Origin of the sequence: Microbacterium meiriae (assembly GCF_040686935.1) — a bacterium.
GTDB classification, from domain to species: domain Bacteria; phylum Actinomycetota; class Actinomycetes; order Actinomycetales; family Microbacteriaceae; genus Microbacterium; species Microbacterium meiriae.
On sequence record NZ_JBFBMF010000006.1, the window covers coordinates 1 to 56388 of the forward strand.

Genomic DNA, 56388 nt, shown 5'->3' on the forward strand with positions numbered 1-56388 from the left:
TGCGCCGACACTGGGCGAACTCGACCTTCACCTCATCGCCGAGGGGCGGCACGAGCGTCTGTGGGAGGCGCTGGGGGCGCGGCCGGGGCGCCCCTTCTCGTCGTCCGGGGATCAGTACCAGATGTCGAGGGACGGAGCCGGGAAGGCGACGAACGCGCGGTCCAGGGCCTCGACGGCCGCGGGCGCGCCAGCGATCCGGCCCGCACCGTGCAGTGCGGCGACACGGATACTGCCTGCGTAGATCGACGAGAGCGCGGAGACGTCGAGGACGAGGTCCGCCCCGGTATCCGGAGCCGCCTCGACGCGCGCCCGCCCCTCGGCGTCGATGCGCAGACGCCACGTGCCCGCGGCGAAACCGAGCGCGTCCTCGATGCGGAGCACCGTGTCCAGGGGCGCGGCGTAGGACCGGGCCGTGAGCGCGGCGGGGACGTCCAGGACGCGGAGCCAACCGTGGTCGTGCACCTCCTGGGTGACCCCGCGCGGGTCTCCGACGAGCCACGGCAGCGGGTCGTCGAGAGGACGGAGGTCGGCGGTCACCTCGTCCACGAGATCGTGCTGCAGCGCGAATCGCCACAATGCGGCCGTCGCCTCCGCCGTCTCGCCAACGAGCAGACGCACGTGCAGCGCGAACCGGAAAGTGCCCCCGCGCTCGGCGAGGTGGAACGCCATCACGCCGCGCACCTGCCCGGACTCGTCGCGATAGCGGATACCGCGCACCCGGTCCCGGTCGGTGTCTGTGCTCGCGAGCCCGCTGATGCCCGCCCAGCGGGCCGGCCATCCGGGGACCTGCCCCGATCGGGCGATACGCGCCCGCTCGTGCGCCTCCGCCAGCGCGGCCGCGAGCTCTTCGCGCTCGAGGTACTCGACGCCGCCCGCGGGACCGGGCCCCGCCCATCCGGCGCGGCGGACGTCGACGGTGAACCGCGACACCGGGACGGCAGAGCCGAAGCCGTACCGCCCGTAGATCGTCGCCTCGGACACCGTGAGCCCGGCGACCGGGAGACCGGCGTCGGAGGCGGCGCGCAGCTCCCCCTCCAGCAGCGCCCGCGCGATGCCACGACGACGATGGGTGCCGGCCACCGTGACTCCGCTGATCGCCCACATGCCGATCTCACCGCCGGGGATCGTCAGCGGAGTCACCCAGGAGTCGATGGTCGCCACGGGGAAACGGTCGGCCGGGGTGTCGGGCTCGTACACGCCGATGTTGCGCCGGCTCCTCAGGGTGCCGACGCCTTCCTCACGAGCCGCCTCCGAGGGGTCGGCGCCGAGGAACCCGCGCGCCATCGCTCGCTGGAAGGCGGCCACCCGCGCCGAGTCCGTCGTATCGAGGACCCTGTAGTCGAGGTCCTGTGCCGCGAGGCGGTCGACGGAGGTCTGGTCAGCGGGGATCCCGCGCGCATCGATGAGGGCCATGCACACAGCCTACGGGCGGTCTCCGACGCCCCGCACGCGCTCGCAGCGCCTCAGTGCTGTGCGGCCTGGACCTCGCGCAGCCGGGCGAACACCTGGTCGCGCAGCTCCTCGGGAGCGGTCTCCTTGCAGGCACGGGCGATGACCTCGGTGAGGGTCGTCGCCACCAGAGCCTCGTCCCGGCACGCCGGGCAGTTCTCCAGGTGCTCGCGGATCTCGGCGTGCTCCGTCTTGCACACCTCGTTGCGGAGGTACTCCTCCAGATCCTGACGGGCCTTGTCGCAGCCGCAGTCGCTCATTTCTTGCTCCTCGGGTCAGCCGCGGCGATTCCCCGCTCCGCGGCGTAGTCGGCCAGCAGCTCCCGCAGCATCCGCCTGCCACGGTGCAGACGGCTCATGACGGTGCCGATGGGGGTCTTCATGATGTCGGCGATCTCCTGGTACGCGAAGCCCTCGACGTCGGCGAGGTACACCGCGAGACGGAAGTCCTCCGGGACCGCCTGCAGCGCGTCCTTGACGACCGACGCCGGCATGCGGTCGATGGCCTCGGCTTCGGCGGACCGGCTGTGCGAGGCCGTCGTCGACTCGGCGCCGCCGAGCTGCCAGTCCTCGAGCTCGTCGATGGTGCCCTGGAACGGTTCGCGCTGCCGCTTCCGGTAGATGTTGATGTACGTGTTGGTGAGGATCCGGTACAGCCACGCCTTCAGGTTCGTCCCCTGCGCGAAGGTCGACCACGACCCGTAGGCCTTGACGAAGGTCTCCTGCACGAGATCGGCGGCGTCCGCGGGATTGCGCGTCATGCGCATCGCGGCGGCGTAGAGCTGGTCCATGAAGGGGAGCGCCTGCTCCTCGAACTCGCGCCGAGGGTCGCCGACGGTGGCTGCGGTTGCGGTGTCGTCCATCACCGGCCAGTCTAGGCGGCTGAGGTCGATCACCTCGCGTTCCAGCGTCGCAGGCATCCTCTTCCCTTCGCACCGAAGCCGCCTCTCACGAGGACGGCGTTGCGTTTACTAAGGTGAGAACCGATGAGCGCCAAAAGGTATTCCCCCACCCGTGTGCAGGGCGCCTACCCCGCGCCCACGATCGACGGCCCGGTCCACGCCGAGCTCACGATCCCCGGGTCCAAGTCCCTCACCAACCGCGAGCTCCTCATCGCGGCCATCGCGGACGGCCCCGGCCGCCTGATCGCGCCGCTGCACTCTGACGATTCGCAGCGCATGGTGGAGGCCCTCCGCGCGCTCGGCGTCGGCATCGAGGAGGTCGACGCCGGCCACGAGTTCGGTCCCGACCTCGTGATCACGCCCGGCAAGCTCCGCGGCGGCACGACGATCGACTGCGGCCAGGCCGGGACCGTCATGCGCTTCATCGCGCCGCTGGCCGGCCTCGCCGAGCAGGACGTCCACCTCACCGCGCACGAGACGGCTCTGCACCGACCCATGGGCGGGCTCATCAGCGCCCTGCGCGACCTCGGCGTCGACATCGACGACGAGGGAACCTGGGCCCTCCCGTTCACCATCCGCGGCCACGGTCACATCCGCGGCGGTCGCGTGGAGATCGACGCGTCGGCCTCCAGCCAGTTCGTGTCCGGGCTGCTTCTGGCCGCTCCACGCTTCGACGTCGGCCTGCACCTCGTGCACACCGGCGAGCGGCTGCCGAGCCTGCCGCACATCGACATGACCATCGAGGCCCTCAGCCGCCGTGGCATCCGCATCGAGCGCCCCGCGGTCGGCGAGTGGCTGGTGGAGGCCGGGGTCCCCCGCGCCAAGGAGATCCCCATCGAGCCGGATCTCTCCAATGCGGCACCGTTCCTCGCGGCCGCGCTCGTCACCGGCGGCTCCGTCGCGATCACCGGCTGGCCGGCGCACTCGACGCAGCCCGGGGCGCTGCTGCCCGAGATCCTGCAGGCTGCCGGCGCCCACGTCAGCCGTCACGGCGGGATCCTCACCGTGCGCGCCGGTTCCGGCATCCGCGGGCTCGATCTCGACCTCTCCGCCGCGAGCGAGCTGACGCCGACCCTCGTGGGTCTCGCGGCCTTCGCCGATGGCCCCACGACGATCCGGGGCATCGGCCACATCCGCCTCCACGAGACCGATCGCATCGCGGCGCTCGTCGGCAACCTGCGCGCTCTGGGCGGGACCGCCGAAGAGCTCCCCGACGGCATCCGCATCGTGCCGGGCCCGCTCCGCGGTGGCTCCTGGGCGGCGCACCACGACCACCGGATGGCGACGACCGGCGCACTCATCGGCCTCCGCGTCCCCGACGTCGTGATCGACGACATCGGCACCACCGCCAAGACCCTCCCGGAGTTCACCATGCTCTGGGAGCGGATGCTGCGAGGCTGACGGGTGAGCTGGCTGAACGACGCCGACGACCTCGAGGACGACTTCGAGGACTACGACGAGAGCAGCATCCGGACCCGCCCGAACCCGAAAGCCAACCGACCGCGCACCAAGCGGCGCCCCGCGCACGAGGACGCGCAGGTCGGCCGCGTCCTGGGGGTGGACCGGGGCCGGTACTCCGTGCTCCTCGACGAGGACACCCCGCAGGAGCGCACGATCACCGCCGCCCGCGCCCGTGAGCTGCGGCGCACGCCGATCGTCACGGGCGACCAGGCCCGCGTCGTCGGCGACACCTCGGGTGACGAGGGCACGCTCGGGCGGATCGTGGGGATCGTCGAGCGGACCTCGCTCCTGCGTCGCAGCGCCGACGACACCGACGAGGTCGAACGGGTGATCGTGGCGAACGCGGACCAGATGCTCATCGTCGTCGCCGCGGCCGATCCCGAGCCGCGTGCCCGCCTGGTCGACCGCTACCTCGTGGCGGCCCTCGACGCCGGGATCCGCCCCCTCCTCGTGGTGACGAAGACCGATCTCGCCGACCCGGCACCCTTCCTCGCGCACTTCGACGGCCTCGACCTCCGCGTCTTCACGAGCGCACAGGACGAGATGCCCGCCGACGAGATCGGCGCGGCGCTCATCGGCCACTCGACCGTCTTCGTCGGGCACTCCGGCGTCGGCAAGTCGACCCTGGTGAACGCCCTGGTCCCGACCGCGGGCCGCGCCACCGGACACGTGAACCAGGTCACCGGCCGGGGACGCCACACCTCCTCCTCCACCGTGTCCCTCCGCTACGAGGGTCCAGGCGGCACGGGCTGGGTCATCGACACCCCCGGCGTGCGCTCCTTCGGGCTGGGGCACGTCGAGCCCGCGAACATCCTCGCCGCCTTCACCGAGCTCGCCGTCATCGCGGAGGACTGCCCGCGCGGCTGCACGCACCTGCCGGACGCGCCGGACTGCGCCCTCATCGAGGCAGCGGAGCGCGGCGAGCTGAGCGAGACGGGGCGGGCGCGGCTGGACTCGCTGCAGCGGCTGCTGCAGACCTTCGCCGACAAGGCGGAGCAGCCGCCCGGACGGTAGGCTGGGGGCGTGACCGAACGCCTGGAAACCGGAACCGCCGCCCCCGACTTCTCACTGCTCGACCAGGACGGGAACACCGTCCGGCTGGCCGATCTGCGCGGCACGAAGACCGTGCTGTACTTCTACCCCGCGGCGATGACCCCGGGGTGCACCACCGAGGCCTGCGACTTCCGCGACAGCATCTCTTCGCTCCAGGGCGCCGGGTACCAGGTCGTCGGCGTCTCGAGGGACGAGCCTGCGAAGCTCGCCGCCTTCCGCGACCGCGACGGTCTCACGTTCCCGCTGCTCAGCGACCCCGACCACGCGGTGCACGAGGCGTACGGCGCCTGGGGCGAGAAGATGAACTACGGCAAGGTCGTCGAAGGCGTCATCCGCTCGACCTTCGTCCTCGACGAGGACGGCATCATCACGAGTGCGCAGTACAACGTGAAGGCCACCGGCCACGTCGCGCGTCTGCGCAAGCAGCTCGGCATCGACGCCTGACGCGTCGCGGCGGAGTCACTCCGCTTCGCGCCTCGTCCCCTCACGGCGTGCGCTCGCGATGAGGAGGGCGAAGCCGGCGACGGCGGGAACCCCGAGGCCGAGCACGAACACCCACGGGATCGGCGGCAGCGTGAGGGCGCCGAGCGCCAGGGCGATCGCGAGGACCTGGAACACCACCCCGCCCGATCGCGCCCAGGAGCGCCCGGCGCGGGTGCCGAAGGCGAAGGCTCCCAGTGCCGCGGCACCGATCAGGGTCAGGACGATGAGAGCGATGGCCGTCGGCAGCGAGGCGGCGTCCCCTGCCCCGAGTCCCGCCATCTCGATGGCCGCGAAGACGAGCAGGGCGACCGCTTCGACGGCCAGGACGGCGGCGGCGGCGCGGGCGATTCCCGGTGCGCGCACGTGGTCCTCCCGGGGATCGAATGACGAGAAAACCCTTGATTTCAGGGTATTCATGTAACAGAATAGAGAAAGTCATGTGCTCCCACAGCGGCGTGGGGCGAACGTTAGCGTTCGCATCACAATCAGCGGGCATCCGCCCGTATCTCAACAGGGTAGCGGAACCCGAACCGTCGCCCGAATCGAGAGGTCGCATCGCGACATCTCATGAAATCCACACCGAGGAGCCCCCATGGACTGGCGTGACAAGGCCGCCTGCCTGACCGTCGACCCCGAACTGTTCTTCCCGGTCGGCAACACCGGCCCGGCCGTCGACCAGATCGAGAAGGCGAAGACCGTCTGCGCGACGTGCACGGTCACCGAGATCTGTCTGCAGTACGCCCTGGAGACGAGCCAGGACTCGGGCGTCTGGGGCGGCCTGTCCGAGGACGAGCGCCGCGCGCTCAAGCGCCGCGCCGCCCGCGCCCGCCGCGCCTCCTGAGATTCACGAAGCGGCCTGAGACACCGTCTCAGGCCGCTTCTGCGTGTTCCGACGAGGCGTCAGCGCTCGAGCCAGCGCAGCGGGATGTCGATGACCACCTCGGTCCCCTCACCCTCGCTCCCCCGCCAGTCGATCGTGCCGCCGAGCTCGCCCTGGATCAGCGTGCGGATGATCTGCGTGCCGAGGCCCTGACCGATCCGGCCCTCCGGGAGCCCATGGCCGGTATCGCGAACCGTCACCCGGAGGTTGTCCTCGGTGCGCTTCGCGTCGATCGTGACGACGCCCTCCTGCCCGGCGAGGCCATGCTCCACCGCGTTCGTGACCACCTCCGTCAGGGCGAGGGCGAGCGGCGTGGCGTATTCGCTCGGGAGCACGCCGAAGTGTCCCGTCGACTGCGTGCGGGCCCGCGTGTTGGGAGCCGACGCCACCTCGGCGACGAGCTTGAGGACACGATGGAAGACCTCGTCGAAGTCGACCTTCTGCGTGAGGCCCTGAGCGAGGGTGTCGTGGACGACCGCGATCGCATCGACGCGGCGCATGGCCTGCGTGAGAGCATCCCGCGCCTCGTCCGAGTGCGTGCGTCGCGCCTGGATCCGGAGCAGGGACGCCACCGTCTGCAGATTGTTCTTGACCCGGTGGTGGATCTCGCGGATCGTCGCGTCCTTGGTGATGAGCTCCTGCTCCTGGTGGCGCAGCTCCGAGACGTCGCGGCAGAGCACGATCGCCCCGATGCGGGTGCCGTGATCCTTCAGGGGGATGGCACGGAGGGAGACCGTCACCCCCCGCGCCTCGATGTCGGTCCGCCAGGGCGCCCGCCCCGTGACCACCACGGGCAGCGACTCGTCCACCTGGCGGGACGGCGGGACGAGCCGGGTGGTCACCTCGGCCAGGGACTCGCCCTCCAGCTCGTCGTCGAAGCCCATCCGATTGAACGCGGACAGGGCGTTGGGGCTGGCGAAGGTCGTGATGCCGTCCACGTCGATCCGGATGAGACCGTCCGATGCCCGAGGCGCACCGCGGCGCGGCGATGTCGGCGCTGCAGGGTCGGGGAAGCTGCCGTCCGCGATCATGCGGAACAGGTCGTTGGCACACTCGTCGAAGGTGATCTGCTGACGCGATGGCGTGCGGACCTCCCCGAGGTTGGTGTGCCGCGTCACCACCCCGATCACGCGCGGAGCCTTGTCCTCGCCGCGCCGCTCGATCACGATCGGGACCGCGCGCACCCTGGTCGGTGTCTCCTCGAACCAGTCGGGCGAGGACGAGTCGACGATCTCCGCCGACTCGAAAGCGCCGTGCACCTGCGTGCGCCACTGCGGGCGCACCCGCTCCCCGACGATGTCCCGGTAGAAGAGCGTCGCCGCACCGCTCGGTCGCGCGTGAGCGACGGCGACGAACGAGCCGTCGTCCGTCTGGATCCACAGGACGATATCGGCGGAGGCGAGGTCCGCGAGGAGCTGTCCGTCACCGGCGAGCCGGTGCAGCCACTCCACGTCGTCGTCGGTCAGAAGGCCCTGGGCCTGGGCGAGATCACTGAGGGTTGACACCTCACCAGCCTAGGCTCCCCCGCCTCAGAGGATGGCGAGCGACGTCGCGCGCCACCGTCGGTCCAGCCCCTCGAGTCGGATGGCCACGGCACGGGTGCGCCCCGGGCCCGCGACCACGACGACCGCCTCGACGATGCCGTCCCGCGGGTGCGTCACCCGCACCGTCCGGATGACGAAGGTGGGTCGGGTCGGCGCGACACCGCGAGCACTGCGCGCACGGGCGGCAAGGTTGGCCCGGGTGACGACGCTGCGGTACGCCTCCTCGCTGAACCAGCGGGCGAGCTGATCCACCTCCCGCACTCCGGCGAGAGCTTCGAGCGCCCCCTGGGTGAGGCTCCGCACGAGGAGCGCGGGGTCCGGAAGCTCATCGGCCGGAGTGGGCTGCGGTCCGAAGTACTCGGCCAGCATCATCTCGATCTCCCCTCGGAGGCGTCGGCGAGCCGTCAGTAGAACACGTTCCCGGTACGGCACGGTCGGCGCAGGAGGAGGTCTGTGGACAACCCGTAGATTCCGCGCTTCGGGCGAGGGGCGGGGCGGCCGTCCGCGCGGATGTGGATAACTCGGACGACACGATGTCCGCCCCTACGCTCGGTCGGGTGCACTGGGATTCCCTCTTCGACGACCTGGAAGGACAGCTCGCCGCGGAGTGGGAGGCGGAACGCGCCGCCCGCGACGCCGAGTCCGAGCGACTCCGCATCGCTCGACTCGACCTGCGCGCTCGATTGCGCCATCTGTGCGCCGCGAACATCGAAGCGACGCTCCACCTCGTCGACGGGGCTCACCTGCCCGTCGGCCTGCGGTCCCTGGGCGTGGACTGGCTCGCCGCCGTCTCGCGCGTGCCCCAGGGCGCGCGCGTGCCGAGCTCCATGCTGCTGATCCCGATGACATCCGTGCTCGGACTCACGCTCGACCACGGATCGATGCTGGGCAGCCTCGCCGACGACACGAACGGTGGAGCGACCACGCTCCGCGAACGGATGACCTTGGGGTTCGCCCTCCGCGACCTCGCGCGTCGCCGTCTTCCGGTGCAGCTCCGCCTCCTCGTCGGCGACGATCTCCACGGAACCATCGATCGCGCCGCCGCCGACCACCTCGATCTCGCCGAGCACGACAGCGGCGCCACCCGCCGGGCCGACGCGGTACGGGGCTTCCGGATCGTGCCGTACGCCGCCCTCGCCGCGATCCGCGTGCAGGGAGCTCCGACTCTCTGACGATCAGAGACGCCGTGACGCGGCGGCTCCCCACAGCTCGGGGAAGCTCGCGGCCTGCGACTGCCGCCACAGGGCCATCCGCCGCGCCTCCTCCACCTGCGCGGCCAGGTACTCCTCGATGCTCGACTCCTCGATGCGCCAGCGCGCGGGCGCACCGAGGGGGGCGCCGCGAAGGTCTCCGGCATGGACGAGCGCGATCACCTCGTCCACATCGATGCTCAGCAGCTCTGCCACCTGCGCAGGCGCGAGGAAACGGGGGGTGTGCGGGTGCGGGGGTGTCATGCCCTCATTCTGGGCGCGCAGGGCGGAGGAGGTGCGGGGGGGGGCGAGAGCTTGTGGATAACTCGACGGCCCTGGTGGCCGCTTCTGTGACCATATCGCCATGGCCCCGCTCTCCCGTTCCCCTCGTCGCTTCCGCGGAGATGCCCGCTTCGCGGTGGGCATCGTGCTCGTCCTGGCGTCGATGGCCGGCGTCTGGTTCGTGCTCACCTCCTCGGACCAGGCGACGCCGGTGCTTCAGGCGCAGCGCACGATCGTCCGCGGAGAAGTGCTCCGCGCCTCCGACTTCGCGACCGTCGATGTGGCGCTGGGGTCCGTGTCCGACGAGTACGTCCGGCCAGGCCAGCTCGACACGGGCCAGGTCGCGGCCCGGACGCTGTCGGAGGGCGAGCTGGTGCCCAGGACGGCGATGACGACGGCAGCGGACAGCCGTACGACGACGGTCGTCGTCGCGAGCAGCGTGGGCCTTCCCGAAGACGTGGAGGCCGGAACCGAGGTCGAGATCTGGCAGGCGCCCCTGCGCGAGGACGGGCGCTCCTATGACGAGCCCCGCATCCTCGTCGGAGACGTCGTCGTGCGTGCCGTCCTCGATCGGGAGGGGCTCCTGGCGGACACCACCGCGGAGCTGGAGATCGTGATCGACCGGAGCGATGTCGCCGCGGTCCTCGCCGCGGTCACCGGCGGTGCGGCACTCTCCGTGGTCCCGGTCGGGGCAGGGTCGTGAGCGTCGTCCTCATCGCGGTGGCCGCGCCGCGGGCCGACGAGCTGGTCGCCGAGCTGGAGTGGGAGGGCGTCTCGGCCGCCAGCATCCCTTCCGCCTCCGCGGCGATGATCACATCTCGTCTGCATCCGGAGGTGGAGGCCGTCGTCGTTCCCGCGAGCAGGGCTGTGCTGACCACCGAACTGCTGTCCACGTGCGACCGCGCCGGCATCCGCGTCCTCACACTCGGAGGCGCGGACGGTCGCGCCGCGATACGGATGGGCCTCGCCCCTCCCCTGCGCGCGGACGCAGCGGGGTGGGAGATCGCGGCGGCACTGTCCGCCGACCTTCAGCCCGGCGCCCCGGCTCCGTCGGCTCCGTCCCGGGTCATCGCCGTCTGGGGTCCGCACGGGGCGCCGGGGCGGTCGACGGTCGCCGTCCAGCTCGCCGTGGAGCTGGCGCGCCGCGGACGCCGGACGGCGCTGGTCGATGCGGACACCGTGGCCCCCGCTCTCGCGCTGCTCCTCGGGATGGACGATGACACCCCGGGCCTCGCCGCCGCCTGCCGTCGCGCCGAGGCCGGCGCGCTGGATCCGGCGGAACTGACCCGCCTCTCCACCCGCCTCGCAGCCGGAGGTGCCGAGGTCGATGTGCTGGCCGGGCTCAACCGCCCCAACCGCTGGCCGGAGCTGTCCGATGCGCGGGTTCGGGCGACGCTCTCCCTCTGCCGGACATGGACGGAGGAGACCGTCGTGGACGTCTCGGCCGCCGTCGACGCGGACGAGGAGGCGACCTACGACGTGGTCGGCCCGCGGCGGCACGCGGCGACCGTCGCAGCACTGAGCGAGGCGGACCGGGTCGTGGCGGTGGCGGCAGCGGATCCGTTGGGGATCAGCCGATTCCTCCGCGACCACGCCGAGCTCCGGCGCCTCGTGGGCCAGACGCCGGTGACGGTGGTCGTGAACCAGGTCCGTCCCGGCCCCCTCGGCCTCGACGCCCGGAGTCAGATCCGTCGCACGTTGGAGCGGTTCGCCGGGCTCACCGACATCGTCTTCCTTCCCCTGGATCGGCGCGCCGTCGACGCGGCTCTCCTCCATGCCCGGCCGATCTCGGACGTCGCGCCGCGGTCGGCGCTCGTCGCTGCCGTCCGTCGGCTCGCGGCCGGTCTCGAGCCGTCCGCCCCTCCGGCGACTACTGGCGGTAGCTCGACAGGAAGTTCCCGAGGCGCTCGACGGCTTCGCTCAGCACTCGCGGCTCTGGCAGGGTCACGAGCCGCAGGTGATCAGGCGTCGGCCAGTTGAACCCGGTGCCCTGCACGAGGAGGATGTGCTCCGAGACGAGCAGGTCGTAGACGAGCTTGGCGTCGTCACGGATCTCGTGCACGTCCGGGTCCAGTCGGGGGAACGCGTAGAGAGCGCCCTGGGGCTTCACGCAGGAGACGCCGGGAATGGCCTCCAACCCTTCCCAGGCGATGTCGCGCTGCTCGTGAAGACGCCCCGTCGGGGCGATGAGGGCGTCGATCGACTGGACTCCGGACAGCGCCGCCTGCACGGCATGCTGGGCAGGGACGTTCGGGCAGAGCCGGGTCGACGCCAGCAGAGTGATCCCCTCGATGAACCCCTTGGCATGGTCCTGGGGACCCGTGACGACCATCCACCCGGAGCGGTAGCCGGCGACGCGGTAGGTCTTGGACAGTCCGTTGAAGGTGAGGCAGAGCAGATCCGGGGCGAGAGTCGCCGTCGGGATGTGCACCGCGTCGTCGAAGAGGATGCGGTCGTAGATCTCGTCGGAGAGGACGAGGAGCTGGTGCTCGCGCGCAATCTGCACGAGTCCCTCCAGCACCTGCCGAGAGTAGACCACGCCGGTGGGGTTGTTCGGGTTGATGATCACGAGCGCCTTGGTGCGCGGGGTGATCTTCGACCGGATGTCCTCGAGGTCGGGCTGCCAGTCGTCGTCCTCGTCGCAGAGGTAGTGCACGGGGGTGCCGCCGGCGAGGCTCGTCATGGCCGTCCAGAGCGGGTAGTCGGGGGCGGGGATGAGGACCTCGTCCCCTTCGTCCAGCAGCGCCTGCATGGTCATGGTGATCAGCTCGGAGACGCCGTTGCCGAGGTAGACGTCGTCCGGATCGAAACGGGGGAACCCGTCGATCTCCTCGTACCGGCTCACGACGGCGCGGCGAGCCGAGATGATGCCCTTGCTGTCGCTGTAGCCGTGGGCCGTGGGGAGCGCGGCGAGCATGTCGTGCACGATCTGATGCGGGGCGTCGAACCCGAAGATCGCCGGATTGCCGGTGTTCAGCTTGAGGATCCGGTGGCCCTCTGCTTCCAGTCGCGCCGCCTCGACGAGGGCGTTTCCGCGGATCTCGTACAGGACGTTCTTGAGCTTCGACGACTGGTCGAAGGTGCGCGATGGTGTCATCGATCAAGCCTACAGGGACGAAAGGAGGGCCAATCCGCATGGACTGGCCCTCCTTCTCACCCGGGGGCTACTTCTTCTTCTTGCTCTGCGCGCGGCGCTGCTCGCGGTTGCCGGCGGCCGGGGCGCTCTGCTCCGTGCGCTGCCCGAAGGCCCCGCGCGGAGCCTCCTCGGGCTCTGCCGCCTGCGGTGCCTGAGCGCGCGCGGCGGCCTGACGCATCCGGTCGGTCGCGGCCTGCTGCACCTGGCCCCGGTCGTTGCGGACCTCGACCTCTCCGGCGTCGTTGGCGGCCGAGTACTCCAGCCGCTGCTCTCCGCCGTCGTTGGCGAGGCCCTTCGCCTCGACCTCCGCGGTCTCGGCGTCGCCCGCGCGACGGACCTCGACCTCGAGGTTGTAGAGGTAGCCGACCGACTCCTCCTTGATCTGGCCCATCATCGACTGGAACATCGCGTAGCCCTCGCGCTGGTACTCGATGAGCGGGTCACGCTGCGCCATCGCTCGCAGGCCGATGCCGTCCTTGAGGTAGTCCATCTCGTACAGGTGGTCGCGCCAGCGGCGGTCGAGCACCTGCAGGACCACGCGACGCTCGAGCTCGCGGGTCGCGACCTCGCCGAGCGACTCCTCGCGCTTCTCATACGCGATCTTCGCGTCCGAGAGCAGCTCGCGCGTGAGACCCTCGGCGGTGATGCCGCCCTTGCGGCCTGCGGCCTCGGAGACGACCTCGTCGATCGTGACGCTCACCGGGTAGAGCGTCTTCAGCTCGGTCCAGAGGGCGTCGAAGTCCCAGCTCTCGTTGTGCCCCTCGCCCGTGTGGTCGCGCACGACGCCGCTGATCGCGTCCTCGATGAAGTGCTGCACGCGATCGGCGATGTCGTCGCCCTGGAGGATCTGACGACGGTCGGCGTAGATCGCCTCACGCTGACGGTTGAGGACGTCGTCGTACTTGAGGACGTTCTTGCGCATCTCGGCGTTGCGGGCCTCGACCTGCGACTGCGCGCTGCGGATCGCGCGGGACACGAGGCCCGACTCGATCGGCACATCGTCCGGGAAGTTCGTTCGGGCCAGGATCGCCTCGGCGGCACCCGACTGGAACAGACGCATGAGGTCGTCGGTGAGGCTCAGGTAGAAGCGGCTCTCGCCCGGGTCGCCCTGACGGCCGGAACGACCGCGCAGCTGGTTGTCGATGCGGCGCGACTCGTGGCGCTCGGTGCCGAGCACATAGAGGCCACCGGCCTCGATGACCTTCTCGGCCTCCTCCTCGACGACCTTCTTCATCGCCTCGTAGGTCTCGTCCCAGGCGACCTCGTACTCCTCCGGCGTCTCCACCGGGTCGAGCCCCTTCGCCTTCAGCTCCTGCACCGCGAGGAACTCGGCGTTACCACCGAGCATGATGTCCGTGCCTCGACCGGCCATGTTCGTCGCGACCGTCACGGCACCGAGCCGACCGGCGCGGGCGACGATCTCCGCCTCGCGCGCGTGGTTCTTCGCGTTGAGGACCTCGTGCTTGACGCCCTTCTTCGCGAGCAGCCGCGACAGGTACTCGCTCTTCTCGACGCTGGTGGTGCCCACGAGCACGGGCTGACCGCTCGCGTGGCGCTCCGCGATGTCCTCGACGACCTGCGCGAACTTCGCCGCCTCGTTCTTGTACACGAGATCCGGCTGGTCCTTGCGGATCATCGGCCTGTTCGTGGGGATCGGGATGACGCCGAGCTTGTACGTCGACATGAACTCGGCGGCCTCGGTCTCGGCCGTACCGGTCATGCCGGCGAGCTTGTCGTAGAGGCGGAAGTAGTTCTGCAACGTGACGGTGGCGAGGGTCTGGTTCTCGGCCTTGACCGGCACGCCCTCCTTCGCCTCGATCGCCTGGTGGATGCCCTCGTTGTAGCGGCGGCCGACGAGGATACGGCCGGTGTGCTCGTCGACGATCATGACCTCGTCGTTCATGACGACGTAGTCGGTGTCCTTCTTGAAGAGCGCGAGCGCCTTGATGGAGTTGTTCAGGAACGAGATCAGCGGCGTGTTGGCCGACTCGTAGAGGTTGTCGATGCCGAGGTAGTCCTCGACCTTCTCGATGCCGGGCTCCAGGACGCCGACGGTGCGCTTCTTCTCGTCGACCTCGTAGTCCTCACCGGCGACGAGCGTGCGCGCGATCTTGGCGAACTCGGCGAACCAGCGGTTCGCCTCACCGGACGACGGCCCGGAGATGATCAGAGGCGTGCGCGCCTCGTCGATGAGGATGGAGTCCACCTCGTCGACGATCGCGAAGAAGTGCTCGCGCTGGACGAGGTCCTCCTTGCGCCAGGCCATGTTGTCGCGGAGATAGTCGAAGCCGAACTCGTTGTTCGTCCCGTAGGTGATGTCGGCGGCGTACTGCTCGCGGCGCACGGCGGGCGTCTGCCCGGACACGATGATGCCCGTCGTCATGCCGAGCGCGCGGTAGACACGACCCATGAGCTCCGCCTGGTAGCTCGCGAGGAAGTCGTTCACGGTGATGACGTGCACGCCCTCGCCCGCGATCGCGTTCAGGTAGGCGGGGAAGGTCGCGACGAGGGTCTTGCCCTCACCGGTCTTCATCTCCGCGATGTTGCCGAGGTGCAGGGCCGCGCCACCCATGATCTGCACGTCGTACGCGCGCATGCCGAGCGTCCGCTTCGCGGCTTCGCGCACCGCGGCGAACGCCTCCGGCATGAGCTGGTCGAGCGTCTCGCCCTTCTCGTACCGGGCGCGCAGCTCGGCGGTCTCGTTGCGCAGCTCGTCGTCCGTGAGCTGGGAGATGTCCTCCTCGAGGGCGTTCACCGCCTTCACCACCTGGTTCAGACGGCGGATGATCCGCCCCTCACCTGCACGCAGCAGCTTCTCAAGAGGATTCGCCACGGATGTCATCTCCCTGTCATTGGGTCATTCGCCGGTCGTCGCGAGGCGAGCGACAGGCATGCTTTGCCATGTTACCGGGCTGTGACCTCCACGTCGCCTGCAAGGGCGGCCGCCGCGCCGCGTCAGTGAAATTGCCGGGTATGCATATACTCGGCACTGCTTTCCATCCACCATCCTCGGGAGACCGGCCATGTCCGTACGCCAGAGCCTGCTCGCCATTCTCGATCAGGGCCCCTGTTACGGTTACCAGCTGCGCCACGAGTTCGACCGCCGGACCGGGTCGACCTGGCCCCTCAACGTCGGCCAGATCTACAACACCCTGGAGCGACTCGAGCGCGACGGCCTCGTCCAGCGCGGGGAGGCCGACGACCACGGCCATGTCTACTGGCACATCACCGCAGCGGGCTCGGCCGAGGCGGCGCGCTGGCTCGCCGCCCCGGTGCTCCGCGCTCCGGCGACGCGCGAGGAGCTCGCCGTGAAACTCGCGGTCGCCGCCACGCTGCCCGGAGTGGATGCCGCGACCATCCTCCGCAGCCAGCGGGACGCCTCACAGCAGCGGCTGGACGAGCTGCGCCGCACGCCCTCCCCCGGGCTCGCGGCGGGCAGCCCCGAGGACCTCGCGTGGTCGCTCGTCCTCGACTCCCTCATCTGCGCGGCGGAAGCCGAGCTCCGCTGGCTCGATCAGGCGGAGGCCCGGCTCGCGCAGCACCCGCACCCCGAGATGGCGCTGGAACTGACCACCGAACGACCCAAGAGGGGACGTCCGGCGAAGGCGACGCCGTTGGCCGTCGGCGGCGAGGACGCCGTCGCGGTGCCCGCCTGAGCTGCGCGGCGGGCCGTTCGCCTGAAGCGGATGCTCAGCCCGCGCGGGTGCCAGGGAAACTAGGATCGGCACATGGCTGGATTTTGGGGTAGACGCAAACGCGAACAGGAAGAACTCGCCGCGCAGGACGCGGACCTCGCCCGACGCGCGGAGCAGGCACTCGTCGCCGCCGACGAGCGGATCCGCACCACCTCCGACGAGCTCGTCTTCGCGGAGGCCGAGCTCGGTGAGTCCCTGACGTCCGACCTCAAGGCCGCGCTGCTGTCGGTCCGGACGCACCTGCGGGAGGCGTTCCAGCTCCACCAGCTCAACCACGACGAGATCCCGGACACCGATGAGGAACTGCGCACGCGGAACGCGCGGATCCTGCAGCTCTGCGACTGGGCCCAGGACCTGCTCGATGAGAAGACCACCGTGCTCGCGGAGTCGGTCGCGAAGGTGCGGCGAGCGCCCGAGATCATCGCGCAGGTGCGCGCCGACGCGGAGGCTCTGAGCGCCCGCATCCCGCAGACGGACGAGACCGTGTCCCGGCTGTCCGCCCGCTACTCCGACTCCGCCATGCATCAGATCGCCGCGAGCGCCGCCGAGGCGGAGCAGCTGATCCGCTTCGCCACCCACAGCGCCGACATCTCGGAGCGCCGCCGTGCCGCGAAGCAGAACGAGGAGGCGAACCTCGCACTGGAGACGGCCACCGAGGCGACGCGCCGCGCCGGTGCCCTGCTCGATGCCGTCGAGGACTTCGAGATCGAGGCGCTGCGCGCCGAGTCGACGCTGGCCGAGGTCATCGCCGACTCCCGCAACGACCTCATCGCCGCGCGGACCGCTCCTTCCACGCCCGCCGTGGCGGAAGCCGTCGCGCGGCTGCAGGCGGCTCTGGCCGCGCTCACCCCCTCGGGGCAGCCCAACGATCCGTTCGCCGAGCTCTCCCAGCTGCGCGAAGCGAACGCGGGCCTCGACCACGCCATCGCCACGGCGCGACACCGGGCCGAAAACCCCCTGCCGTCCATCGCACAGGTGCAGCACGCGATGGACGACGCCGACCGGCAGCTCGGCGTCGCTCGCGGCCTCATCGCCGGCCACCGCGGATGGATCGGCGCCGACGCCCGCACCCGTCTGGCCGAGGCCGAGCGGCTCCGGGTCGACCTGCCGGCTCTCCTGCCCGCCGAGGAGACGCGCGAGGCGGCACTGGCGCAGGCCCGCAGGGTGGCCCACCTCGCCGCGGAGGCTCTCCAACTCGCACAGCGGGACATCGACTCCTCGCGCCCGCAGGATCAGGACTGGGGCGGGGGCTGGGGCGGCGGCCCCCGTCGCGGCGGCGGCATGGGCGGCGGCGACCTCGCCTCCGGTATCCTCGGCGGGCTCGTCATCGGCAGCCTCCTGGACGGCATCTTCGACTGACGCCCCCCGAGCTTCACACGGGAACGGCCCGATCCCCGCAGGGATCGGGCCGTTCTCGGTCCTGTCAGGAGGCGAGCGCCTCAGCGGGCGGAGCCTGCGTGCTGAGGGCGATGACACCGTAGTCCCAGCCCTTGCGGCGGTAGACCACGCTCGGGTGGTCGGTGCGCGCATCGACGAAGAGGAAGAAGTCGTGCCCGACGAGCTCCATCCGGTCGACGGCCTCCTCCACCGTCATCCACTCCGCCTCGAAGCTCTTCGTGCGGATGACGACCGGGGAGTAGTCCTCCTCCTCCTCGCTCTGCACGGGGATGCTCCCCGTCGCCACGGCGTGCAGCACCTCGGCGGAGGCGGGCTGCACGTCGATGCCCTCGAGCGAACCGCTGCCCTTCTCGAAGTGCGGGCCTCGCGGATGCTGTCGTCCGTCGACGCGCTTCTCCTTCGCGCGGCGCAGCTGCTCGGTCATCTTGTCGATCGCGAGGTCGAGCGCCACGAACTTGTCGCCGTCGACCGCTTCGGCACGGACCACGGGGCCCTTCCCGACGAGCGTCAACTCGACCGTCTCGTCCGGGACTCGACCGTTGCGGTAGACGCGGTGCGTGACCTTCACGTCCAGGCGTTGCGCCTTGGCGGCGAGTGTCTGGATCTTGGCGATCTTCTCTTCGACGACGGTGCGGAAGCGATCGGTGATGCCCACTCCCACGCCCACGATGCTCGTTTCCATTGCTGCCTCCTTGTCCCGGTCCACCCGGCCAAGGGCGGACCGTGGTCGCCTTGTGACACCCCACCGTAGTCCGACCCGCGGCCGATGTCACGGCCCGAGGCCCTGTGTCTCCGGTGAGTCTGCAATGAACCTCATCCGGATCGGGCCGACATCGGCGTGGCGGCGAGCGCGACGACCCCGGCGACGACGAATCCGGCGGCGACGAGGGCGCGGCTGGCCTCGTCGAGCGTGGCCCCCGTGGTCACGACGTCGTCCACCACGATCGCGGGTGCGCCGAGCCCTCGTCGGCGTGCGCGCATCGCGCCCCGGAGATTGTCGGCCCTCGCGACGGCAGACAGCTCCCGCTGGTCCCGCACCTGACGGGTGAGAGCGAGGACGCGCTGCGGCTCCGCACCGGCGGACCGGACGAGGAGCTCAGGGACGCGGTAGCCGCGCCGACGGAAGGCTGCCCGCGAGGTCGGGACGGGGATCACCCAGACTCCCGGTCCGACCGCAGGGAGGAGGACGGCGGAGAGGGCGGCGCCCAGCGGTCGTCCCAACGCGGTCTGCCCCGCTCCTTTCAGACGCCGGATGCAGGAAGCGGCCGGACCGTCCAGGTCGAGGGCGGCGCGGACCCGCAACCCGCCCGGGGTCCGCACGTCGCGCGGCCTCGGGGTGAGCGCGACCCGGCAGCTATCGCAGAGCACGATGCCGAGCCGGTCGCATCCGGCACAACTCGCCGCGAGCAGCAGCGCCCCGGTCTCCGCGGCGAGCGCGCCCACCCGTGTCGTGAACCCCATGCCGAGATCCTGCCGTCAGGCGCGTGCTCCCGATAGCCATCTCCCTTGTGGCGGGACTCGATCGGCGCCGAGGCCGTTCCGTGCAGGAGAGGTCATTCGCCGGTTCGTGTGGCCAGGACGGAGACGCCTTCCGCCACCTCCCGCCACGCCGATCCCGCGTGCGCGAACAGCTGCCCCGTCGCGTCCAGGATGCGCACACCCGCCGGAGTGCGGGCACCGGCGATCGACGCCGCATTGCTGGGTGCACTCTCGGCCGAGCCCGGTCCGCCGACCGGCTGCACGATCAGACGGGGCGTCGTGGAGTCGGTGAGCACGGCCAGGCGATCGGGCCCCAGCCAGACGAGCCCGGTCGACGGCTCGGTGAGCTGGATCAGCTGTCGCACCTCACCCAGCTCTGTGGGCACCCCGGCGCCGTCCCGGACGACTGCCGCGACGACCACCCAGAGCTGGCCGCCGACGCGCACCACCGCCGCGACCCTGGCACCGTCGGCGGAGACCCGGATGTCGGAGATGGCCGAGGCGTTCGGCCACGCGCCGGCGACCTCATGTCCGACGACGTCCGGGCCGACCGCGAGCAGCGCCTGCGGGGCTCCCGCGGGCACCGACCACACGTAGCCGTAGGGGTCGAGGGACGGCTGCACGAGGCCGGGCCGGGCATCCAGCTCGTTGCGTCCGTCCTCGGTCGCGAGGTACACGTGGCCGTCGTCGAGCTGCAGCGCTGCGGTCGCGTCGTCCGCGGCCACGTCGATCGCCTCGATCGGCTGCGTGACCGCCTGGATCTGCGCGCTGATCCCGGGGATCGACGCGATCTCGTCACCGACGATGCGACCGAACCTGCCGTCCTTCAGCACGAGCGTCCCCGGCTCCGACGGGGTGCTGATGACATCGACGACCCCCGCGTCGAGCGCGCGGCCGTCGACGCTGAAACGCACCTGCGTGACGTTCACGCCCGCGGCCTTCAGCGTGGCCTGCAGCTGGGTGCGCATCCGGGCCAGTGTGGTCCCGTCCAGGCTCGCCGCGGGCCGGGTCAGCGCCACCTCGGCCGCCTGCCCCGTGATGAGCACGGCGTCCTGTGCCAGTTGGACGTCGGCGGGGAACGCCGTCTGCACGGCCGGATCGAGCCACTCCGCCGGGGTGCCGCTGACGAGGGCCTGCGTCACGGTCGTCGCCGGGCTCTGGCGTCGCGGGAACCACCGCATATCCGGGACGAGTCGGGACCAGCGCGCGTCGAACCACTGCAGCGAGTACCCCTCGAACACATTCGGGAACCGGCTCTGGTCGATCACCACGCCGTCGGGCGCCTCGGTGATCCGCCACTCGCCGTCCTCCCCCCTCGCGAGCGCGAACGGCACGCTCGAGTCGCCGGGGGCACCGCTGTACGCCCCGGAGTCGTCCACGCTGGCGACCAGCTCGAGGAGGACCTGCACCTCGGCCTCCTCAGCGTCCTCCACCTGGTCGTCGGGGACGTTCGAGCTGAGGGTGCGGGCCTCGGGACCAGCGTCGATGGAGACCCCCGCCGATGGTCGCCAGCTGCGCTGCAGAGAAGGCGCCAGGAACTCCCGAGCCGTCGCCCAGTTGTCCGATGTCGTGATGCCGGCTTCGAGGAACCCCTCGACGATCTCCTCGGGGCCTGCCCCCGCGACGGGACCGGAAGCCACGGGGAGCACGTCGACGTCGTCCGGGGACTCCCCCAGCTGGAGACCGACCGCGACGTCGCCGCTCGTCGGCAGGCCGGCGCACGCGGGAAGCAGCAGCGCGACCAGCGCCAGTGCGGCGCCACGGACGAATCGGCTCCTCGCGCGCGGGCTCATGACTGGTCCTTCCCGTCGAGCAGATCGGAATAGGTCTCGGCGATCGAGATCGGCTGGGTCGCGTCGCCGAGTTCTGTGAGGGGCTCCTGCGGCTCCACCGGGATCGGGCTCGGGCCGTCCAGCACCCGGTCGTGGCGGGGAATGGTCAGCACGAAGTGCGAGCCCACCCCCAGCTCCGACCACACGGCGAGGGTGCCGCCGTGCAGGGTGGCGTCGCCGAGGGCGATCGACAGGCCGAGCCCCGTGCCCCCGATGGTGCGCTGCCGCGACGGGTCGGCGCGCCAGAAGCGATCGAACACGCGTTCCGCGTCTCCGGGGTCCATCCCGAGCCCGAAGTCGCGCACGCCCGCGGCCACCGCGTGCTGGTTGCTGTCGACCGTGACGACGACCGGACGCCCTTCTCCATGCTCGATCGCGTTGCCGATCAGGTTCCGCAGCACGCGCCGCACACGACGCGGGTCCATATCCACCGGCGAGTAGCCGCCGGGCGCCACCAAGCGGATCTCCGTGCCATGCCCTTCCGCAAGAGGTCGCATCTGCTCGATGATGTCCTCTGCGAGTTGGGCGAGACTCGTCGCCTCCAGCTCGAGCTGCACGGACCCCGCGTCGTACCGACTGATCTCCAGCAGGTCGGCCAGCAGCGTGTCGAACCGCTGCACCTGCGCGTGCAGGAGCTCGGCGGTGCGGGCGGTCGTGGGGTCGAACTCGTCGCGCTGGTCGTTGAGCATGTCGGCGGCGAGGCGGATCGTCGTCAGCGGGGTCCTGAGCTCGTGCGAGACGTCGGACACGAAGCGCTGCTGCACCATGGAGAGCTCGCCGAGCTCCTTGATCTGCGCCTCGATGCTGTCGGCCATGGCATTGAAGGAGCGCCCCAGCGTCGCGAGCTCGTCCTCGCCGTGCACCTCCAGCCGCACGCCGAGATCGCCCGCCGCGAGCCGCGCACTCGTCTCGGCCGCCTGGACGATCGGGGTGGACACGGTCCGCAGCACGATCCAGGAGATGGCCGCGACGATGGCCACCAGCCCGATGCCGGCGATCCAGAGGGTGCGCTGCACGAACACGAGGGTCTGGTCGGCGTCGGCGAGGTCGTAGGCGAAGTAGATCTCGAAGGTCCCGGCCTGCGGCACCTGGAGCTGCTGCCCCACGACGATGCCCGGCACGACGCCGCCGTCCTCCGTGGGCAGGGCGACCGACTGCCAGGCCTGCCGGTCGTCGAACTCGCGGACCCTGGCCTGCAGCTCGGGGCTCAGCAGATCCGGCGTGAGCCCGGCGGTGAAGCCGTTGAGCCGGACCGTCCCCGAGCCGTCCTGGATCTTGAAGCCGGCGAGCAGGTCGGCGCTCGACGTGCGCGAGAGGGTGTCGGGGATGCCGTTCCACAGATCGGTGAGCGCGGCGGGGTCGTCGCCCACCTCCGCCACGTCCAGGAGGGACTGCGCCTGGTCCACCGCTCGGCGGGCATCCTCCAGCGCGACGTTCTTCCGCGACACGAAGAGGTCGTTCTGGATGACCAGCGCCATCGTGACGCACGTGATGAGGATCGCCAGCGACGTGGCGACGAGGGTGATCGCGAGGGTGCGGAACCGGAGCGAGCGCCGCCACAGCGCCGCCAGCACGTCCGGCCAGCCGCGCCAGTCGCGGAGGACGGCGACGGCCGTGGTCGCAGTCGTCGCGGCCATGGGGTCCCTAGGTGACGCTGCCGGCGCGGTAGCCGACGCCGCGGACCGTCATGACGATCTTGGGGTTGTCCGGGTCGAGCTCGACCTTCGCCCGCAGCCGCTGCACGTGCACGTTCACGAGCCGGGTGTCCGCCTTGTAGTGGTAGCCCCAGACCTGTTCGAGGAGCATCTCGCGGGAGAACACCTGCTGCGGCTTGGAGGCGAGGGCCACGAGAAGCTGGAACTCGAGCGGCGTGAGGGCGATCGGGGTCGTCCCGCGGCGCACCTCGTGCGCGTCCACGTCGACGGTGAGGTCGCCGATCCGCAGCTGCTCGCTGGAGGCCTGCGGCGTCGGGCGCAGCCGGGTGCGGATGCGGGCCACGAGCTCCTTCGGGTTGAACGGCTTGACCATGTAGTCGTCGGCGCCGACCTCGAGGCCGCGGACGACGTCCGCCGTGTCGCTGCGCGCCGTCAGCATGATGATCGGCACGCCCGACTCGGCGCGGATGCGCGTGCAGATCTCGATGCCGTCCATTCCGGGGAGCATCAGGTCCAGGAGCACCAGGTCGGGGCGCTGCGCGCGCCACTCGTCGACCGCGCGCGCACCGTCCGCGCAGAACACCGGCTCGAATCCCTCGGTGCGCAGCACGATGCCGATCATCTCGGCGAGCGCGGTGTCGTCGTCGACCACAAGGATGCGTGAGGTCATAACTGTTACCTTATGGCACCGAGTCCCGCCCTCCGCAGGTCTGCGCCTCAGTGCCCGGATATGACACGATGGGAGCGCACGACGGAGGGAGGCCCGTGAGCGGCCAGACGTGGACCCCAGCTCCCCGGAAGGGCATCATCCCCCTTCATCCGCTGACGTTCGGCATGCTGCTGGGCAAGGCCTTCGCGGCGCTGCGGCACAACCCGAAGGTCCTGTTCGGGTTCGCCGTCGTCATCCAGCTCATCGTCGTCATCGCCACCGCCGGGGTGATGGGGCTCGTCCTGTTCTCGACGTTCTCCCGGCTGGAGACGGTCTCCCCCTCCTCCCCCGACTTCGAGGCCGTGTTCGCCGGCACGATCGCCATCAACCTCATCGCCGGCCTCGTCGTCGGGCTCGCCTCCGTCGCGTTCACCGCGATCATGCAGGGGGTGGTGGCCGCCGAGGTCGGCTACGCGACGGTCGGCGTCAAGGCCACGCTGCGGATGCTGTGGCGCCGCATGGCCCCGGCCTTCTGGCGGCTCGCCGGCTTCGCGTCCCTCTCCGTGCTCGCGCTCTTCGGCGGCCTCGCGATCGTCGCGGCCGTCATCGCCGCTCTCATCGCCGGCGGTCTCGGGGGCACCCCGGAGATGATCGGCATCGTCGTGCTCGTCGTGGTGCTCCTGGCCCTGGCGGCGATCCCGCTCACGGTCTGGCTGTCGACCAAGCTGCTGCTCGTCCCGTCGATCCTCGTGCTGGAGCGGGCCCGCTTCCGGGAGGCGTTCGTGCGGTCGTGGCGCCTGACCCGCGGCCGGTTCTGGGTCGCGTTCGGCGTGACCTTCCTCATCAGCCTCATCATGGGCCTGGCGATGCAGGTGGTCAGCATCCCGACCGCCATGTTCTCCTCGTTCCTCGGGACGGTCATCGCCCCGACCGGGTCCAGCGAGCCGAGCGCCGTCATCGCGTACGTCTTCGCCCTCCTCGCCCCGCAGGTGCTGCTGCTGATCCTGCAGGCGATCACCATCGTCGTGCAGAGCACCGGCGGCGTGCTCGTCTACCTCGACTGCCGGATGCGCTACGAGGGACTCGACCAGACGCTCCTCTCCCACGTGGAGCGCCGCGACCTCGGTGTGCCGGAAGACCAGCTCGGCGACCCGTTCGCGATCGATCCCGCCCGTGCGGTCACCAGCGCTCCCCCGCCCCGGCAGGTGCCGGAGCACGTGATGATGTCCCAGGGCTACGGCTCCCCGGCGTACGGCGGGCCCCCCGTGACGCCGATGCCGTTCCCGGGCGCGGCGGGTCCTCTCCCGACCTCTCCCGCGCCGACCGCGTTCGCCCCTCCGCCGCCGCCCGCACCGGCCCCTCCCGCCCCGCCGTCCGCCGAGGACGCAGCCGGATGGACGGCGCCGGGCAGCACCCCGCCGTCATGATGCGACGGTTCGACGACGTCTTCGTCCCGGACGGGGACGAAGCGCGACGCTGGGCCGAGGAGGAGCTGTCCAATCCGCGGTACGCGGACGCGAAGCCCACGTGGTTCGACCTCCTCGCCCGCGACGTGATGCGCTTCCTCGCCGATCTCTTCAGCGGGGAGAACGGGGCGAGCGTCGGCCCGACCGCACTCATCGTGGTCACGGTGCTCATCGCCGCGGCTCTGGTCACCGCGCTGATCGTGTGGGGGCGCCCCCGACGCTCGAGAGCGATCCGGCGCGCGCACGGCGACCTCCTCGGCGCCGCCGACGACCGCAGCGCGGCACAGCTCCGCGCCGACGCCGAGCGCAGCGCACGCCAGAGCGATTGGGACGCCGCGGTCGTGCTCCGCTACCGCGCGATCGCCCGCAGCCTGCTCGAGCGCGACCTCATCGATCCGGCGCCCGGAGCGACGGCGCAGTCCCTCGCCCGCTCCGCGAGCGCGGTCTTCACCGACGAGGCGGACGCCCTGCGGCGGGCCGCCGCGTCCTTCGACGACGTGCGCTACCTACGGCATCCCGCCACGGAGGACGACTACCGGCACCTCGCCGCGACGGACGAGCGCCTCCGCGCCCACCGCCCCGAGGGGGTGCCCGCGTGACGACGGTCGCATCGGACGAGATCGCCGTCGACACCACCGCCGAGCGCCCGCGGCGTCGGACCGCCTCTCTCCTCGGGTGGCTCCTCGTCGCGGCGCTCGTGGTCGCGGTCGCCCTCGCAGCCTCCCAACTCGCGGCGAGCGGCCCCGGCGCGCGGGGCACCCTCGATCCGGAGAGCCGGTCCGGCACCGGCGCCCTGGCCCTGGCCGAGCTGCTGCGGGACCAGGGAGTCGAGGTCGAGGTCGTCCGCTCGCGGGCCGCGGCAGCCGCCGCCCTCGACGAGGACACCACGCTGGCCCTGACCAACCCCTACACGCTCTCCGACGACGCGCTGGCGGATCTCCTCGCGCCGGCCGACCGCGTCGTCTTCCTCTCCACAGGCACGCATCTGCTGGCCGAACTCGCGATCGGCGAGAACGCGTCGGGTTCGGCCGCGCCGAGAACAGCCACCTGCGCAGTCCCCGAGTTCGCCGAAGTCGGCGCCATCCGCCCTGATCGGCTCTTCTCCCCCGCAGACGACGTGACCGGGTGCTTCGGCGAGGACGATGCCGCGGCCGTGCTCGTCGACGAGAGGGATGGATACCGCGCGGTGGTCGAGGGCGTGAAGCTGTTCAGCAACGCGGCCCTCGCCGAGGACGGCAACGCCGCGCTCGGACTCGCCCTGCTCGGGCAGACCGACCGGGTCGTCTGGTACGTCCCGTCTTTCGAGGACACCGACATCGAGGGCACCACCCCCGACACGCTCGGGAGCCTCACCCCGGACTGGGTCACCCCGGCGATCCTGCTGCTCCTCGCCGCGGGCCTTGCCGTCGCGCTCGCCCGCGGCCGGCGTTTCGGCCCGCTCGTGGCCGAGACCCTTCCGGTGACCGTCCGCGCGTCGGAGACGATGCACGGACGCGCGCGGCTGACGGCCAGGGCCGCGGACGCCCCGCACGCCGCGGACGCACTGCGGGAGGGCACTCGGAGGCGACTGGCCCGACGACTCGGGTTGGCTGTGCACGCGGACGCGGACGAGATTGCCGACGCCGCCGCCGACCGTCTCCGGATCCCGCGCGGCACGCTGCAGAGCCTGCTGGCGGGACCTCCGCCCACCGACGACGCCGCCCTCGTCGCGCTCGCCCGTCGCCTCGACGAGCTCGAGACCGCCGTGGAGACGAGCGCGCAGTCCCCGCGGAGCGGCACATGACCATCCGTCCGCCCCACACCCCTTTCCCGACCGAAGCCGAGGAGACCCCGTGACCGACGAGAACAGTCCCGCCGACGACGCCGCGCTGCGACAGGCCATGCACCGCGTCCGCACCGAGGTCGACAAGGCGGTGGTCGGCCAGGCCGGCACGGTCACCGGCCTGCTCGTGTCGCTCCTGGCGCGCGGCCATGTGCTGCTAGAGGGTGTTCCCGGCGTGGCGAAGACCCTGGTCGTGCGGTCGTTCGCCCGGGCTCTCGGGCTCGACACCAAACGCGTCCAGTTCACGCCCGACCTGATGCCCGGCGACGTCACGGGGTCCCTCGTCTACGACGCCAGGACCGGGGAGTTCGACTTCCGCGCGGGCCCGGTGTTCACGCACATCCTGCTCGCGGACGAGATCAACCGCACGCCCCCGAAGACCCAGGCGGCGCTCCTGGAGGCGATGGAGGAGCGTCAGGTCTCCGCGGACGGCGTGAGCCGCGCGCTGCCCGACCCGTTCCTCGTCGCCGCGACGCAGAACCCCGTCGAGCACGAGGGGACCTACTCTCTGCCCGAAGCCCAACTCGACCGCTTCCTGATGAAGCTCGTCGTCGGCATGCCGGAACGCGACGCCGAGGTGTCCGTGCTCCGGCGCCATGCCCAGGGCTTCTCGCCGCGCGAGCTCACGGGTGTGGAGGCCGTGATCGGCGCCGACGAGATCCGCGCCGCCCAGCGGGCCGCCGCCCGGGTCGAGGTGACCGACGACGTGCTCGGCTACGTGGTCGACCTGGCCCGCGCGACCCGCCACTCCCCCTCCGTCGAGCTCGGGGCGAGCCCCCGCGCCTCGACGGGACTGCTCGCCGCGGCCAAGGCCTGGGCCTGGCTCAACGCCTCCACCGCCGTGACGCCGGACCACGTGCAGACGATGCTCGTCCCGGTCTGGCGGCATCGTCTCCAGCTCCGTCCTGACGCGCAGATGGAGGGCGTGTCGGCGGACGCCGTGCTGACATCCGTGGTGCAGCAGACCCGGGTGCCGATCTAGGTGTTCGTCTCGGGCCGTCTCGCCGTCGCCCTCGCCGTCGGCATCGTGCCGCTGGTCCTCGCCGGGCTGGCGGGGTTTCCGCCGTACGCGGTGCTGGGCGGGTGGATCGGGCTGTGCCTCCTCCTCGTGGCCGTCGACGTCGTCCTGGCCGGCGACCCGCGCGCGGCGACCGTCACCCGTCGCGTCCCGTCGCGCGCGCGGCTCGGCGAGCAGGTGCCGGTCAGCGTGGCGGTGCAGAACCGGGGGACGCGGACGCTCGACGTCCTGCTCCGCGACGCGTGGCAGCCCACCGCGGGAGCGCCGTCGGAACGGCAGCACCTGCGCATTCCGCCCGGGGAACGGCGGCGCGTGGACATCCCCCTCCGCCCGAGGCGCCGTGGCGAGCTCGTCAGCGCCTTCGTCGTGCTTCGTTCCCGCGGTCCCCTAGGGCTCGCCGGCCGACAGGCACTGCATCCCGTCCGTGGCGCGATCCGTGTGCTGCCCGCCTTCTCCTCGCGCAAGCATCTGCCTTCGCGGCTGGCGCGGCTGCGGGAGCTCGATGGGAACACCAGCATCCAGGTCCGGGGACAGGGCACCGAGTTCGACTCCCTGCGCGAGTATGTGCGAGGGGACGACGTCCGCTCCATCGACTGGCGGGCGACGGCACGAGCGGGGACGACGATGCTGCGCACCTGGCGCCCCGAGCGCGACCGGCATGTGGTCCTCATCGTCGACACCGGGCGCACGGCCGCAGCCCGGGTGGGCGACGGCACACGACTCGATGCGGCGCTGGAGGCCGCGCTCCTGCTCTCCGCGCTCGCGGCACGGGCAGGCGACCACGTGCACCTGCTCATGCACGACAGGGTGACCAGGGCACGGGTGACCGGGGTGGACGGCGCGGCGCTCCTGCCGGCTCTCACCGACGCCATGGCTCCGGTGCACGCCCGCCTCGTCGACACCGATTGGCATGGGGCCTTCGCGGCGGTGCGGACGCTGACCACGCGTCCCTCTCTTCTCGTCGTGCTCACGGCGCAGGACGCCGCCGAGTCGGCACGGGGCTTCCTCGGTGCCTTCCCCGACGCCTCACGGGCCATGACGGTGCTGGTCGGTTCGGTCACGGACGACGGCATCGCCGCCCTCACCCGCGCGCGGGAGTCCCGGGAGGACGTCTATCTCGCCGCCGCCGCCGAGCGCACGCTCCGGGACGCCGAGAACGTCGCGGACGCGATCCGCCGCGCCGGTGGCGAAGCCATCGCCGCGGACCCCGAGGACCTCCCGCCGCGGATCGCCGACCGCTACCTCGAGCTCAAGGCGGCGGGGCGGCTCTGACGGCGGTCGCCGTGCCTCAGCCCGCCACGAGCCGCGGCGTGCCGGACTCGTACTCGACGAGGTCACCGGTCTCGCCGCGGCGATAGGCGCGCCTGCCGACCACGAGCATGTAGATGAGGAAGACCGCGAGGGCCGCGGCACCGATGCCGATCTTGACCGGCCAGGGCAGTGCCCATCCGGTGACGAACCCCTCGACCAGCCCGGAGAGGAAGAGCGCGAACACGAGCCCGAGGGCGACGGTGGCCAGCGCCCTGCCCTCCTCCGCGAGCGCCTCGCCGCGGGTGCGGTGGCCCGGCGCGACCCAGGCCCAGAACATGTGCAGGCCGGCGGCCGCGGCGACGAAGATGCACGTCATCTCCAGCATCCCGTGGGGAAGGATGTACAGGACCATGAGGTCGGCCTTGTCGTGGATCGCCATGATCGCCCCCGACGCGCCCAGCCCCATGGCGTTCTGCACGAGCATGTAGACGGGCCAGATGCCGGTCACCCCGAACAGCACGCACTGCATCGCGATCCAGGCATTGTTCGTCCAGACCATCCCCATGAACACCGCTGCCGGGTTCTCGGTGTAATACCCGGTGAAGCTCTCGTCGGCGTACTGCTCCAAGGCGTCCGGTGGACCGAGCGTGGCGACGAGCGCCGGGTCACCGGCGATCCACGCGGCCGTGCCGACGGCGACCGCCACGAAGGCGAGCGCGATGACCAGGGTCGTCCGACGCAGGCGGTAGAGCGCCGCGGGGAGCTGGAGGCGGAAGAACCGCGACGTCTGGGTGAGGATGCTGTCCGCGGCCCCCGTGAGCCGGAGCCGCGCACGCACGAGGATCGTGGAGAGGTAGGCGCCCTGCGGGGACTCCCCGACCGACGTCTTCAGTTCCGCGAGGTCGGCCGATGCGGCACGGTAGCGCACGATGAGCTCGTCGACACCGGCACCGTCCAGGCGGGCACGGCTGAGGGTGTCCAGCCGTTCCCATTCGGACCGGCGCGCATCGGTGAGGGCATCGGCATCCACCTGATTTACTGTACTCATGTCCGCGCAGATCGACGTCTCCGACGAGGTGCTCTCCGGCGAGGCGGTCGCGATCGACGTCCAGCCGGTGGGGTTCCTCCTCCGGGCGGCCGGGGCCGTCATCGACATGCTGCTGGGCTACGCCGTCTTCGTCGGGTCGATCTTCCTTCGCATCTGGCTTCTCGACATCGGCGTGCTCGACACCGCCACCGACCGCATCGCCCTCGTGGCCTCCCTCGTCGTCAGCTTCGTGATCCTGCCGATCACGATGGAGGTGGCGCTGAAGGGACGCAGCCTCGGAAAGCTCGCGGTCGGCGGCAGGATCGTACGGATGGACGGCGGAGCGGCCGGGTTCCGTCACGCGTTCATCCGCGCCCTGCTCGGCGTCCTCGAGATCTATCTCACCTTCGGCGGCCTCGCCGTCCTGGTCGGGGCCTTCACGGCGCGTTCCCAGCGCCTCGGCGACCTGGTCGCCGGCACGTACAGCCAGCGGGTGCGCACCCCGCAGCTGGTCACGCTCGCGCCCACGCTGCCTCCGGCGCTGACGGCATGGGCGCAGGTCGCCGACGTGGCGCGGCTTCCTGATCGGCTCGCCCGCCGCATCTCCCAATTCCTCGTGAGCGCCCCGCGCATGCTCCCGGCTGCTCGGGAACGCGTGGCCCGCGACCTGCTCGCCGAGGCCGCACCCTTCATCTCCCCCGTACCGGCGGCGCCGCCCGAGCTCGTGCTGGTCGGCGTCACCGTCCTCCGGCGCGAGCGCGAACGCCGCGCGCTGGACAACGCGGATCGACGTGCGGAGCGACTGACGGGTCGCCGTCTGGGCGCCTGACCACCTCGCCGGTCGCGTCGGTCAGGCGCGCAGGGCCTCGTGGCGGACGACCAGCCATCCCGCAGGGACGGAGAGGCGGTCCGCATGCGGCGCACAGAGGTCGTGCGCCTGCGGATCGTTCGCCGCACCGAGCGGCCCGAGCGCGGCCATCTGATCGCCGTAGTCATACGTGAGGGTGGCCACGGCCTCGCGCGCGCAGCCGACCTTCGAGCACAGTCGTCCGTCCATCTCCGTCAGCGTACGGCGCCTCCCGGCGGCGGCGGGGCTGCCGCGCCGGGAGCCGCCACAGCGCCTAGACTTTTCGGCATGCCCCGTCGCCGTTCCGTCCCCGCCGCCGCCGCTCGCCGCGGTGCCAGGCACGGCCGGCACGGTCGTCTCGGACGCAGCGAAGTCGTGAAGCCGCCGCTTGCCCCGTTGGATGGCCGCATCGATCGCTTCGACCTCACCGTGGGCACAGCGGTCGAGTTCCTGCGCGGGACGTGGCCGGAACTCCAGGACGTCCGATTCGAGATCGGTGCGCTGCCGACGTACGACGCCGACGGCGAGGTGCCGCGTTGGCACCTCGACCGCGATCAGCGGAGGATCGTCCTCTTCCGGATCCCGATCGAGCGGCTGCTCCCGCCGGGACACGACGACGCCGCGCATCGACGGATGGCGATCGAGAGTGCCGTCTTCCGTGCGGCGGCGGAGTACGTCGGCCGGGAGCCGTGGGATCTCGGCCACGACCGCTGACCCCGCCCGTCAGGGGTAGACGGTGATCGACGCCTCGACCCCCGGCGACGGCGGGACCGGAAGCACGGCGAGGGCGCCGGGCGCCGTCATCGCGACGGCGGCGTGCACCTCTCCCTCCGGACGGAGCACGTAGGTCGTGTCCGCTGCGACGTCGAGGCCACGGGTCTCCCCCGCCGGGATGACGATCTCTTGCGGCGAGCCCCCGTCGATGGTCGAGAGGGAGACGGTGGTCTCCTCATCGGACGTGTTGGCCAGCTGCAGCCGCGGGGACGGACCGGACGGCACGGCGAAGGCGACCTCCGCGTCGATCTCCGGTGCGGGGGTGACCCACGCGAAATCGGAGTCCGCTCCGAAGCCGTCCTGCTGCCGCACCCCGGCGACGACGGGGGCATCGGCCTCGATCTCCACGGTGTAGGTCCCCGGCTCGAGACCGCTGAGCGAGACCTGCGCGGGCTCGTCGGCGGTGAGCGGCACCGTGAACGCGTCCAGACCGGCGCCACCGCCCTCGGCGGTCACATGGACCTCAGCGAGCGCGTCCGTTCCGGGCGCGAGCAGACGCAGCACCGTCATGTCGCCCTGGTCCCCTGCTGCCGCGAAGGCCTGCACACCGGGGAGCACGACGTGCTGCTGCGGTCCCGACACCGCTTCCTGCTGGTCGGCCCCGACCGGGTCGAGCACCTGCATCAGCGCCGACTGTAGAACGGCGCGGACGGGCGCTCCGACCGCACTCACCTTGACGACGGGGACGTCGTTGCCCGCAGCGATGGACGTCAGCGGCAGTGCCGTCTGCGTGCGCGGCGGGACGATGACCGTCCGTCCGCCTCGGGCCGATCCGTAGACCGCGAGCGTCACGGTCGCGGGGACGTCGGCTGTGTTCGCGAGGAGGACGACGTCCTCGGCTCCGGTGCCCACGGACCCGCCGACGAGCCACGACTCGAGCCGAGGCACTCCGCAGGGTGAGGCGGCGAAGCCGGCGAGGTCCTCCGCGGCGAGAGTCGACGACTCGGCGCCGGCGATGAGCGGTGCTGACCGCCCCTCGACGAGTCCGGTGAGCACCGGCACCTCCTGCCCGTCCACGAGGTCCGGCACCGCGAGCCCCGTCTGCGACGGGACGCCGTTCGTGCCTCCCGCTGTGAGCTCGGGGGTCGCCGCCCGGCGCATCTCCGACGGCGCGGCCGTGTTGCGACCGAGCGCGCGGAAGTCGCCGGCGCACACCAGGACGCTGTCTCCGGGGAGCGGGGTCACCCGCTCCTGCGCCGGCTCGTGCGTGACAGTCGGCCAGGGGGCGTGCACGGCGGTCGCGACGCCCAGCACACAGGCGGCGGCGACCACGACGCCGGTGACGACCCGTGCGCTGGTCGCAGCGACGCGGAACGCGCGAGTGCCCGTCATCGGTGGTCCTCCTCGGTGCCGGTGCTTCCCTGGTCGTCGGCGGACGAGACATCCGGCCGGTCCTCCTCGCCGTCCGCCGTCGGGCGGGGGTCTGCACCGTCGTCAGCGGGTTCGGCATCGGCGATCGGGGCGAGCGCCTCGTCGGCGAGCGCGGGCTCGTCCTGCGGGTCCTCGACGGTACCGACCGGCGGCACGACGGCCGCGTCCGGCACCGAGTCCTCCGCGTGGCGTGGCAGGACCAGAGGTTCCTCCGGCGCCCTGCCGACGATCCTCGACTGCGCTCTGGCGGCCCGACGCGACGCGCGCGTCGGGATGGACAGGAGCAGCGCGGCGAGCACGACGAGGAGCTGCAGCGTCACCACGACCCTGGCGGTCCCCTCCTGCGTCGCGCTCAGCGCTGCCGGTTCCGCCGGCTCACCCTCGAGGCGCCAGAGGACCCCGCGGTCCGTCGAACCGGCCTGCACGAGGCCCGCCCGCTGGTCGATCGCCGCGACGGAGGCCGTGCGCAGGGTGCGTGCGCGATCCCCTTCGCCCGGTACCTCGGCGAGGAGGACGTAGCTGATCCCCTGCGCGAGGAGCTGCGCCGGCGCGTCGAAGTCGCGGGCGGAGATGAGATCGACGGCGAGGACGGCGAGGTCCGTCCCCTGCGGTTCGACCGCCGTGGAGAGCATCGTCGTCTGCGCTCCCAGGGTCTCGCTCGCGCCGCGCACCACCTCGACGGCGAGACCGCCGTCGTTCTGCGGCGTGAGGATGAGAGTGGAGATCGGACGGTCCCCGGCCGCCTGCGCACGCACGTAGGCGGGCAGCGTGGATTCGGGGCCGTTGGTCAGCGCGGAACGGTCGCCGTGGAACGCGGTGAGGGCGGGGACCGCGCACACCACCAGCGCGAGGGCGGCCAGTCCCGTGGCGGCCACGCGCAGTCGGGGAAGCATGAGCGCCGTGTCCAGCGTGATCGTCGCCGCGCCGACGACGCCGATCCAGGCGAGGCTCAGACCGGTGCCCGGCCAGAGCGGGACCGCGGTCGCTCCTGCGGAGGCGACGCTGACACCGACGGCGAGGAACGCCGTGGCGAGCCCGCTGAGCGCGACGACCAGCAGCGTGATCCCCGCACGCCACCGGGGCGAGACGGCGGATCCCAGTGCGAGCAGCGCGAGCGGCGCGCACAGCAGCGCCGCCCAGGTGCCGGGAAGGACGGTCGCCCACCCTGCCAGATCGCTCGTGGGGAAGCCACCGGCGACCGCCAGGCGGCCGGCGGCGTCGGCGGCCGCCTGCGGCCCGAGCCACGTCCGTCCGGGATCGGCGAGCAGACCGAGGGCCGTGCCGTGGGCGAGCTGCCAGAAGATCAGAGGAGCGAACAGCGCCGCGGTCGGCAGCGGGAGCCAGAGCAGGCGGCCGGCCCCGCGGAACTGCGCCGTTCCCAGCACGATCCCCAGAGCCACGACCCACAGCACCGCGAGCGCCGGAGCGAGGACCGGCGCGCAGGCGACGACCGCCGCCAGGAGCAGGGACGCGCTTCCGGCCGCGCCCCAGGAACGGTGGGCGACCACCGCCGAGTGGAACAGCCACGGGAGCAGCAGGTGGACGAGCACGGCGGAAGGCCGACCGTCCACGAGTGCGGTGAGGAACGTCGGCGCGAGCGCCCACGCGATACCGGCGAAGATGCGCAGGCCGGCTCGGTCGGTGACGCGGGTCGCGGCGAACCATCCCCCGAGGACGGCGAGCGGCAGTGCGAGGATCCACAGCAGCACCATCGCGAAGGACGGCGCCCCGGGCCACAGCGAGCCCAGCACCGCGACGATCGCGGCGAACGGGTCCGCAGGGCCGACGAGGTCGATGCCGAGCCCGCGCATCCCCCACGCCGCGTCCTGCCACAGCGCGGCGACGGTCTCGCGCAGGGGCAGGAGGCCCCCGCCCCCCAGCGCCGGCCAGGCGAGGAGGCTGGTGAAGGAGGCGATGCTCACGACGAGCGCGGCCAGCACCGCCCAGGCCCCACCCCCGGAGAAGAAGCGGAGCTCGCTGACGGCACCGTGTTCGCTGCCATGACCGTCGTCGAGCCGGCGCCGCAGCTGCGCGGGGGTGACCCGCAACGGGGCGATGCTCGCCCAGGTGGAGGATCGGAACGAGCGGATACGGGCGCGCGATCGCGCCACGGCGCCGAAGCGGATCATCGCGAGGAGAGCCGCGCCCCACTCCGGGAACACCGCCTCGGGCCGCTTGCCGATGAGATGGGTGAGGGAACGCCACAGCGCGAGCGGCAGGAAGGTCAGCCAGTGCAGCGGCACGGCGGCCGCGGGCGCATAGGCGAGGCGCCGATGGAGTTGGGCGAGACGGGTGACGAATGCCCTCCGGGCTCGTCCTGCCGGTAGCGCCGCCGGACCATCCGGGGCCGCGGAGACCCTCGCAGCCGGCTCGAGGACCACACGCCCGCCTCCGAGCCGCGCGCGGACGCCGAGGTCGAGGCCCTCGTCGGCACCGCCGAGGGCGGGGTCCGGCCGCAGCGCGTCGCGCACCTCGCCGCGGATGAGCAGGCCGCGGATGTCCGCCCCGAGGGCGTCGTCCATCCGGTCGTGCTGTCCCTGGTCCAGCTCCCCGGCGGCCAGCTCGACCGAGCGGCCGAAGGTGGTCATGCTCACGCCGAGGGAGACGATCTCGCGCTCGTTGTCGGTGGCCACGAGCTTCGGAGCGACGATCGCCGCGGACGGGGAACGCTCCAACATGCCCGTGAGCCGTTCCAGCGCCCGCGGGTGCGGCGCGGTGTCCTGCGCGAGGATCCAGATCGCCGATCCGTCGAGGACGCGTGGGCGCGCCAGCTCGAGGGCCTCGGCGAACGAGGTCGACGACCGCGCCTCGATGATGCCCTCGACGGTGGCGGCGACGGCGTCGCTCTCCCGTGCTGTGGTGGCGTCGCCGCAGATGATCAGCGTGACGGCCGCGGGCGGGAGCGTCTGGGAACGGACGGCGTCGAGCGTGCGGAGGAGCTGGGCGCGGGCGGAGGGGCCGGGGCGCGCGACGATGAGGGCATGAACTCGGGCTGGCATGACGTGGTCAGCCTATGCGGGGCGTCAGTCCGGGAAGCGCACCGCTCCCGGCGCGCCCACGAAGCCGCGCCGTGGAGGCGTCAGCTGGCGCGGCGCTTGAGCTTGCGCCGCTCGCGCTCGGAGAGGCCGCCCCAGATCCCGAAGCGCTCATCGTTGGCCAGCGCGTATTCGAGGCACTCGCCACGCACGTCGCACGCCGTGCAGATGCGCTTGGCATCCCGCGTGGAGCCGCCCTTCTCCGGGAAGAAGGCCTCGGGGTCGGTCTGCGAGCAGAGCGCGTCGCTCTGCCAGGCAAGGGCGTTGTCGTCGTCCGGGTCGGACCGGCGGACCCCGGGAACACCGAGGTTGACCGGATCGACGAACCAGTTTTCCGGCACATCGGAACGGTAACCCGTCATCTCGACCTCCAACCCTTCAGAAACCGCCCCCCTGGCGGGCCGTGCTCACCTAATTACACCCGTGTCATTCGCTCGGGTCAAGTCGCGGATCGTAAACCCTCAAGCGTTTCTTGAAGGTTCATGAGCTTCCACCGGCGTGTCGCGCGCCTGCGCTCGACCCCTCAGCGGCCGGGGGTCGCGACGAAGACCTCGCCCGCCCCGGCGAGCGTGAGGGAGCGCTCGTCGGCGTCGGCGAACGCCACCGTGCCGATCGGGACGGAGACCTCCGCTCCCGACTCCGCCGTCACCCGGACGGAGCCGGCTGTCGCCAGCACCATGGTCGGGCCGGACACGTCGAGAGTGACCGCCGTGTCGTCGATCCGGACCCGTCGGAGGGCGAAGTCGGGCACGGGCACCGGGTACGTCGTCACGGCTTCGTCGCCCGCGGGCCGCAGGACCGGGACCTCGCCGGGCGTGGTGTCCAGCACGGCGAGCAGTTCGGGCACATCGATGCGCTTGGGGGTCAGACCGCCCCGGAGCACGTTGTCGCTCGCCGCCATGATCTCGACACCGAGGCCGGAGAGATAGGCGTGCAGCAGCCCCGCCCGAAGGAAGACGCCCTCGCCGCGGCGCAGCACGAGGTGGTTCATGAGCAGGGCGACGACGACCCCGGGATCACCCGGCGAGCTCTCGGCGATCGCGGCCACCGCACGCAGGGCCGGGAACTCCTCCCCTGCGGCGCCGGCGGCGGCGGCGACGACGGCGCCGATGATCTCCTCGACCTCCTCCTGTGCTCCTCCACCGAGCAGCCAGCCGATCGCGTCGCCGAGCGGGTCGCCCTCACCCGAGAGCCGTTGCCGCAGAGACCGCACCCCCGGACCGTCCTCGAGGGCCTCGAGCAGGCGCAGCGTGTCGGCGATCGGACGCAGGCCGCTGAGCGACTCGAAGCGGTCGCTCAGGGCGACGATGAGCTCCGGCTTGTGGTTGGCGTCGCGGTAGTTCCGCCGCGGGTCGTCCAGCGGCAGCGCGCTCTCCCTGGCCCAGCCGTCCTGGGCCTGTTCCCTGGTCGGGTGCACCTGGATCGACAACGGCCGCGCGGCGGCGAGGAGCTTGAGCAGGTACGGCAGCGTGCCGCCCGTCACCGTGTCCAACGTCCCCCCGTCCGCGAGGTCGGCGGGATCTCCCGGGTGGTCGCCGAACCAGACCTCGGCCTCCGGCGCACCCGTCGGGGTGCGGCCCTCGAGCTCGGCGAGGAGGGACGGCGATCCCCAGGCATAGTCGCGGGGCACGTTGGTGAGGCTGCGCAGCATGCCCCCAGCGTAGAGCCCGGTGCGACGGACAGGTCGGATCCGGGCACGTCGCGGTAGCCTGAGTCGCGATGGCCCAGTACACCAAGCACCCGGTGGCAGCCCTGCCCACCGCGCCCGAGCGCGAGTCCACGGGGCACCTCCTGCTGCGCGGATACGTCATCGCCGTCCTCTTCGTGGCGTTCGCGCACTCGGCGGTGTACAACCTGCTCGGCGAGATCGGCGCCGCGATCGTGCTCGCGCTCTTCAGCGCGGCCACCCTCGCGATCGGCGTCCCGATGCTCGCGAGGAACCGCCCGCAGCCCTTCCGCTGGCGCCGGCTCCCCTGGGCGGCCGTCGGCTACACCGCGCTCGCCCTCCTCTCCGTCGCCTGGTCCCAGTGGCGGGTTCCCACCGTCGCCACGGGCATGCTCCTGGCCGCCGTCACGGTGAACGGCCTGTTCATCGCGCACGTGCTCACCTGGCACGAGATCGTGCGCGCCCTGTCGTCCGCCTTCAAGTGGATCCTCGGGCTCTCCCTCGCACTCGAGCTGTGGGTGTCGTTGGTCCTGCACGGCCCTCTCCTGCCGAACTTCGCGGACATCCCCGCCGGGAAGATCGATCCCCAGTGGTACTGGGTCCGCGACAACCTGTTCGACGGGGGACGCATCCAGGGCATCCTCGGCAACGCGAATCTGCTCGGCATCGTCTCGCTGTTCGCGCTGATCACGTTCGGCGTGCTGTTCGCGGCGAAGGCCCGCTGGCGGACGACACTCGCGCTGTGGATGATCCTCGCGGCGTACTTCCTCTTCCGCACCGCGTCCGCGACCGCGCTCGCGTGCGCCGGTGCAGCCGCCGTGGTCCTCGTCGTCGCGCTGCTGATGCGCCGTGCAGCGTCGCCGACCGCCCGCACCCGGATCTACGTCGTCGCGATCGGGTCCACCGCCGTCCTCGCCCTCGCCCTGTGGCTGCTGCGCGAGCCCCTCCTCGGTCTCCTCGGCCGCAGCGCCGATCTCACCGGCCGCTCGAACAAGATCTGGTCGGCGGTCCTGGAACGCGTCGGGGAGCACCCGATCATCGGCAACGGCTTCTCCAGCCCGTGGGTCCCCACGGACCCTGCCTTCGACGGCTGGATCGTCGACCACGGGATCACCGTGTTCCACGCCCACAACATGTGGCTGGACGTGCTGCTGCAGCTCGGCGTCCTCGGACTCGTGCTGATGGCCGTGGCGTACGGCAGCCTGCTGTGGCGCTCCTGGTTCTTCGCCGTCGATCGCCCGCGGTGGGACCTCGATGCCCACCGCCCGTACTCCCCGCTGACCCTGCTGCCGAGCCTGTACACCGTCGTCCTCCTGGTGCAGGGCCTCACCGAGTCCACGCCGATCATGCTGTGGGGCTGGCTGCTCCTGGTGCTGCTGTCGTTCAAGCTCAAGTCGGTGCCGCTGGTGGGCGTCGGCGAGCGCGACCTCGTGTTCGAGCGCGGCACGGCGACGCGGCGGGTGCCGTGACGGTGCATCCGCTCGCCCGTCTCCTCGGCTCGGCCGAGATGGCCAGGGCCTTCACGCTCGCGGCACTGACCGCCGTGTTCGGCTCGTTCGCCATCGGACGGATGACGTCGCCGGTCACCCTCGCCACCGTCATCACCGCCCTGTGCCTCCTGGGAGCCGCGATCCTCTGGGTGCGCAGGGAGGAGCTGTCCCCGCTGCGCATCGCGCCCTCCTCCCTGCTGGCGTTCCTCGCGTGGGCGCTCGTGAGCCTGGTGTGGACGACCGACCGCTCCGACACCGTGCTGGGCTGGCTGTCGCTCTTCGGGTACGCGTTCCTGGCCATCACCATCGGGCACATCCGCGACACGCTCCAGACCGTCCGCGCACTCGGCGACACCCTGCGCGTGCTCCTCGGCGTCTCCCTCGGCGTGGAGATCCTCTCCGGGGTGCTCCTCGACCTCCCGTTCGCGTTCCTGGACATCCAGGGCAACCTCGCCGCCGGCGGTCCGGTCCAGGGGCTGTTCGGCAGCCGCAACATGCTCGGCTTCATCGCGGTGCTCGCCCTGATCACATTCGTCATCGAGTGGCGCACCCAGTCCGTCGACCCCCCGCTCGCCGTGGTCTCCGTCGCCCTGGCCGGCGGCCTGGCCTTCCTGTCGTCCTCACCGACGGTGCTCGTGCTGGCGGTCGCCGTGGGGATCGTGACCGTCGCGCTCACCATCGTCCGCCACACCGCTCCGGCGCGTCGGAACCTGGTGCAATGGGCGCTGGGCGTCCTGGTCGCGCTCGCCCTCACCGTCGCATTCGCGCTGCGTCACCAGATCATCGCGCTGCTCGACGCCGGCTCCGACTTCTCCATGCGGGCCGAGCTGTGGAACATGATCCTCGACTTCGTCGCCGTGAAGCCCATCACCGGGTGGGGATGGTTCGGCGACTGGGCTCGAGGCGAGTACCCCTTCACGTTCATCAACTTCCAGCTCGACGACCGGCACCAGAGCGCGCTGAACGCCTTCTTCGACGTGCTGCTGCAGCTCGGCGCGGCGGGGCTGGTGCTGTTCCTGCTGCTCGGCGGGATCGCGTTGATCCGGTCCTGGCTGGTCGCGAGCGTCCGCCGCTCGGTCGTCTACGCCTGGACCCCGATCACGCTCGTGACCCTCGCGGTGGACTCGATGTTCGAGAGCTTCACCCTCGTCGGCGCCGGGTGGTTCATGCTCGCGCTGTGCGCACTCCGCGCCGGTCAGTCCCGGTCGTGGCGGGAGAACATCGACGCGGCGCACACGGGGACCATTCCCACCCTGCGCCCGCAGGAGTGAGTTCGCCCCCGGTCAGCGGATGGTGGGGAGCTTCTCCGCCCAGGCGAGCGCGTCGCGCACGCCGTCGTCGACGGAGCGCTCCGCACGCCACCCCAGCACCTCGCGCGCCCGATCCACTATCGCGAAGGCTCCGGCCTGGTCCCCCGGTCGGCGATCGGTCGCGACCACGGGCAGCGGCGCCCCGGTCACGCGTTCGAAGGCCTGCACGAGTTCCCGCACCGTGACGCCGTCTCCGGTGCCGAGGTTGATCACCTGGTACGGCTGCTCCGGCGTCGCGACGTCGTCGAAACGGGTCACCGCCGCGACGTGTGCGAGCGCGAGATCCCAGACGTGGATGTAGTCCCGCAGGCCCGACCCATCGCGGGTGGCCCAGTCCGTGCCGGTGATCGTGAACGGCTCACCGGCCGCGCGTGCCTGCATGATCTTGCCGAGCGCGTGCGACGGCGTGGGGTTCTGCAGTCCGGTCCGGAGCTTCGGGTCGGCACCGATCGGGTTGAAGTAGCGGAGCGCGATGGCCCGGAAGTCCCCGGCGGCGGCGGCATCGGAGAGGATCTGCTCGACCATGGCCTTCGTGGTCGCGTAGGGGCTCGAGGGGGCGAGACGCCCGCTCTCGTCGACCCCGTCGCCCGTCTCCCCCGCGTAGATCGAGGCGGAGGAACTGAACACGACGCGCGGGATGCCCGCGTCGCGGAGGCGCCGGAGGAGCGTGATCGTCTTGCCGACGTTGCTGTCGTAGTAGCCGAGCGGATCGGCCACGGACTCCGGCACGACGATGCGCGCGGCGCAGTGCACGACCGCGTCGATGTCGGGGTGCTCCGTCAGCAGCCGGTCGAGGACGGCGGCGTCGGCGATGTCGCCGACGTAGAGGTGCCGCCCCTCCCCGAAGGCCGCGAGACCCGTGGACAGATCGTCGAGCACCACGACCTCGATCCCGGCCTCGATGCACGCCGTCGCCACGGTCGATCCGATGTAGCCGGCCCCGCCGGTGATCAGTACCTTCATCGCGGTCAGTCTAGCCAGCCGCGCCGAGCGCGGGGCTCGGCTCTCCGCAGATCCGAAGGCGACCACCGGTAGGCTACTCACTGCTCGTCGAGTCGCGCGCTGCCCTCCGGCAGCGGCCGCGGCACCAACAACGGAGAACCTCCCTGTGGCCCACGTCCTTCAGAACGTCGTCTTCCCGCTCGATCGCGACCCCGATCTGCTCCCGCTGTACGCGGATCCGGAAACGTGGTCGGTGATCGAGGAGGAACCGGTCCGGGTCTCCAGCCGCGCACACCTGGGCAATATCCTGGGCCGGCACCGCGCCCGCATCGTGGCCGGTCGGCGCGTCTCCCTCGGCACCTACTTCAACGCCTTCCCGGCGTCGTACTGGCAGCACTGGACGAGCGTCCGCGAGGTGCAGCTCACGGTCCGCACCACGGGACCGGCGACGATCCTCGTCTACCGCTCGAACGGCGGCGGGGTCCGCCAGCGCGTGGCCACTCGCGAGGTCACCGGCGAGGCGACGACCTCGTTCGACCTCGACCTCACCCAGTACAGCGACGGCGGCTGGATCTGGTTCGACATCGTCGCCGACGAGAAGCCCGCCGTGCTCGAGGGCGCGGAGTGGACCACCGAGCAGGAGCCCGCCCGCACCGGGAAGGCCTCGCTCGGCATCACGACCTACAACAAGCCCGACTACTGCGTGGAGACCCTGAGGGCGCTCGCCTCCTCCCCCGATGCGCTGGAGTTCGTCGACCGCATCTTCCTCGTCGACCAGGGCACGCAGCTCGTCGCGGACCAGGACGGCTACGCCGAGGTCGCCGAGCGTCTGGGCGAGACGCTGCAGGTCATCCGCCAGGGCAACCTCGGCGGATCGGGCGGCTTCGCCCGAGCGATGCACGAGTCCCTGCAGCGCCCGGAGAGCGACTTCGTGCAGTTGCTGGACGACGACGTCCGCATCGAGCCGGAGTCCCTGCGGCGCTCCATCGTCTTCGGTCAGTTCGCGACGACGCCCGTGCTCGTCGGCGGACACATGTTCGACCTCCTCGACCGCCCGAAGCTGCACGGCTGGGCGGAGGTCGTCGACGAGGGGCCCTTCATGTGGCGCAACCTCTACCAGGAGAAGATGCCGCACGACTTCGGCGTCGCCAACCTGCGCCAGTCGCCGCTGCTGCACATGCGGATGGACGCCGACTACAACGGCTGGTGGATGTGCCTCATCCCGCTCGACGCGGTGCGCAAGGTCGGGTTGTCCCTTCCCGCCTTCATCAAGTGGGACGACGCCGAGTTCTGCCTACGCGCCGGCGAGGCGGGCTTCCCGACCGTGTCGATGCCCGGCGTCGCGCTCTGGCACGTCTCCTGGGTAAACAAGGACGACTCGATCGACTGGCAGGCGTACTTCCACGCCCGCAACCGGATCGTCGCCGGGCTCCTGCACTCCGGGGCCCCCCGAGGCGGCCGCCTCATCGTGCACAGCCGCCGTGTGGATCTGAAGCACCTCATGATGATGCAGTACTACCCGGTGGCGCTGCGCAATCGCGCCCTGCGCGACGTGCTCTCCGGACCTGACCACATGCGCCGCAACCTGGCGACGGCGATGCCGGCCGCACGCGCCCTTGCCGGCGAGTACCCGGAGACGGTGATCCATCGCGACCCTGCCCGGGTGCTGCATTCCCGCCACGGCCGCCAGGTCTACAAGCGGCTGCCGAAGAACGAGTTCGACAGCCCGACCGGCTTGCGACTGCGGATCTTCACGCTGAAGACGCTGCTCTCGCACTGGGTGCACCGCCCTGACCCCGCGAACATCGCTCAGCCGGAGGTGGAGTTCGGCAAGGGCGACGCGCACTGGTGGCGCCTCCCGCTGTATGACAGCGCTCTCGTGAGCGCCGCCGACGGCTCCGGGAAGAACATCTACACACGCGACCGCGCCAAGTACCGCCGCATGCTGCGCGAATCCGTGCGCCTGCACGCCGAACTGCGGCGACGGTGGCCGGAACTCCAGCGCCAGTACCGTGATGCCCTGCCGGACCTGGTCTCCGCCGAATCCTGGCAGCAGGTCTTCGAGGAGAAGGCATGACCACCGACGCCCCTGCCTTCGATCCCGCCTCCGCCGCGATCGTCATCGTCACGTACAACCGCTCGCACCTGCTGACCGGCCTGCTCACCAGCATCACCGCGATGGACCCGAAGCCGGGTCACGTGATCGTGATCGACAACGCCTCCTCGGACGATACGACCGACGTCGTCGAGTCCTTCCGAGAGGACATCGGCACCGAGCTCGTCTATCGCCGTCTCGAGGTCAACACGGGGGGCTCCGGGGGTTTCAGCGAGGGCATGCGCACGGCGTACGACCTCGGCGCCCAGTGGATCTGGATGATGGATGACGACGTCGAGGTGCTCCCGGACGGCCTCGCCCGGATGGGCGCCTGGGCACCGCGCTTCAAGAGCATCCAGGGACGGCGCTACGACTACGACGGCAGCGAGTTCTACTGGCAGTACCGCATCGCGGAGCGCATGGGCATCCCCATCCCCTTCGCCCCGGCGGGCTTCGATTCCTCCGGCTACAAGGAGATGAACAGCGGCTGCTTCGAGGGGATGTTCATCCACCGCTCGATCGTGAAGCAGATCGGTCTCCCCGACCCCCGCTTCTTCATCTACTGGGACGACCAGATGTACGGGTGGCTGGCCTCGCGCCTGACCACCGCGGTCATCGTCGACGAGTTCGTGCTGCGCCGCACGCGCGAGATCCGCCAGTGGGACATGGGCATCCGGCACATGAACGCCTCGAGCAACGCCTACCGCTACTACATCATGCGCAACCGTGCCTTCATCAAGCAGTACTACCGCGTGCACGGCGTCTACAACCCCGTGCTGTTCGGTCTCGGGACGACCGCGACGTTCTTCAAGGAGCTGATCCGGCTCGTCTTCGTGGAGCGCACGGTCCGAGGCACGAGCAACCTGTTCCGCGGGCTCAGGGACGGCGGCCGCATCGGCCGCGATCGCACCTGGGAGCCGATGGGCCCCCTGGAGGCCTGACGTGGACGAGCCGCAACCCGAAGTACGGTGGGCCCCGCTTCCCCCCGCGCCGAAGCGCACCGGTCGGGTGTGGCTGATCGTCGGGCTGAGCGTCGCGGCGCTCGCGATCGTCGGACTGCTGCTGTTCTTCCTGCTGCCTCGCGACGGTGCCCCTGAGCCCGTCGAGAGCGCGAGTGCGTCTCCGACGACTACCCCGTCGGAGACCCCCACTCCCGCACCCACTCCCACCGGATCCGCGACCCCGGAGCCGACTCCGATCACGACCGCACCCCCGGTCGGCGACCCGACGGTCGAGGTCTTCCGCGACAAGGTGTCCGGGTGGCTGAACTCCGCTGACCGGGGACTCGACATCATCGCCGGAGCGAGCGGCCAGGACGCGCTTCCTGTCGTGGATTCGCTCCAGCAGGACGCGCAGCGCCTGGGCGACGCACTGCCGCCGTCGTCCATCCAGGACTCCTGGCGCTCCGGCGTCGAGGCCTACGCCCAGCGCCTCGTGGCGCTGCGAGCGGCGATCGAGAGCGCCTCCGGAGTGTCAGGGGCGATCGACGATGCACGCTCCGCCGCGGCGGACCTGCGCGACCTCGTCGGCCTCTGAGGTTCCGCGTCGGCGCGTCGTCTCAGACGGAGTAGTCCGCGTTGTAGCGGTCCAGGACGTCTTTGATCGGGGCGTCCAGGGCGAGCGTGCCGCGGTCCAGGTACAGTCCCCTCGTGCAGAACCGGCGCAGGTCGCGCTCGTTGTGACTGACGAAGAACAGCGTGCGGCCGTCCGAGAGCAGCTCGTCGATGCGCTTGTAGCACTTCTCCCTGAAGGCCTTGTCGCCGACCGCGAGCACCTCGTCGACGAGCAGGATGGGTTCGTCGAGCTGGGAGACGACGGAGAACGCCAGACGCACCTTCATGCCGTTCGAGAGGTGCTTGTAGGGCGTCTCCTCGAATCCGGCGAGCTCGGCGAAGGCGATGATGTCGTCGTACCGACGGGCGACCTCGTCCTTCGACATGCCGTGCAGTCCGGCGGTCAGGCGGACGTTCTCCCGGACCGTGAGGTCGCCGACGAATCCGCCGGTGATCTCGATGAGCGGGGCGACGCCGCCGTTCACGCTCACCGTGCCCTCATCGGGCAGGAGGACGCCGGCCACGAGGCGGAGCAGCGTCGACTTCCCCTGCCCGTTCCGACCGACGACGCCGATGGACTCGCCCGGCTGCACGGTGAAGGAGACGTCGCGCAGCGCCCAGAACTCCCCGGGACGCGAGCGCCGGGACGCCCCCGCGAAGAGGTCCTTGAAGTTCCGCTGCCCGCGCCTGTTGCGGCGGAAGCGGACGCCGAGGTCCTGCACGTCGATCGCGGCGTCCATCACAGCTCCTTCAGGACGGGGCGCTCGAGACGCCGGAACGCCCAGACGCCGAGCGCGAGGATGAGCAGGCACATCACGGCGCTGACGGTGAGCGTGAACGGGTTCCACTGATCGGGGAAGAACGGCATGCGGTACAGCATGAAGATCCCCGCGAGCGGATTGAAAGCGCCGAGGGTCTGGAAGATGCCGGGCAGGTCCGTGACGTTGTAGATGATCGGTGTCGCGTAGAACATCGCCCGCAGGATGAGGGCGGTGGTGCGCTCGAGGTCGGTGTAGAGCACGCACAGCGGAGCGACGAGCAGGCCGAGCCCGACGAGCAGCACGGTCTGCATGAGGATGGCCACCGGCACCCACAGCACGCCCCAGCCGATCTGCACGACCTGGTCGGCGTGGCTCTCGAACAGGAGGTTGATGACGATGAACAGCACCAGCACCGGCAGCGAGAACAGGAACTCCATGCCCTTGCTGAGGACGATGCGGTTCACCCAGATGGAACGGGGGATCGACGTCGAGCGGACGAGGCGGGCGTCCTTCTTGAACGCCCGGGTGAAGTCCGACACCGAGCTGTTGAACCACACCCACGGCAGCAGCGCACTGATGAGGAAGATGATGTACGGCTGCTCGCCGACGTCGCGGCTGAACACCTGCGTGAACACGAACCAGTAGATCGCGCTCATCACCAGCGGGTCGAGAACCGACCACACGTAACCGAGGAAGCTGGTCGCATAGCGGACCTTGAGGTCGCGCGCGGACAGCAGCCACAGCGAATGCAGATAGCGCCGGGGCGTCCCGGGCGCCCCGACAGCAGCGTGACTCACGATTCCGAGTCTAGGAGAGAGTGTTGTTCCAGAGCGACAGCGCCGACCCGATGGCCATATGCATGTCGAGGTACTGGTACGTGCCGAGGCGACCGCCGAAGTGGACGTCCTTCTCCCCCTTCGCGAGCTCGCGGTACGCCAGCAGGCCCTCGCGGTCGGCCGGGGTGTTCACCGGGTAGTACGGCTCGTCGGCGCGCTCGGCGAACCGGGAGAACTCCCGCATGATCACGGTCTTCTCGGACTCGTAGACGTCTTTGCGCTCCGGGTGGAAGTGCTTGAACTCGTGGATGCGCGTGTACGGCACGTCCATGTCCGGATAGTTCATGACGCTGGTGCCCTGGAAGTCGCGGACGTCCAGCACCTCCTGCTCGAAGTCGAGCGTGCGCCAGCTCAGCGCCCCCTCGGCGTAGTCGAAGTAGCGGTCGACGGGACCGGTGTAGACCACCGGCACCTGACCGACGGTCGCCTTCTTGTTCAGCGGCTGGGACTCGTCGAAGTAGTCGACATCCAGCTTCACCTCGATGCGGGGGTGGTCGGCCATCCGCTCGAGCCACGCCGTGTAGCCGTCCGTGGGCAGGCCCTCCCACGTGTCGTTGAAGTACCGGTTGTCGTAGGTGTAGCGCACCGGGAGCCGGCTGATGATGTCGCCGGAGAGCTTCTGCGGGTCCGTCTGCCACTGCTTCGCGGTGTAGTCGCGGAAGAATGCCTCGAACAGCGGGCGGCCGACGAGGGCGATGCCCTTCTCCTCGAAGTTCGCCGCGGACCTCGCATCGAACTCGCCCGCCTGCTCCTTGACGAGAGCGCGAGCCTGGTCCGGCGTGTACGCGGCCTGGAAGAACTGGTTGATCGTCCCCAGGTTCACCGGCATCGGGAAGACGACGCCCTTGTGGGTCGTGTAGACGCGGTGCACGTAGTTCGTGAACGACGTGAAGCGGTTGACGTACTCCCACACCGTCGCGTTCGACGTGTGGAACAGGTGCGCACCGTAGCGATGCACCTCGATCCCGGTCTCGGGCTCCGCCTCGCTGTAGGCGTTGCCGCCGATGTGCGAGCGGCGATCGATGACGGTCACCTTGCGGCCCGCTTCCGCGGCGCGCTCGGCGATGGTGAGGCCGAAGAAACCCGACCCGACGACGAGAAGATCCATCAGGCTGCCGTCCCCACCACGAGGCGCGGTGTTCCGGACCACAGCGTGGCGTCCGTGGCGGCGCGACCGTCCACGAGCAGCTTCACTCCCGGCAGCTGAGCCGGGCTGAGCTCCCGATAGTCGGCGTGGTCCGTCTGGAGGATGGCGAGGTCGACCGGTCCCCCGAGATCGTACGGCTCGAACCCGAGTCGACGCAGTTCCTCGTCGGTGTACAGCGGGTCGTGCACGACGACCTCGGCTCCGCGAGCGCGCAGCGCGTCGACCGTCGGGAACACGCCGGAGAACGCCGTCTCCTTGACGCCGCCGCGATAGGCGGCCCCGAGCACGACGGCGCGAAGACCGCTCAGATCGCCGAGGATGCCTTCCGCCTGCGCCACCAGGCGCTCCGGCATGGAGGCGTTGAGCTGGCGCGCGACGCGCACGATGTCGGCGTCCGGGTCGGTGGACAGGTACAGGCGGGGGTACACCGGGATGCAGTGTCCGCCGACGGCGATGCCGGGGCGGTGGATGTGGCTGTACGGCTGCGAGTTGCAGGCCTCGATCACCTTGTAGACGTCGATACCGTGCGCAGCGGCGAACAGGCCGAACTGGTTCGCGAGACCGATGTTCACGTCACGATAGGTGGTCTCGGCGAGCTTGGCCATCTCCGAGGCCTCCGTGGTGCCGAGGTCCCACACGCCGTTCGGGCGAGGAAGATCGGGGCGCTCGTCGAACTGCAGCACGGCCTCGTAGAACTCGCGAGCGCGACGGTTACCCTCCTCGGAGAGCGCGCCGATGAGCTTCGGGTACTTGCGAAGGTCTTCGAAGACCCGGCCGGTGAGCACGCGCTCCGGCGAGTAGGCCAGGTAGAAGTCCTCGCCCTCGGTGAGGCCGGACCCCTCCTCCAGCATCGGCTTCCAGCGGTTGCGCGTCGTCCCCACCGGAAGCGTCGTCTCGTACGACACGAGCGTGCCAGGGGTCAGGTGCTCGGCGAGCGAGCGGGTCGCCGCATCCATGTACTTGAAATCGGGCTCCCAGGTCTCGTCGTCGACGAAGACCGGGGCGACGAGGACGACGGCGTCAGCACCGGGGATCGCGTCGGCGTAGTCCGTGGTCGCACGGAGGCGTCCGGACGGGATGAGCTCGGCGAGCCTCTCCTGCAGGTGCGCCTCTCCGGGGAACGGCTCCTGCCCCGCGTTGATGGTGTCGACCGCCTTCTGGTTCACATCGACGCCGATCACGTCGTGACCCGAGGAGGCGAACTGGACGGCGAGAGGGAGCCCGATCTTTCCGAGGGCCACGACGGCGATACGCATGAGGTCTAGTTTACGGGGCGCAGCGTGGGTGGCCTCCCAGCGACGAGTTCCTCGTCAGATATCGGCACCGTGCGTCTGCAGAGCCTCGATGACGCGTGTGGCCGCGTGGCCGTCGCCGTATGGCGCCGCTGCGGTCTCGATCGGACGAGGACGGGTCACGCCAGCTGCGATCTCCTCCGCCGTGTTCGCGAGCACGTTCCAGCCGAGCTCGACCGTTTCCACCCATTCGGTCTCCGTACGCACCGTCGTGCAGGGCACGCCGAGGAGGAAAGCCTCCTTCTGGAGCCCTCCGGAATCGGTCACCACGCCCGCGCTAGACAGTGCAGCGGCGATGAGATCCGGGTACGCGAGCGGCGCGTGCGCGATCAGGGAACCCTGCGTGAGCGCGACCCCGTGCGCAGCCGCCTTGGCGACGACGCGTGGATGGGCAAGGAGGATGACGGGCTTGTCGAGCCCGGCCAGCCCTGCTGCGACTTCTGCCAGGCGTGCCGGGTCATCGGTGTTCTCGGCACGATGGATGGTCGCCACATAGTATCCGCCCCGCGCCAGCCCGAGTTCGTCGCGCAGCGCCGAGCCCTCGTCCGCCACCTGGTCCCGCACTTCGAACAGGACATCGGTCATGACATCGCCGACCAGGACGGTGCGCGCCGCGAGGCCCTCGTCACGCAGATGATCGACGGCCACCTGCGTCGGGGCAAGCAGAAGATCAGCGGCGTGGTCCGTCATCACACGGTTGTGCTCCTCGGGCATCCGACGGTTGAAGCTGCGCAGACCGGCTTCGAGATGCGCGACCGGGATGTGCATTTTCACGGCACTCAGGGCTGCCGCGACAGTGGAGTTCGTGTCCCCGTATACCAGGACCCACGCCGGACGGTGCTCGTCGAACACGGCGTCGAGCGCGGCGAGCATCGCCCCCGTCTGCACGCCATGTGAGCCGCTCCCCACCCCGAGGTGCACATCCGGTGCGCCGATGCCCAGGTCGTCGAAGAACACATCCGACAGCATCGGGTCGTAGTGCTGACCGGTGTGCACAATCACATGCTCCACTCCGGCGGCGAGCGCCGCCTTGTGGATGGGAGCGAGCTTCACGAACTGCGGGCGGGCGCCGACGACGCTGACGATCTTCACGAAAGACGAGTGTACGGGCTGCCCCATACAGATCTCCGCCTGTCGCGCCCCGCTACGATGGAGCGGGTGTGGATAAGAGGTGACATCGCGTGGTGAACATGGCGTCGACGGGAGCCACGCAACCGCCCCATCTGTTGTATGTCGCGTGGGGCTTTCCCCCGTGCCGAGGCAGCGGGGTATACCGGGCCTGGGCGACGGCGAATGCCTTCGCCGAGCAGGGATGGAAGGTCACCGTTCTGACCGTTCCCCGAGAGACGTTCACCCTCTCCACGGGCGTGGACGAATCACTCGAACGAACCGTCGACCCGCGTATCGAGATCGTACGGGTCCCGTTCCAGGCGGCGGCCTTCGAAAACGACCTTCGCCAATGGTCGCGGATGCGAGCGTCATCGCCGGAGCTGTGGAACACACTCAACGCACGACGAGAGCAGCGATCGTTCCCCGAGCGCACGTACGGGCCGTGGAAGCCCGCTCTCGAGAACGCAGCGCTCGCGGTCCACGCCCGCACCCCCGTCGACATCGTGCTCGGCTCGGGCAACCCGCACGTTGACTTCATACCCGGGCACGTGTTGCACGCACAGCACGGCGTTCCCTACGTCATGGACTACCGCGATGCGTGGCAGTTGGATGTGTTCAGTGGCGCACGCACCCACCGCGCATCCAGTCCCGTAGCCCGATGGGAGCGGAAACTCATCGAGAACGCACACTCGGTCTGGTTCGTCAATGAGGCCATCCTCCGGTGGCACGCCGGCCTCTACCCCGAGGCCGCTGAGCGCTTCCGCGTCGTCGCGAACGGATACGATGCCGCTCCCGAGACGGAGCCGCGCCACAAGGGCGAAGCTCCGCTGACCTTCGGGTATGTGGGAACCCTCACTCGGGCGGTTCCGATCGCACAACTGGTGGAAGGCTGGCGCCTCGCCCGTGAACGGTCGGCCACCGCGGCCTCCGCCACGATGGAGATCTGGGGTCACCTCGACCATTCCGGAACTCCGAACGAGACCATCTCCCGCCAACTCGCCGGGTTCCCGGAACTGGGCATCAGTTATCGCGGCCCGGTCCCGAAGAAGGAGATCGGCGCTGTCTATGCGCGCTTCGATGCGCTGCTGCTTGCCCTGGGCACCGGAAAATACGTGACGAGCGGGAAGGTCTTCGAGTATGCAGCCACCGGGTTGCCGATCGTGTCGGTTCACGATCCTGGCAACGCCGCGAGCGACGTCCTTCGGGGATACCCTGCGTGGCACCCCGTGACGGCGCTCACCCCAGAAGCGATTGCGGAGGCGCTGGTCCAAGCAGCCGATGCCGCCTCGAATCAGCAGCCTCGCGATCAGGACACCGCCAGGCGATGGGCACAGCGGTTCCAACGCCGCAAGCAGCTCGACCCCCGGATCGCCGAGCTTCAGGAAGTCGTCGAGATGCAGAGGGCGAGGTCATGAAGACGGTGCTCCTCGCCCCCTCCGGCGTCGTCGCCTCCTCGCTCGGGCAACTCGCGTTGCCCCGCACCACGGACGACCTGTTCGCCGTCGCCGCGGAGTCGGTGGATGCGCCGATCGATGCGGTGACTCTTCGCCTTCGCGGCGCCGAACTCATCCGACGTGTCGAGGGAACTCTGGGCGGGTCGCCAGCGGGAAGGATGCTCGTACGATTGAGTCCGCTCGACCGTGGCCGACGTTTCGCGGCCGCTGTTCGCGGTGATGCCGAGGCGCGGCGCCGCATCGCCGAGGCCGATCTCATCGTCGTGCTCGAGCGCGATGGGCTGCTTGCCGGTTGGAAGGCCGCGCACCGCTGGGCCGCACCTCACGCCTCAGTCGTCTACGGTCTGGCCGCTGCCCGAGCGGCGGCCTCGGGCGGTTGAGAACCGCGCGAGCAACGACCATCGGCCAGCCCTCACGTCCCACTCCACCGATCTAGGATTGTTGCCCATGACTGCGGACCACGCCGCCGGAGCGCGAACCCCCCGTTTGGACTCGTTGACGAGCCTTCGATGGTGGGCGGCACTCGCGGTGTTCTTTTTCCATGTTCGCAACATCGTCCCGCTTCCGGACCCCGTCGCCGAGGTCGCTCGTTACGGATACCTCGGCGTCACGTTCTTCTTCGTCCTCTCGGGTTTCGTCCTGACCTGGTCCTGGCGCCCCAGCGTCGGCATCGGCACCTTCTACTGGCGCAGATTCGCCCGTATCTGGCCGCTGCACGTCGTCGCTCTCCTCATCGCGATCCCCGTCTTCTACAGCTTTTCTCCCGACCCCGATCAGGCATGGGTGAAGCCGTACAGCGTCATCGTCCTCATCCTGAGCCTGCTCCTCCTCCAGGGGTGGTCGCGTGACCCCGTCGTGCTCTTCGGTGGCAACCCCGCAGCGTGGACACTCACCGCCGAGATGTTCTTCTACGCCCTTCACCCCTTCATCACGAAGGCGCTCCGTCTCCTCAGCGGACGAGCCGCGCTCTGGGCGGCGATCACGATCCTGGCGCTGAGCGTCCTCGCGCGCGTGGCGATCCTCGCGGATCCGACCGGCTGGCTCGCCATGCTGCCGTGGCCGGTACTTCGTCTGAACGAGTTCGTCATAGGGATGTGCCTCGCTTGGTCCTTCCGCCAGGGCTGGCGTCCGCGTCTCCCCATCTGGCTGCCGGTCGTACTCATGGCGGCCTACCTGTCGAGCGTGAGCCTGCTCGAGAGCCGACCGGAGTATGCCGTGGTCTACGGGGTGTTGGTCGGCCACGTCAGCGAGATCATGACCGCGCTGTTCGCCCTGCTGATCTGTGCATGCGCCGTCTCCGATCTGGAAGGGCGGACGCGCATCGGGCGCTCTCGTGTCCTCGTCGCTCTCGGCGAATGGTCTTACGCCTTCTATCTCGTCCACGCCACGCTGATCTACGCGCTCCGGGAGCAGATCGGCCTGCAGTATGGCAAGACGGGAGCCGTGTGGATCCTGGTGCTGCTGTGCTCCTCCATAGCCCTCGCCTGGCTTCTGCATGTGACGGTCGAGCGTCCCCTGGAACGCCGTCTTCGGGCTTGGCAGAACGGGCTCGTGCAACGCCGCGAGAATCGACGGAAAACCCAGAGGGACGATACGACCTCGGAGGACCTGCGGATCGAAAGCGGCGGCTCATGAACTCATCCGGGCGACCCGCTCCGCACCTTCTCTACACGGCCTGGGGGTACCCGCCGTCGCGGGGAAGTGGCGTCTACCGAGCGTGGGCCACAGCGAACGCGTTCGCTCAAGCCGGATGGCGGGTCACTGTCCTCACCGTTCCCCGCGAGACTTTCGAGATCTCAACCGGCACCGATCTGACGCTCGAGGCCCAGATCGACCCGAGCATCAAGATCGTGCGGATCCCGTTTCCATCCGCGGCCTTCGACACCGACATCGGCCGGTGGGGGGCGTTCCATGCGCATGCCCCGGAACTGTGGAAGGCGCTCAGATCGCGAGCGGAGCAGCGTTCTTTTCCCGAGCGGACGTACGGCGGCTGGCGCAAACTTCTTGAAGCTGCTGCCCGACGACTTCACGCGGAGGATCCGTTCGACCTCGCGATCGGCACAGCGAACCCCAACGTGGACTTCGTTCCAGGCTATGTTCTCTCGACCGAGTTCGGCGTTCCGGCCGTGATGGACCATCGCGATGCGTGGTCGGTCGACATCTACTCCGGGCGACGGGTGCTCCCGCCCAACAGTCGCGCCGGACGGTGGGAAAGGCGGTTCATCGACGGCGCCTCGGAGGTCTGGTTCGTCAACATTCCGATCCGGGACTGGTATGCCGAGCAGTATCCCGAGTTCTCCGACCGCTTCCTGGTCGTGGAGAACGGGTACGACAACCCGCTGACCTTCCCTCCTCGCGATCACCGGGATGACGGGTTGGTCTTCGGCTACATCGGAACAATCTCCGGAGCGATCCCGCTGCTGGAGCTCGTAGACGGCTGGGCCCTTGCTCGGGAACGGAGCCCGCTCATGCGCGGCGCACGAATGGACCTCTACGGGTACCTCGACCACTTCGGCGTCCCTGGAGCGAACATGGTGCAGGCGATGGGGCGTTTCGCGGAGAACGACATCAGGTATCTCGGGCCTGTGGGACGAGCCGACATCGCCGCCACGTACGCGACGTTCGACGCCCTCGTCCTGACGTTCGGCGCCGGGCGCTTCATCACCGGCGGCAAGGTCTACGAGTACGCCTCCACCGGATTGCCGATCGTCTCCGTGCACGACCCGGAGAACGAGACGTCCCGCACGCTCGCCGACTACCCCGGTTGGTACGGTTCCGCAGGGATGACCGCCGACGCGATCGCCGACGCGTTCGTCGCGACGGCTGAACACGCGGCGACACAAAGCGACGACGACCGGATGACGGCGCGCACGTACTCCCAACGGTACTCCCGCGCCGCGCAGCTTGCGCCTCGCATCGAGGCCTGGACGAAGCGCATCGATGCTGATGGGGACGGCCGATGAACATCATGCTGCTCTCCCCCAGCGGCTCTTTCGCCTCGGCCCTGGAATCCCTTCCGCTGGACGGAGAACGCGACCATGTCGCGCTCGTCACCGCCACCGCGAGCGACTCCGAAGCGGCGACAACGCTCATCCGTCTCGGAGCGGCGGCGCTCCCCGCACGTAGCCGGCTCGCCCGAGCGCTGGAGAGATCCGTCATCGGCCGCAACATCAAGCGGTTGAGTCCCCTCGACGGGGGCTGGCGTTTCGCGTCCGCCGCTCGTCGGAGCACCGAGCTGCGTCGCGCGGCGGCAGAGGCAGACCTTATCATCGCGCTGGAAAGGGACAGCGCGCTTGCCGCTTGGCAAGTCCTGCACCGATGGGCCCGGCCCGGTGCGCGGGGCCTCTCCGGACTCGCCTCAGGCCGCGCCCTGCTCACGTCGCGTCGCGGCGCTCGCTGACAGCCCGCGGCGTGCCCGGGCCTGATCCAGAAGCCATGCCGGTCGCGGGTCCGGCCCTGTTGCGGCTTCCTCAGGCCTCAACGTGCCTCGAGGAGACGTACCAGCAGCGCCTCCTCGGTGGCGACGTCCGTGCTCGATGAGAGGGCTTCGGCGGCGGCATCGGTGCGCGCTTTGAACCCGCGAATCTCCGCACGGGAGAGGCCGCGGATCGCTCGCACGAGGTCTTCCGGCGCATACCCATCGGTGATCACGCCGAGCCCATGTGTAGTGATCAGGCGGTCTGTCTCGACGGAGGGGCCGAAGACGAAACCGAGACGGGCCTGTACGAAGTCGAAGAACTTGTTCGGAAGCATCAGCCTGTGGTTGGGCGTGTGCGGAGGAAGGAGGTACACCCCCAGATCGAACGGATTCAACGTCTGCGGGAGCTCTTCGGGAGCCACGGCAGCGTGCAAGGTCGTCCGCGGGCTGGACGCGATGCGCTCTGTGAGGGAACGCCAGTACTGATCCGCATGTCTGGAGGGGATGAGGAAGAGATCGAGAGTGTACCCGTCCCCCAGTCGATCAACGGCATCGATGATCGCCTCGATGTTGCGCCCGGGAACCGCGCCGCCGCTGTGAACGAGACGTATCCGGTCGTCGGCCAGTGGCGATGGCGACAGATCGGCACGATATGCAATCGCGTTGCGCACCACCTCGGGCCGGACGCCGAAGCGATCGGCGTAGAGATCCGCGATGGATTCGTTGACGGTGGTGGACGCCGCGATCCCAGGCAGGTATTCCCGACACACCCAGTCCATGAAAGGAGCGATCAGCAGTCTCCAGGACAGAACGTGCGAGCGCTCCGCCGGCGCCCACTCGTGCAGATCACACCACACGCGAGGCGATCCCTGCACGAGGGAGGCCAAGGGCAGCGCCCGGGCCTCGTTAGCCACGACGATGTCGAACGAGCGACCCTGCAAGGCCAGGCGCGCGGCTCGCACCGCAGGAGCGTCCATCGCGACGGAACGGTAACGACGTAAGGCCAGCTTGAGGACGCCGGGAATGGTCTGAGGAAGCGAAGGGAGGCTTCTATCGATCTCGATGTGATCCACTGCTGCATCAGGGCGGTCGCCATACGACAACGTCGTCACGTCACCGTGACGCGCAAGTACATCGAGCTGCCGCAATACCCGGGCGTCCGATCGGATGTCGGAGAAGGATACGCAGAGGATCCGCGGGCGTCGGATGTCAGTCACAGAGGCTCCAGAGTACTTCGGCGTCACAGAGGGAAGGGATCTTTGGAAACTACCAGCGCAGCTTCACGGGGTGGCGGGCTGCCGGCCGAGGAACGGAGCGAGGGCGGCGGCGGACATCCTGCCGTCATGTACCGCCCTAACGTACTCGGGTCCCGCCGCCGCCGTGTCCGCCCACCGCTCAGGGGCACTCAGGACTTCACGCAATCGCACCTCGATCTCACTGAGGCGGGTCTGGACGATCGGCAGCTCGCGGCCCGTCCGCTGCCGAACGGTCTCACGAACCTCCTCGTGCACGTGCCCGAGGGTGAGGCGACCTGCCGCCATCGCCTCGCACGACGCGACGCCGTAATCTCCGAGCCGAAACTGGTCGAGGACGATGTCTGCCTCCCGATAGACCTC

The 56388-nt window shown here is 70.4% G+C and carries 54 protein-coding genes (1 of these 54 only partly in view); 26 read left to right on the forward strand and 28 right to left on the reverse strand.

Going from position 1 to position 56388, the window contains the following annotated elements:
* Window positions 1–111 precede the first annotated feature (111 nt).
* Genes AB0P08_RS16200 through AB0P08_RS16210 form a run of 3 tightly spaced genes read right to left on the reverse strand, consistent with a single transcriptional unit; the run spans window position 112 to window position 2311 of the window.
* A complete protein-coding gene (locus AB0P08_RS16200; protein ID WP_268776523.1) occupies window positions 112–1413 on the reverse strand; it encodes a GNAT family N-acetyltransferase in 1302 nt (433 codons plus the stop codon).
* A 50-nt stretch (window positions 1414–1463) separates the two neighbouring features.
* A complete protein-coding gene (locus tag AB0P08_RS16205) occupies window positions 1464–1709 on the reverse strand; it encodes a zf-HC2 domain-containing protein (RefSeq protein ID WP_025103064.1) in 246 nt (81 codons plus the stop codon).
* Window positions 1706–2311, reverse strand: a complete 606-nt coding sequence (locus tag AB0P08_RS16210) for a sigma-70 family RNA polymerase sigma factor (protein WP_200839056.1) — start codon at window positions 2309–2311, stop codon at window positions 1706–1708. The genes AB0P08_RS16205 and AB0P08_RS16210 overlap by 4 nt, the downstream gene beginning before the upstream one ends.
* Window positions 2312–2434: 123 nt before the next feature.
* Between AB0P08_RS16210 and aroA the strand changes: the two genes are divergently transcribed.
* Genes aroA through bcp form a run of 3 tightly spaced genes read left to right on the forward strand, consistent with a single transcriptional unit; the run spans window position 2435 to window position 5308 of the window.
* A complete protein-coding gene (gene aroA, locus AB0P08_RS16215; RefSeq protein ID WP_363590540.1) occupies window positions 2435–3751 on the forward strand; it encodes a 3-phosphoshikimate 1-carboxyvinyltransferase in 1317 nt (438 codons plus the stop codon).
* Window positions 3752–3754: 3 nt separating this feature from the next.
* Window positions 3755–4825, forward strand: a complete 1071-nt coding sequence (gene rsgA / locus AB0P08_RS16220; protein ID WP_363590541.1) for a ribosome small subunit-dependent GTPase A — start codon at window positions 3755–3757, stop codon at window positions 4823–4825.
* A gap of 9 nt (window positions 4826–4834) precedes the next feature.
* Window positions 4835–5308, forward strand: coding sequence for a thioredoxin-dependent thiol peroxidase (gene bcp, locus AB0P08_RS16225; protein ID WP_187663740.1), 474 nt, complete (start codon window positions 4835–4837; stop codon window positions 5306–5308).
* Between the two features lie 15 nt (window positions 5309–5323).
* Here the strand turns inward: bcp and AB0P08_RS16230 are convergent, their stop codons facing one another.
* Entirely contained in the window at window positions 5324–5710 is a 387-nt protein-coding gene (locus AB0P08_RS16230) for a hypothetical protein (RefSeq protein WP_187663739.1), read from the reverse strand.
* 229 nt (window positions 5711–5939) lie between these two features.
* On the opposite strand from AB0P08_RS16230, the gene AB0P08_RS16235 reads away from it, so the two are divergent.
* The gene (locus AB0P08_RS16235; protein ID WP_017203224.1) at window positions 5940–6188 is read left to right on the forward strand and encodes a WhiB family transcriptional regulator; all 249 of its coding nucleotides are present in this window, start codon (window positions 5940–5942) and stop codon (window positions 6186–6188) included.
* Window positions 6189–6247: 59 nt separating this feature from the next.
* Here the strand turns inward: AB0P08_RS16235 and AB0P08_RS16240 are convergent, their stop codons facing one another.
* Both AB0P08_RS16240 and AB0P08_RS16245 read right to left on the reverse strand, forming a co-directional pair.
* Window positions 6248–7732 carry a sensor histidine kinase gene (locus AB0P08_RS16240; RefSeq protein WP_187663738.1) on the reverse strand — a complete coding sequence of 495 codons (1485 nt, stop codon included), beginning with the start codon at window positions 7730–7732 and terminating at the stop codon, window positions 6248–6250.
* A 24-nt stretch (window positions 7733–7756) separates the two neighbouring features.
* Window positions 7757–8143: an Rv3235 family protein gene (locus AB0P08_RS16245; RefSeq protein WP_336500980.1), complete on the reverse strand. Its 387-nt coding sequence runs from the start codon at window positions 8141–8143 to the stop codon at window positions 7757–7759.
* Window positions 8144–8304: 161 nt separating this feature from the next.
* On the opposite strand from AB0P08_RS16245, the gene AB0P08_RS16250 reads away from it, so the two are divergent.
* The gene (locus AB0P08_RS16250) at window positions 8305–8943 is read left to right on the forward strand and encodes a hypothetical protein (protein ID WP_280569542.1); all 639 of its coding nucleotides are present in this window, start codon (window positions 8305–8307) and stop codon (window positions 8941–8943) included.
* Between the two features lie 3 nt (window positions 8944–8946).
* Here the strand turns inward: AB0P08_RS16250 and AB0P08_RS16255 are convergent, their stop codons facing one another.
* Window positions 8947–9225 (reverse strand): helix-turn-helix domain-containing protein, encoded by a 279-nt coding sequence (locus AB0P08_RS16255; RefSeq protein WP_363590542.1) that lies wholly within the window; start codon window positions 9223–9225, stop codon window positions 8947–8949.
* A gap of 100 nt (window positions 9226–9325) precedes the next feature.
* Between AB0P08_RS16255 and AB0P08_RS16260 the strand changes: the two genes are divergently transcribed.
* Both AB0P08_RS16260 and AB0P08_RS16265 read left to right on the forward strand, forming a co-directional pair.
* Window positions 9326–9946: an SAF domain-containing protein gene (locus AB0P08_RS16260; RefSeq protein WP_363590543.1), complete on the forward strand. Its 621-nt coding sequence runs from the start codon at window positions 9326–9328 to the stop codon at window positions 9944–9946.
* On the forward strand, window positions 9943–11223 hold the full coding sequence (locus AB0P08_RS16265) for a CpaE/TadZ family protein (RefSeq protein WP_363590544.1): 1281 nt from the start codon (window positions 9943–9945) through the stop codon (window positions 11221–11223). The genes AB0P08_RS16260 and AB0P08_RS16265 overlap by 4 nt, the downstream gene beginning before the upstream one ends.
* Here AB0P08_RS16265 and AB0P08_RS16270 read toward each other — a convergent pair.
* Window positions 11114–12340, reverse strand: coding sequence for a pyridoxal phosphate-dependent aminotransferase (locus AB0P08_RS16270; protein ID WP_363590545.1), 1227 nt, complete (start codon window positions 12338–12340; stop codon window positions 11114–11116). The two genes, AB0P08_RS16265 and AB0P08_RS16270, sit on opposite strands and share 110 nt — an antisense overlap.
* Before the next feature lie 67 nt (window positions 12341–12407).
* Complete coding sequence (gene secA / locus AB0P08_RS16275) at window positions 12408–15212, reverse strand: preprotein translocase subunit SecA (RefSeq protein WP_363590546.1); 2805 nt, start codon at window positions 15210–15212, stop codon at window positions 12408–12410.
* Between the two features lie 190 nt (window positions 15213–15402).
* On the opposite strand from secA, the gene AB0P08_RS16280 reads away from it, so the two are divergent.
* Entirely contained in the window at window positions 15403–16035 is a 633-nt protein-coding gene (locus tag AB0P08_RS16280) for a PadR family transcriptional regulator (protein WP_280566171.1), read from the forward strand.
* Between the two features lie 72 nt (window positions 16036–16107).
* Window positions 16108–17433, forward strand: a complete 1326-nt coding sequence (locus AB0P08_RS16285; RefSeq protein ID WP_363590547.1) for a coiled-coil domain-containing protein — start codon at window positions 16108–16110, stop codon at window positions 17431–17433.
* Between the two features lie 64 nt (window positions 17434–17497).
* On the opposite strand, the gene hpf is transcribed toward AB0P08_RS16285, so the two are convergent.
* The 5 genes from hpf to mtrA form a co-directional block, all read right to left on the reverse strand.
* Complete coding sequence (gene hpf, locus AB0P08_RS16290; RefSeq protein ID WP_085607163.1) at window positions 17498–18154, reverse strand: ribosome hibernation-promoting factor, HPF/YfiA family; 657 nt, start codon at window positions 18152–18154, stop codon at window positions 17498–17500.
* Window positions 18155–18285: 131 nt separating this feature from the next.
* Window positions 18286–18933 carry a ComF family protein gene (locus AB0P08_RS16295; protein WP_363590548.1) on the reverse strand — a complete coding sequence of 216 codons (648 nt, stop codon included), beginning with the start codon at window positions 18931–18933 and terminating at the stop codon, window positions 18286–18288.
* 92 nt (window positions 18934–19025) lie between these two features.
* A complete protein-coding gene (locus AB0P08_RS16300) occupies window positions 19026–20744 on the reverse strand; it encodes an LpqB family beta-propeller domain-containing protein (RefSeq protein WP_363590549.1) in 1719 nt (572 codons plus the stop codon).
* Window positions 20741–22420: an MtrAB system histidine kinase MtrB gene (gene mtrB, locus AB0P08_RS16305; RefSeq protein ID WP_187663727.1), complete on the reverse strand. Its 1680-nt coding sequence runs from the start codon at window positions 22418–22420 to the stop codon at window positions 20741–20743. The genes AB0P08_RS16300 and mtrB overlap by 4 nt, the downstream gene beginning before the upstream one ends.
* A gap of 7 nt (window positions 22421–22427) precedes the next feature.
* Window positions 22428–23108, reverse strand: a complete 681-nt coding sequence (mtrA, locus tag AB0P08_RS16310) for an MtrAB system response regulator MtrA (RefSeq protein ID WP_025103044.1) — start codon at window positions 23106–23108, stop codon at window positions 22428–22430.
* Between the two features lie 95 nt (window positions 23109–23203).
* On the opposite strand from mtrA, the gene AB0P08_RS16315 reads away from it, so the two are divergent.
* The 5 genes from AB0P08_RS16315 to AB0P08_RS16335 all read left to right on the forward strand — a co-directional run bounded on the left by AB0P08_RS16315 (window position 23204) and on the right by AB0P08_RS16335 (window position 28665).
* On the forward strand, window positions 23204–24514 hold the full coding sequence (locus tag AB0P08_RS16315; RefSeq protein ID WP_363590550.1) for a glycerophosphoryl diester phosphodiesterase membrane domain-containing protein: 1311 nt from the start codon (window positions 23204–23206) through the stop codon (window positions 24512–24514).
* The gene (locus AB0P08_RS16320) at window positions 24481–25152 is read left to right on the forward strand and encodes a DUF4129 domain-containing protein (RefSeq protein ID WP_363590551.1); all 672 of its coding nucleotides are present in this window, start codon (window positions 24481–24483) and stop codon (window positions 25150–25152) included. The genes AB0P08_RS16315 and AB0P08_RS16320 overlap by 34 nt, the downstream gene beginning before the upstream one ends.
* The gene (locus AB0P08_RS16325; protein WP_363590552.1) at window positions 25149–26336 is read left to right on the forward strand and encodes a DUF4350 domain-containing protein; all 1188 of its coding nucleotides are present in this window, start codon (window positions 25149–25151) and stop codon (window positions 26334–26336) included. Before AB0P08_RS16320 ends, AB0P08_RS16325 begins: the two co-directional genes overlap by 4 nt.
* Before the next feature lie 97 nt (window positions 26337–26433).
* Window positions 26434–27357 (forward strand): AAA family ATPase, encoded by a 924-nt coding sequence (locus AB0P08_RS16330; protein ID WP_259953275.1) that lies wholly within the window; start codon window positions 26434–26436, stop codon window positions 27355–27357.
* Window positions 27358–28665 (forward strand): DUF58 domain-containing protein, encoded by a 1308-nt coding sequence (locus tag AB0P08_RS16335; protein WP_363590553.1) that lies wholly within the window; start codon window positions 27358–27360, stop codon window positions 28663–28665. It abuts the gene before it with no gap.
* Window positions 28666–28681: 16 nt separating this feature from the next.
* On the opposite strand, the gene AB0P08_RS16340 is transcribed toward AB0P08_RS16335, so the two are convergent.
* A complete protein-coding gene (locus tag AB0P08_RS16340) occupies window positions 28682–29674 on the reverse strand; it encodes a stage II sporulation protein M (protein WP_363590554.1) in 993 nt (330 codons plus the stop codon).
* A gap of 16 nt (window positions 29675–29690) precedes the next feature.
* Between AB0P08_RS16340 and AB0P08_RS16345 the strand changes: the two genes are divergently transcribed.
* Window positions 29691–30500 carry an RDD family protein gene (locus AB0P08_RS16345; protein WP_363445922.1) on the forward strand — a complete coding sequence of 270 codons (810 nt, stop codon included), beginning with the start codon at window positions 29691–29693 and terminating at the stop codon, window positions 30498–30500.
* Window positions 30501–30521: 21 nt separating this feature from the next.
* On the opposite strand, the gene AB0P08_RS16350 is transcribed toward AB0P08_RS16345, so the two are convergent.
* Entirely contained in the window at window positions 30522–30728 is a 207-nt protein-coding gene (locus AB0P08_RS16350; protein ID WP_025103036.1) for a DUF3499 family protein, read from the reverse strand.
* A 78-nt stretch (window positions 30729–30806) separates the two neighbouring features.
* On the opposite strand from AB0P08_RS16350, the gene AB0P08_RS16355 reads away from it, so the two are divergent.
* A complete protein-coding gene (locus tag AB0P08_RS16355) occupies window positions 30807–31232 on the forward strand; it encodes a hypothetical protein (RefSeq protein WP_259953229.1) in 426 nt (141 codons plus the stop codon).
* 9 nt (window positions 31233–31241) lie between these two features.
* Here the strand turns inward: AB0P08_RS16355 and AB0P08_RS16360 are convergent, their stop codons facing one another.
* The 4 genes from AB0P08_RS16360 to manA all read right to left on the reverse strand — a co-directional run bounded on the left by AB0P08_RS16360 (window position 31242) and on the right by manA (window position 37349).
* Entirely contained in the window at window positions 31242–32624 is a 1383-nt protein-coding gene (locus AB0P08_RS16360; protein ID WP_363590555.1) for a DUF5719 family protein, read from the reverse strand.
* Complete coding sequence (locus AB0P08_RS16365) at window positions 32621–35662, reverse strand: glycosyltransferase (protein ID WP_363590556.1); 3042 nt, start codon at window positions 35660–35662, stop codon at window positions 32621–32623. Before AB0P08_RS16365 ends, AB0P08_RS16360 begins: the two co-directional genes overlap by 4 nt.
* Before the next feature lie 80 nt (window positions 35663–35742).
* Window positions 35743–36060 carry a WhiB family transcriptional regulator gene (locus AB0P08_RS16370; protein ID WP_149084934.1) on the reverse strand — a complete coding sequence of 106 codons (318 nt, stop codon included), beginning with the start codon at window positions 36058–36060 and terminating at the stop codon, window positions 35743–35745.
* A 161-nt stretch (window positions 36061–36221) separates the two neighbouring features.
* Window positions 36222–37349 (reverse strand): mannose-6-phosphate isomerase, class I, encoded by a 1128-nt coding sequence (gene manA / locus AB0P08_RS16375; RefSeq protein WP_363590557.1) that lies wholly within the window; start codon window positions 37347–37349, stop codon window positions 36222–36224.
* Between the two features lie 68 nt (window positions 37350–37417).
* Between manA and AB0P08_RS16380 the strand changes: the two genes are divergently transcribed.
* Window positions 37418–38833, forward strand: coding sequence for an O-antigen ligase family protein (locus AB0P08_RS16380; RefSeq protein ID WP_363590558.1), 1416 nt, complete (start codon window positions 37418–37420; stop codon window positions 38831–38833).
* Window positions 38830–40125, forward strand: coding sequence for an O-antigen ligase family protein (locus AB0P08_RS16385; RefSeq protein ID WP_259953211.1), 1296 nt, complete (start codon window positions 38830–38832; stop codon window positions 40123–40125). The genes AB0P08_RS16380 and AB0P08_RS16385 overlap by 4 nt, the downstream gene beginning before the upstream one ends.
* 12 nt (window positions 40126–40137) lie before the next feature.
* Here the strand turns inward: AB0P08_RS16385 and galE are convergent, their stop codons facing one another.
* Window positions 40138–41127 (reverse strand): UDP-glucose 4-epimerase GalE, encoded by a 990-nt coding sequence (gene galE, locus AB0P08_RS16390; protein WP_363590559.1) that lies wholly within the window; start codon window positions 41125–41127, stop codon window positions 40138–40140.
* 145 nt (window positions 41128–41272) lie between these two features.
* On the opposite strand from galE, the gene AB0P08_RS16395 reads away from it, so the two are divergent.
* Genes AB0P08_RS16395 through AB0P08_RS16405 form a run of 3 tightly spaced genes read left to right on the forward strand, consistent with a single transcriptional unit; the run spans window position 41273 to window position 44737 of the window.
* The gene (locus tag AB0P08_RS16395; RefSeq protein WP_363590560.1) at window positions 41273–43183 is read left to right on the forward strand and encodes a glycosyltransferase; all 1911 of its coding nucleotides are present in this window, start codon (window positions 41273–41275) and stop codon (window positions 43181–43183) included.
* Window positions 43180–44142, forward strand: coding sequence for a glycosyltransferase family 2 protein (locus tag AB0P08_RS16400; protein WP_363590561.1), 963 nt, complete (start codon window positions 43180–43182; stop codon window positions 44140–44142). Before AB0P08_RS16395 ends, AB0P08_RS16400 begins: the two co-directional genes overlap by 4 nt.
* 1 nt (window position 44143) lies before the next feature.
* Window positions 44144–44737, forward strand: a complete 594-nt coding sequence (locus tag AB0P08_RS16405; protein WP_363590562.1) for a hypothetical protein — start codon at window positions 44144–44146, stop codon at window positions 44735–44737.
* 22 nt (window positions 44738–44759) lie between these two features.
* Here the strand turns inward: AB0P08_RS16405 and AB0P08_RS16410 are convergent, their stop codons facing one another.
* The 5 genes from AB0P08_RS16410 to wecB are packed head-to-tail and all read right to left on the reverse strand — an operon-like array spanning window position 44760 to window position 49882.
* Window positions 44760–45494, reverse strand: coding sequence for an ABC transporter ATP-binding protein (locus tag AB0P08_RS16410; protein WP_363590563.1), 735 nt, complete (start codon window positions 45492–45494; stop codon window positions 44760–44762).
* Window positions 45494–46312: an ABC transporter permease gene (locus AB0P08_RS16415; RefSeq protein WP_259953200.1), complete on the reverse strand. Its 819-nt coding sequence runs from the start codon at window positions 46310–46312 to the stop codon at window positions 45494–45496. Before AB0P08_RS16415 ends, AB0P08_RS16410 begins: the two co-directional genes overlap by 1 nt.
* Window positions 46313–46322: 10 nt before the next feature.
* The gene (glf, locus tag AB0P08_RS16420; RefSeq protein WP_363590564.1) at window positions 46323–47459 is read right to left on the reverse strand and encodes a UDP-galactopyranose mutase; all 1137 of its coding nucleotides are present in this window, start codon (window positions 47457–47459) and stop codon (window positions 46323–46325) included.
* Window positions 47459–48754: a nucleotide sugar dehydrogenase gene (locus AB0P08_RS16425; RefSeq protein ID WP_363590565.1), complete on the reverse strand. Its 1296-nt coding sequence runs from the start codon at window positions 48752–48754 to the stop codon at window positions 47459–47461. Before AB0P08_RS16425 ends, glf begins: the two co-directional genes overlap by 1 nt.
* Before the next feature lie 54 nt (window positions 48755–48808).
* On the reverse strand, window positions 48809–49882 hold the full coding sequence (wecB, locus tag AB0P08_RS16430; RefSeq protein ID WP_363590566.1) for a non-hydrolyzing UDP-N-acetylglucosamine 2-epimerase: 1074 nt from the start codon (window positions 49880–49882) through the stop codon (window positions 48809–48811).
* A gap of 98 nt (window positions 49883–49980) precedes the next feature.
* Here wecB and AB0P08_RS16435 point away from each other — a divergent pair, with 98 nt between their 5' ends.
* The 5 genes from AB0P08_RS16435 (at window position 49981) to AB0P08_RS16455 (ending at window position 54754) form a co-directional block, all read left to right on the forward strand.
* Complete coding sequence (locus tag AB0P08_RS16435) at window positions 49981–51315, forward strand: glycosyltransferase family protein (RefSeq protein WP_363590595.1); 1335 nt, start codon at window positions 49981–49983, stop codon at window positions 51313–51315.
* Window positions 51312–51734, forward strand: a complete 423-nt coding sequence (locus AB0P08_RS16440; RefSeq protein WP_363590567.1) for a hypothetical protein — start codon at window positions 51312–51314, stop codon at window positions 51732–51734. Before AB0P08_RS16435 ends, AB0P08_RS16440 begins: the two co-directional genes overlap by 4 nt.
* 67 nt (window positions 51735–51801) lie before the next feature.
* Window positions 51802–52989 carry an acyltransferase family protein gene (locus tag AB0P08_RS16445; RefSeq protein WP_363590568.1) on the forward strand — a complete coding sequence of 396 codons (1188 nt, stop codon included), beginning with the start codon at window positions 51802–51804 and terminating at the stop codon, window positions 52987–52989.
* Window positions 52986–54317, forward strand: a complete 1332-nt coding sequence (locus AB0P08_RS16450; RefSeq protein ID WP_363590569.1) for a glycosyltransferase family protein — start codon at window positions 52986–52988, stop codon at window positions 54315–54317. The genes AB0P08_RS16445 and AB0P08_RS16450 overlap by 4 nt, the downstream gene beginning before the upstream one ends.
* Window positions 54314–54754 (forward strand): hypothetical protein, encoded by a 441-nt coding sequence (locus tag AB0P08_RS16455; protein ID WP_363590570.1) that lies wholly within the window; start codon window positions 54314–54316, stop codon window positions 54752–54754. The genes AB0P08_RS16450 and AB0P08_RS16455 overlap by 4 nt, the downstream gene beginning before the upstream one ends.
* 77 nt (window positions 54755–54831) lie before the next feature.
* Here AB0P08_RS16455 and AB0P08_RS16460 read toward each other — a convergent pair whose 3' ends face one another.
* Both AB0P08_RS16460 and AB0P08_RS16465 read right to left on the reverse strand, forming a co-directional pair.
* A complete protein-coding gene (locus AB0P08_RS16460) occupies window positions 54832–55989 on the reverse strand; it encodes a glycosyltransferase family protein (RefSeq protein ID WP_363590571.1) in 1158 nt (385 codons plus the stop codon).
* A gap of 63 nt (window positions 55990–56052) precedes the next feature.
* On the reverse strand, window positions 56053–56388 hold the 3' portion of the coding sequence (locus AB0P08_RS16465) for a glycosyltransferase family protein (RefSeq protein ID WP_363590572.1). Its footprint extends 870 nt past the window's final position; the window shows 336 of its 1206 coding nt (coding positions 871–1206); its start codon lies off the right edge, out of view; its stop codon occupies window positions 56053–56055.

Coding starts and splice junctions, on each gene's coding strand:
- AB0P08_RS16435 (WP_363590595.1), top strand. CDS start 49,981: ATGGCGTCGACGGGAGCCACGCAACCGCCCCATCTGTTGTATGTCGCG.
- AB0P08_RS16235 (WP_017203224.1), top strand. CDS start 5,940: ATGGACTGGCGTGACAAGGCCGCCTGCCTGACCGTCGACCCCGAACTG.
- AB0P08_RS16450 (WP_363590569.1), top strand. CDS start 52,986: ATGAACTCATCCGGGCGACCCGCTCCGCACCTTCTCTACACGGCCTGG.
- AB0P08_RS16300 (WP_363590549.1), bottom strand. CDS start 20,744: ATGAGCCCGCGCGCGAGGAGCCGATTCGTCCGTGGCGCCGCACTGGCG.
- AB0P08_RS16355 (WP_259953229.1), top strand. CDS start 30,807: ATGCCCCGTCGCCGTTCCGTCCCCGCCGCCGCCGCTCGCCGCGGTGCC.
- AB0P08_RS16380 (WP_363590558.1), top strand. CDS start 37,418: ATGGCCCAGTACACCAAGCACCCGGTGGCAGCCCTGCCCACCGCGCCC.
- AB0P08_RS16455 (WP_363590570.1), top strand. CDS start 54,314: ATGAACATCATGCTGCTCTCCCCCAGCGGCTCTTTCGCCTCGGCCCTG.
- AB0P08_RS16350 (WP_025103036.1), bottom strand. CDS start 30,728: ATGGACGGACGACTGTGCTCGAAGGTCGGCTGCGCGCGCGAGGCCGTG.
- AB0P08_RS16330 (WP_259953275.1), top strand. CDS start 26,434: ATGCACCGCGTCCGCACCGAGGTCGACAAGGCGGTGGTCGGCCAGGCC.
- AB0P08_RS16400 (WP_363590561.1), top strand. CDS start 43,180: ATGACCACCGACGCCCCTGCCTTCGATCCCGCCTCCGCCGCGATCGTC.
- mtrA (WP_025103044.1), bottom strand. CDS start 23,108: ATGACCTCACGCATCCTTGTGGTCGACGACGACACCGCGCTCGCCGAG.
- manA (WP_363590557.1), bottom strand. CDS start 37,349: ATGCTGCGCAGCCTCACCAACGTGCCCCGCGACTATGCCTGGGGATCG.
- glf (WP_363590564.1), bottom strand. CDS start 47,459: ATGGATCTTCTCGTCGTCGGGTCGGGTTTCTTCGGCCTCACCATCGCC.
- AB0P08_RS16295 (WP_363590548.1), bottom strand. CDS start 18,933: ATGGGGTTCACGACACGGGTGGGCGCGCTCGCCGCGGAGACCGGGGCG.
- AB0P08_RS16250 (WP_280569542.1), top strand. CDS start 8,305: ATGTCCGCCCCTACGCTCGGTCGGGTGCACTGGGATTCCCTCTTCGAC.
- AB0P08_RS16285 (WP_363590547.1), top strand. CDS start 16,108: ATGGCTGGATTTTGGGGTAGACGCAAACGCGAACAGGAAGAACTCGCC.
- aroA (WP_363590540.1), top strand. CDS start 2,435: ATGAGCGCCAAAAGGTATTCCCCCACCCGTGTGCAGGGCGCCTACCCC.
- AB0P08_RS16210 (WP_200839056.1), bottom strand. CDS start 2,311: ATGGACGACACCGCAACCGCAGCCACCGTCGGCGACCCTCGGCGCGAG.
- AB0P08_RS16270 (WP_363590545.1), bottom strand. CDS start 12,340: ATGACACCATCGCGCACCTTCGACCAGTCGTCGAAGCTCAAGAACGTC.
- AB0P08_RS16320 (WP_363590551.1), top strand. CDS start 24,481: ATGGACGGCGCCGGGCAGCACCCCGCCGTCATGATGCGACGGTTCGAC.
- AB0P08_RS16205 (WP_025103064.1), bottom strand. CDS start 1,709: ATGAGCGACTGCGGCTGCGACAAGGCCCGTCAGGATCTGGAGGAGTAC.
- AB0P08_RS16245 (WP_336500980.1), bottom strand. CDS start 8,143: ATGATGCTGGCCGAGTACTTCGGACCGCAGCCCACTCCGGCCGATGAG.
- AB0P08_RS16425 (WP_363590565.1), bottom strand. CDS start 48,754: ATGCGTATCGCCGTCGTGGCCCTCGGAAAGATCGGGCTCCCTCTCGCC.
- AB0P08_RS16440 (WP_363590567.1), top strand. CDS start 51,312: ATGAAGACGGTGCTCCTCGCCCCCTCCGGCGTCGTCGCCTCCTCGCTC.
- hpf (WP_085607163.1), bottom strand. CDS start 18,154: ATGGAAACGAGCATCGTGGGCGTGGGAGTGGGCATCACCGATCGCTTC.
- AB0P08_RS16345 (WP_363445922.1), top strand. CDS start 29,691: ATGTCCGCGCAGATCGACGTCTCCGACGAGGTGCTCTCCGGCGAGGCG.
- AB0P08_RS16410 (WP_363590563.1), bottom strand. CDS start 45,494: ATGGACGCCGCGATCGACGTGCAGGACCTCGGCGTCCGCTTCCGCCGC.
- AB0P08_RS16280 (WP_280566171.1), top strand. CDS start 15,403: ATGTCCGTACGCCAGAGCCTGCTCGCCATTCTCGATCAGGGCCCCTGT.
- mtrB (WP_187663727.1), bottom strand. CDS start 22,420: ATGGCCGCGACGACTGCGACCACGGCCGTCGCCGTCCTCCGCGACTGG.
- galE (WP_363590559.1), bottom strand. CDS start 41,127: ATGAAGGTACTGATCACCGGCGGGGCCGGCTACATCGGATCGACCGTG.
- AB0P08_RS16365 (WP_363590556.1), bottom strand. CDS start 35,662: ATGCCAGCCCGAGTTCATGCCCTCATCGTCGCGCGCCCCGGCCCCTCC.
- AB0P08_RS16360 (WP_363590555.1), bottom strand. CDS start 32,624: ATGACGGGCACTCGCGCGTTCCGCGTCGCTGCGACCAGCGCACGGGTC.
- AB0P08_RS16255 (WP_363590542.1), bottom strand. CDS start 9,225: ATGACACCCCCGCACCCGCACACCCCCCGTTTCCTCGCGCCTGCGCAG.
- AB0P08_RS16445 (WP_363590568.1), top strand. CDS start 51,802: ATGACTGCGGACCACGCCGCCGGAGCGCGAACCCCCCGTTTGGACTCG.
- AB0P08_RS16200 (WP_268776523.1), bottom strand. CDS start 1,413: ATGGCCCTCATCGATGCGCGCGGGATCCCCGCTGACCAGACCTCCGTC.
- AB0P08_RS16370 (WP_149084934.1), bottom strand. CDS start 36,060: ATGACGGGTTACCGTTCCGATGTGCCGGAAAACTGGTTCGTCGATCCG.
- AB0P08_RS16260 (WP_363590543.1), top strand. CDS start 9,326: ATGGCCCCGCTCTCCCGTTCCCCTCGTCGCTTCCGCGGAGATGCCCGC.